Origin of the sequence: Companilactobacillus suantsaicola (genome assembly GCF_004745525.1) — a bacterium.
Classification (GTDB): Bacteria; Bacillota; Bacilli; order Lactobacillales; family Lactobacillaceae; genus Companilactobacillus; species Companilactobacillus suantsaicola.
The window spans coordinates 1-57,671 of sequence record NZ_RKLY01000013.1 but is presented as its reverse complement, the minus strand read 5'-3'; the positions used below and the strand labels follow the sequence as shown (position 1 = coordinate 57,671).

Here is a 57,671-nt window from a genome sequence, read left to right as displayed (position 1 = left end):
TCCACCTTTAGCTTCTCCGCGCATCTTTCCACGGAATTCACGACGGTGTTTTACACGTTTTGGTACTAGCATAGATTATTCTCCTTTCCCTTCAGATTGTTGATCGTTATGTTGTGGTTTAGCAGGTAAGATTTCACCACGGTAGATCCAAGTTTTAACACCCAAATTACCATAAGTTGTCTTAGCTTCAACCCAAGCATAATCGATATCTGCACGCAATGTGTGCAAAGGAACTGTTCCTTCTGTATGCCATTCACGACGAGCCATATCGGCACCGTTTAAACGACCAGAAATTTGTACCTTGATACCTTTAGCACCGGCACGTCTTGAACGTTGAACTGCTTGACGTTGTGCACGTCTGAAAGCAATACGAGCTTCAAGTTGACGAGCAATGCTTTCACCAACCAATTTTGCATCTAAATCAGGTTTCTTGATTTCGATGATGTTGATGTGAATGTTTCTGTTAGTTAAATTATTTAGTTCATTACGTAATTTTTCAACTTCAGAACCACCTTTACCGATAACCATACCTGGTTTAGCGGTATGAATTGAAACTGTAACGTTCTTTGCAGTACGTTCAATTTCGATTCTTGATACGGAAGCATTTGAAAGTTTGTCTTCAATGTACTTACGAATTCTAAGGTCTTCATGTAAAAATGTTGAAAAGTCTTTATTGTTTGCATACCATTTGGCATCCCAGTCACGGATAACACCGACACGGAATCCGACTGGATTAATCTTTTGACCCACTCAAGTTACCTCCAATACTATTCTTTTTCACTTACTACAACTGTAATGTGACTTGTTCTCTTGTTAATTGGTGATGCTGAACCCTTAGCTCTAGGACGGAAACGTTTTAGAGTTGGTCCTTCGTCGACGAATGCTTCGCTAACGAATAGGTTTTGTGCATCTAAATCAAAGTTATGTTCTGCGTTTGCAATTGCTGACTTAAGAGCTTTAGCAATAATTGGAGAGCCTGCTCTTGGTGTGAATTGCAAAATTGCAAGTGCCTCAGCAGCATTCTTGCCTCTGATTAGATCAATAACAAGGCGAGCCTTACGAGGAGCAATACGCACGTTAGTAACTCTAGCTGTTGCAGATGTAATTTCTTGTTCTGCCATCATTTAAGTCTCCCTTCTTATTTCTTAACTGTCTTCTTGTCATCAGTAGCATGACCGTGGAATGTACGTGTTGGAACGAATTCGCCCAACTTGTGGCCAACCATATCTTCTTGGATATAAACTGGAACGTGCTTACGACCATCATGAACTGCGATTGTGTATCCTACGAAACTAGGAAAAATTGTTGAACGTCTTGACCATGTTTTGATAACTGACTTCTTATCAGAATCTGCTTGAGCATCGATCTTCTTTAGAAGGTGTGCATCAGCGAATGGTCCTTTTTTTAAACTACGACTCATCTTATGTCCTCCTTATATTATTCTAATGAATAGTTTACTTACCTTTTCTATGACGAATGATAAGTCTTTCAGATTTGGCATGTGATGAACGAGTTTTCTTACCCAAGGTCTTCTTACCCCATGGTGACATTGGTGATGGATGACCGATAGGAGCTTTACCTTCACCACCACCGTGTGGGTGATCGTTAGGGTTCATAACTGAACCACGAACTGTAGGTCTCATACCTAACCAACGCTTACGTCCAGCTTTACCAATCTTAATAAGTTCATGTTGTTCATTACCAATTGAACCAACAGTAGCACGGCAAGTTGAAAGAATCATACGAACTTCACCAGAAGGTAAACGTAATAGTGAGTATTTACCATCTCTACCTAATAATTGAACAGATGTACCAGCAGAACGGCCTAGTTGACCACCCTTACCAGGTTTCAATTCAACGTTGTGTAGAACTGTACCAACAGGGATATCTGCAAGTGCAAGTGCGTTACCAGGTTTGATATCTGCATCCTTACCAGATTCAACGATTTGCCCTACTTCAAGGCCCTTAGGAGCTAAGATATATGACTTAACACCGTCAGAATAGTGAAGCAATGCAATATTTGCTGTACGATTTGGATCATATTCAATAGATTTTACTGTAGCTTTAACACCGTCTTTGATACGTTTGAAATCAATAACACGGTATTTTTGTTTGTGTCCACCACCACGGTGACGAACTGTAATATGACCGTATGAGTTACGACCAGCTGTATGGCTTTGTGATTCTAAAAGTGTCTTTTCAGGAGTTGTCTTAGTAATTTCTGAAAAGTCAGAACCTGTCATATTACGACGACCGTTTGTGGTTGGTTTATACTTGATAATCGCCATTATTTGACCTCCTTATTTATTTCTCGTCTTCGAAAATCTTAATTTCATCTGAATCTGCTGTAAGAGTAACGATAGCCTTACGACGTTTTGCTGTAAAACCAACATAACGACCTTGGCGCTTCTTCTTACCAGAAACATTCATGATGTTTACTTGTTTAACTTTTACACCGAAAACTTCTTCAACAGCTTGTCTAACAAGAACTTTGTTAGCATCTAAAGCAACGTCGAAAGTATATTTCTTATCGCTCATAGCATCCATTGAGCTTTCAGTGATTACGGGGCGAATAATTACGTCTCTTGCGTTCATTATCCAAGCACCTCCTCAATTTTAGAAAGTGCTGCTTGTGTAACAACTAACTTGTTTGCGTTAATAATGTCAAGCACGTTAACACCTTCTGGAGCAACAACCTTAACTTTATCAATGTTTCTTGCTGATAAAGCAACGTTGTCGTTACCATCTTCAACAACTACAAGAGCTTTGTTGTCAACACCTACTTTGTTTAGTAATTGTGCGAAAGCTTTTGTACTTGGTTTGTCGTATGAAATTGAGTCAATAACGATTAGGTTACTGTCAGCAGCCTTTTGTGAAAGAACAGACTTCAATGCCAAGCGGCTAACCTTCTTTGGAAGGTGATATGAATAAGATCTTGGTGTTGGGCCGAATACGACACCACCACCTACCCATTGAGGTGATCTGATTGAACCTTGACGAGCACGACCAGTACCTTTTTGGCGCCATGGCTTTCTTCCACCACCACGGACTTCGGAACGGTTCTTAACATCATGAGTACCTTGTCTCATTGATGCACGTTGCATAATAACTGCATCTGTAACAACACTGTCGTTTGGTTCAACACCAAAAACTTCGTCTTTTACATCTACAGCACCGTTTTCAGCACCGTTATCTTTGTAAGCTGTGATTTTTGTCATAACTCATTTCCTCCTTCCTATTTTTGATTAGCTTTAACAGCTGTTTGGATTTTAACTAATGATTTGTTTGCTCCGGGTACATTACCCTTGATCATAATTGCATTATGTTCAGCATCAACTTTAACGATTTCTAGGTTTTGTGTAGTAACACGGTTGTTACCCATACGACCTGGAAGCATCTTACCTTTGAATACTCGGTTAATGATAGCACCCATTGAACCAGCAACACGGTGATATCTAGAACCGTGAGTTTCAGGTCCTCTAGCTTGACCGAATCTCTTGATGTTACCTTGCATTCCGTGTCCCTTAGTTGTTCCTGTAACGTCGACAACATCACCAGAATTAAATGTATCTACTGTAACTTCAGCACCTAATTCGTAGTCTCCCATTTCAACATCGCGGAATTCGCGAATGTAACGTTTAGGAGTTGTATTTGCCTTTTGTGCATGACCCTTGGCAGGTTTGTTTGACAATACTTCACGTAAGTCATCCAAACCTAGTTGTACGGCTTCATAACCATCATTTTCAACTGTTTTAAGTTGCATAACAACATTTGGTGTTGCTTCAACAACTGTAACGGGAACTAATTCACCATTGTCAGTAAAAATTTGAGTCATTCCGACTTTTTTACCAAGAATTCCTTTTTTGGCCATGTTTGCACCTCCAATAATTTATTTGTAATAATTATAATTTAATTTCAATGTCAACACCTGATGGTAGATCCAACTTCATAAGTGAATCAACCGTCTTCTTTGTTGGGTTAACAACGTCGATAAGTCTTTTATGTGTACGCATTTCGAATTGTTCTCTAGAATCCTTATGCTTGTGTGGTGAAGCTAACACTGTATATAGTGAACGCTCTGTTGGCAAAGGAATTGGTCCTGAAATTGTAGCACCAGTTCTTTTTGCAGTTTCCACAATCTTGTCAGCTGATTGATCTAGAATACGATGTTCATAAGCCTTTAAACGAATGCGAATTTTTTGACTTGCCATGGGGTTACCTCCTTTTTGTCTCTTTCAAGATGACCGGCTCCGTGAAAATATCCGCCAGCCCTGCCGTGGCAAAGCGGCCGGGTGTGTCGCAACCTCTCACTTCTAAGCCGTCGATATATTTAAATATCTATTTAAGTACATACTTCTCCAAGAAATAAGCACTCTTATAATACTACACGATGACCTCCGGATTTTCAAGCCAAATCGAGTATTTTTCAAAATAAAAGTTACTTTCTAAAATAGAGATTTTAAACTATACTCTAATAAAAGTGGAGGTGGATTTTTGAACGATTACGGATTTAGTTATAATAACAGGTTTTCACCAAATAATAAAGATAAAATGTATCTTTATATTTTCAGAGGGCAAGTGGTTTTAAATGCCCTGATTATTTTCACCTTCAGTGCTATGACTAAGAATCTTTACTTATTCATTCCGATTTTTTTAAATCTTTTAGCGTTGAAGGTCAAAAGTAGACCACAAAAGATTTCTGAGCGACTTAATTTTGTCTTTCAGCTATTTTTACAAGTATTTATCATTGCAGAATCATACTTCTACTTAATAACTTTTAGTACCAGATACTACGACTGGAATTTACCTAGCTCATTAATATTATTTTTGATTTCAATTTTGGTCATGTATATCCCCTATGCTGTGGTTTTCCTCACGCCATTTGAAAATAAATTCGTGCAATTACTACTAAGCATTTTCTCTTTTGAATTTATCGCCATGGGATCGTTAAGTATCGTTACCTACAGTACCATTCTTGATTTCAATCCACTGATAGCAAAATTGAGTGACACTAGATTCATGGGAGCACTTGTCTTCTTGATCATAGCTTTAGTGCTGATGAGAAAATGGGGTTACGCTTACCCTCACATGGTCCCATCACGTCACATCAATTATATAATTTTACTTTTTCTACTATTATTATGTTTTTGGTTTACGATGTGGAATGCCTTCAGTGGCGGGAAAGATTTCTTGAGTTCACTTTATACTTTTGATTTCTCCCATGCTAAATTTCGAATTGAGTATTTATTGAGTGGTTTAGAAGCCGGAATTGCTGAAGAAACTTTATTTAGATACATGTTTCTAACAATCCTATTAGCTGCTTTTAAAAACTTTCGTTGGAAAATTTTCTTTGCTAGTTTTATTAGTAGTTTGTGTTTCGGATTATTACATTTAAGTAATTTGTCTGCTGGACAAGATCTTCCTAATACAATCAACCAAGTAATCTTTGCCACTGGAATGGGATTACTGATGTGTGGCCTTTATTTGTACACTGACACGTTTTTTATCCCTGTGATTTTTCATACTCTACTCGATACCTTAGCCTTTACGACTTCGGGTGAGGTCATGACTGGTAAGGTAACTAACTTACAAAACATTTTTACCGTCGTTGAAACTTTAATTTTCATCGTAATTGCACTAGGACTATTGATTGCTGTTTATCGACGCAAGTATTCCAATTCGAATTATTTTACAATTTAGAACACAAAAAAACCGTAACAGATTTAACTGTTACGGTTTTATTTTTGTTATTAACTAAGCTTCTGGGTTGCCACCATTTTTCTTAATGATGTCAGCTTGAATTGACTTAGGAACCTTTTCGTAGTGATCCATTGTCATTGTAAATGTACCACGACCTTGTGTTGCTGAACGAAGTGTTGTAGCGTAACCAAACATTTCTGCAAGTGGAACGAAAGCATTGATAAGTTGTGCATTACCACGTGCTTCCATACCTTCAACACGTCCACGACGAGCAGTAACTTGTCCCATAACGTCACCTAAGTAATCTTCTGGTGTAACAATTTCAACCTTCATAATAGGTTCAAGAATTACAGCACCAGCTGATTTAGCAGCATTACGTAGAGCCAATGAAGCAGCAATCTTGAAGGCAGCTTCAGATGAATCGACTTCGTGGTATGAACCATCATACAACTTAGCCTTAACATCAATCAATGGGTATCCAGCAAGAACACCGTTTTCCATTGATTCTTTCAATCCTTGTTCTACTGAAGGGATGTATTCACGAGGAACAACACCACCGACGATAGCATCTTCGAATTCAAAGCCTTTACCTTCTTCGTTAGGTGTAAATTCAACCCAAACGTCACCATATTGACCTTTACCACCAGATTGACGAACGAACTTACCTTGAGCACTTGTTTGTTGTGTAAATGTTTCACGGTAAGCAACTTGAGGTTCACCAACCTTACATGCAACGTTAAATTCACGTTTCATACGGTCAACCATGATATCCAAGTGCAATTCACCCATTCCGGCGATCAATGTTTCACCAGTTTCAGGATTTGTTTCAGCTTGGAAAGTAGGATCTTCTTCTGAAAGTTTTTGGATAGCAACATCCATCTTATCTCTATCTTCCTTTGAGTTAGGTTCGATAGATACTTGGATAACTGGATCTGGAATATCCAATGATTCAAGAATTAATGGATGATCTGGATCTGTTAGAGAATCACCTGTTGTAGTGTTCTTCAAACCGATAACAGCAGCGATATCACCAGAGAATACTTCAGGGATTTCCTTACGGTGGTTAGAATGCATTTGTAGCAAACGACCAACACGTTCACGCTTGTCTTTAGTTGAGTTCAAGACATAAGAACCTGATTCTAGTGAACCTCTATATACACGAATGTATGTTAGACGTCCAACGAATGGGTCAGTAGCAATCTTAAATGCAAGACCAGCAAATGGTTTGCTGTCATCAGCCATAAGTTCAACTTCTGATTCATCCTTAGGATCTGTAGCCTTATAAGGACGTACGTCAAGTGGTGATGGTAAGTAGTCAACAACGGCATCCATCAACATTTGAACACCCTTATTCTTGAAAGCAGAACCTGCAAGAACTGGGAAGAACTTCAAGTTGATTGTAGCTTTACGAATAGCAGCACGGATTTCATCGTTGCTGATTTCTTCACCTTCAAGGTACTTGTCCATGATATCATCATCAACATCAGCAACTGATTCGATCAATTCTGCACGTTTCTTTTCAGCTTCAGCACGATATTCTTCAGGAACATCGACAGTATCCCATTTTGTACCTAATTCGTCTTCGTCGTATAGATCGGCTTTCATTTCAATCAAGTCGATAACACCTTCGAATTGGTCTTCGGCACCAATAGGCATTTGGATAGCATGTGCGTTAGCATCTAGTCTTTCATGCAATGTTTCTACAGAGTAGTCAAAGTTAGCACCGATTTTATCCATCTTGTTAACAAAGACGATTCTTGGAACACCGTATGTTGAGGCTTGACGCCAAACATTTTCAGTTTGTGGTTCAACACCTGATTGAGCATCAAGAACTGTAATAGCACCATCTAGAACACGGAGTGAACGTTCAACTTCGATTGTGAAGTCAACGTGTCCTGGAGTATCAATGATATTGATACGGTTGTTCTTCCATTCAGCAGTTGTAGCAGCTGATGTGATAGTAATACCACGTTCTTGTTCTTGAGCCATCCAGTCCATTTGTGAAGCACCATCATGTGTTTCACCAATTTTGTGGATTTTACCAGTATAGTACAAGATACGTTCTGTAGTTGTAGTTTTACCGGCATCGATGTGGGCCATGATACCAATATTACGGGTATCTTCTAGTGGAAATTCACGTTTATTAGCCATGAAAAATTGTTTCTCCTCTCAAATTAACTAGTTTTAAAACTAGATCCTACCAGCGATAGTGAGCGAATGCACGGTTAGCATCGGCCATCTTATGTGTATCTTCACGTTTCTTAACAGCAGCACCAGTATTGTTAGCTGCATCCATGATTTCGTTAGCTAGACGTTCGTCCATAGTATGTTCACCACGTAGACGAGCATAACTTGTGATCCAACGAAGTCCTAGAGTTGTACGACGATCTGGACGAACTTCGATAGGAATTTGATAGTTAGAACCACCGATACGGCGAGCCTTAACTTCAAGTACAGGCATAACATTGTTCATTGCTTCTTCAAACACGTCCAATGGTTCGTTACCTGTCTTGTCCTTAATAATATCGAAAGCACGATATAAAATTGTTGAAGCAGTACCTCTTTTACCATCATACATCAAGTGGTTAATCAAACGAGTTACTAGCTTTGAGTTGTACATTGGATCTGGCAAAACATCACGTTTTGGAGCTCTACCTTTACGCATAAAAAATTCCTCCGTTATTACATTATTTCATTAAATAAGAATGATTATTTATTGTTATTTCTTAGGCTTCTTAGCACCATATTTTGAACGACTTTGCATACGTCCATCAACACCGGCTGTATCTAAGGCACCACGAACAACGTGATAACGAACACCAGGTAGATCCTTTACACGTCCACCACGGACAAGAACAACACTATGCTCTTGCAAGTTGTGGCCAATTCCTGGGATATATGCTGTTACTTCAATAAGGTTTGATAATCTAACACGGGCATACTTACGTAGGGCTGAGTTAGGCTTCTTAGGTGTCATTGTTCCGACACGAGTTGCAACACCACGTTTTTGTGGAGCTGGGTTCTTTGTAGCAACCTTCTTCATACTATTGTAGCCGTAGTTCAATGCAGGTGCATCGGACTTTGAAGTTTGTGACTTACGGCCTTTGCGAACTAATTGGTTAATTGTTGGCATTCAAAGTTCCTCCTAATAATTTAAGTACACACATCCAGGTGGTTCATAATTTTGTAAAATAATAAACCACGTTAGTGGCGTACGTTATGAGCTTATATTTAAATAAACAAACTAATATTGCTGCCAATAAAAGCACGTCTATTAGAATACCATCTATAAAAAGCCATGTCAACGTGACATTGCTAAAAAGTTAACCCAAAATACTTCGTAATTTAAAACGAGGTGAAAATAATGGAATATCTTTTACAACTACTAATCTTCATTTTCGGAGCTTGCATTATCTCCTTTCTAAAGGTTTTCGCACAAGATTACCCACAAATCAACACCAGGCGTTCTCAGTGCGATTACTGTCACAGGATCTTAAGATGGTATGAAATCATCCCAATACTGGGTTATTTCATAGATAATGGTAAATGCTCAACTTGCAAAAATCAAATTAATTTTTTAAATCCCCTTCAAGAATTTTGTGGTGGACTGTTGATTCTTTCCAGTTATTATTTCAACAATTTATCCTATTTACCTTTGATTTTGACGTTAATTCTTTTAGGCTTTTGTGACGCTTTTTATGGTTATGTCTATCCGATTTTTTATTTGGGCTTTTTGCCAACAATCATATGGCACTTCTCTGGTCAACATTTATTGATCAGCCTTTTAGTATACCTGTCACTCTTGTTATTAAGCCGGAACCACCTAATTGGTTTGGGTGATGTGGAGATAATCTCAATCCTGGCTTTAGTTTTTAACTTAGAGCTTTTTCTATTAATAATGATCTTAGCGTGTCTGCTTTGTATTGGCAATTTTGCGGTAAACAAAAAGAGATCATTTCGATTCATCCCTTATTTATGTATCGCTACAGGATTCGTCTTCGTGATCTCTTCATTTCTTATTAAATTTCAGGTAGGATTCTTTGAAGCTTTAGCCAGTTAACTGCTAATTCCCACCACTTATAATCGTAAATATTGTAATCTCCACCATTGGGATGCTTTGTGACATAAGTTGAAAGTGACAAACCGTGGCCGCCCGAACCAAAGAGGTGCATTTCGTATGGAATCTTCAAGTCATTCAACTTTTGTGCATAAACGATTGAATTCATGACCGGTACGGTGTCATCAGTAACTGTTTGCCAAATGAATGTTGGTTTAGCATGCTCAGTTAAATGAGCTTGAGCTTGCCAATATGATTCATCAGGAGCTACTTGTTTAGACCATGATTCTTCTTTAGGCCAACCTAGAGTCATATCGATTACTGAATAACCGAGGATATTTGCAGCTGGTTCAACTTCCAATTTGTCAGCAAAGATATTCTTTCTTTGTTCTGGATCTAACATGATGGAATTAAAGTCAGCAACGACGTGTCCACCGGCAGAGAAACCAATTAAAACTACTTTACTCAAATCAATATTGTGAGTTTCTTGTTGACTCTTCAACCAATTCAAAGTTGTTGCCATTTCTTGTAAGGCTATAGGATAAACATTTTTGCCATTTTCAGCTAATTGGTAATGCAAAACTAAAGCATGCATTCCTTCTGAGTTAAATTTCATGGCAATCGGTTGTGCTTCACGATCAGAATGAAACTTAAAAGCACCTCCAGGACAAATAATTGCTAGCGGATGCTCAACTGGTTCATCAAAATCAGAAATTGGATCTAACCAGTAAGTATCTAAAGTAAATTTGGTATCTTGATAAGCTAATTCTTGCTTTTGCAAAATTCTAACCTCCAAATTAATCTCGATACTTCTATTATACAAAAAAAAGACGACCATAAATGGTCGTCTTTCTAACAAATATTAATTATTTTTCACTCTTAGCTTCTTCAGCCTTCATTTGGGCCTCTATATCAGAAATTGTATAGGCACCATTTAACGAATTGTCTGCCATTGGGCCGACTTTCTTAGGTTCCATATGGTTGTACTTAGCCATACCAGTACCGGCAGGGATAAGTTTACCAATAATAACATTTTCCTTAAGTCCAAGAAGTGGATCATTCTTACCACGAATTGAAGCGTCAGTAAGAACTCTAGTTGTTTCCTGGAAGGAAGCAGCTGACAAGAAACTGTTAGTTTCAAGTGAGGCTTTTGTGATACCAAGTAGAACTGGACGTCCAGTGGCAGGAATTCCACCATTGAACAATGTCTCACGGTTATGGTCAGTAAATTGAGAAATATCCATCAATTGACCAGGTAAGACATCTGTATCACCAGGATCAAGGATACGGATCTTTCTGAGCATTTGTCTGATCATAACCTCGAAATGCTTATCAGAAATATCAACACCTTGCATACGGTAAACTTTTTGAACTTCAGCAAGCAAGTAGTTTTCTGTATGTAGGACGTTTGTAACTTTGATCAATTCCTTAGGATCGATTGAACCTTGTGTCAACTTACCACCACGTTTTACATGGTCACCTTCGGCAACTGCAACACTTGATGTGTAAGGAACACTATAACTTCTAGAGTCAATGTCACCCTCAACAGTGATTTCCTTAGTATGTTCTGCTGGATTCTCATCGATTGATGTAACTGTACCATCAACTTCAGAAATGACAGCAAGACCTTTAGGATTTCTAGCTTCAACAATTTCTTGAACACGAGGAAGTCCTTGAGTAATATCATCGCCACCAGCAACACCACCAGTATGGAAGTTTCTCATAGTCAATTGTGTACCTGGTTCACCGATTGATTGAGCAGCAACAGTACCAACTGCTTCACCAATTTCAACTTCTTCACCAGTAGCAAGGTTTCTACCGTAACACTTCTTACATACACCATGTTTTGTATCACATGTGAATGCAGAACGAATTGTTACGTGTGTGACACCTGCGTCAACAACCTTTTGAGCCAAAGCTTCATCCATCATGACACCACGAGGTACGATAACTTCGCCTGTCTTAGGATCTTTAACTGTCTTTTGAGTATAACGACCAACAAGTCGATCATACAATGGTTCGATTAAATCTGTACCTTCCATAATGGCACTTACAACAAGACCACGGTCAGTACCACAATCTTCTTCACGAACGATAACATCTTGAGCAACATCAACCAAACGACGTGTCAAGTAACCAGAGTTAGCAGTCTTCAAGGCTGTATCGGTCATACCTTTACGAGCACCGTGGGTTGACATGAACATTTCCATGACAGATAGTCCTTCACGGAAGTTAGAAATAACAGGGATTTCCATCATACCACCGTTAGGGGCAGCCATAAGTCCACGCATACCAGCTAGCTGAGTAAAGTTTGAAATGTTACCACGGGCACCGGAATCGGACATCATTGAGATAGGGTTTGTAGGATCAAATGAGTCGATCAACAATTGTTGAATTTCGTCCTTTGTATCGTTCCAAACACTGATAACACGATCATGTCGTTCATCATCGGTGATAAGTCCACGACGGAATTGCTTAGAAATAGAAGCGACTTGTTTGTGGGCTTTGTCAATAATTTCAGGTTTTTGAGTTAAGTTAGGAACATCAGTAACACCAACTGTCAAACCAGATAGTGTACAGATTGTGTAACCTAATTCCTTCATATCATCAAGAAGTGATGAAGTTCTTTGAACACGGTAGATCTTGAAGATTTGAGCGATGATATCTGATAGGTAACCACTCTTAAGTGGGTCTACTAGATCCATTTCGTCCAAACGTTGATGAATATCTTCACCTTTACCCAAGAAGTACTTGTCAGGAACACCATTCTTCAAATTGTCATCTGAAGGTTCATTTAAGTATGGGAAGTCAGCAGGAAGAATTTCGTTAAAGATCACTTTACCAACACTGGTAATCATAACCTTATCTCTTTGTTCATCCTTGAATGGCTTGTTAGGCATTGAAGAAACAGCTAAACCAATTCTTGTATGGTAATGAACATCACCATTTAGAAGAGCTGTTTGAACTTCATTAGCATCCATGAAGATCTTACCTTCGCCAGTCATATGTCTTGTTTCAATTGTTAGATAGTAGTTACCTAAAACAACATCCTGTGAAGGAGTAACGATAGGCTTACCATCTTTAGGAGCAAGAATATGGTGAGCAGCAAGCATCAACATACGAGCTTCAGCTTGAGCTTCGTCTGATAGTGGCACGTGGATAGCCATTTGGTCACCATCAAAATCGGCATTGTAAGCTTCACAAGCAAGTGGGTGCAAACGGATTGATTTACCATCAACCAAAACAGGTTCAAAGGCTTGGATACCAAGTCTATGAAGTGTAGGGGCACGGTTAAGTAGTACTGGACGTTCTTTGATAACGTCTTCTAGTACATCCCAGATATCATCATCTTGGCGATCGATCTTTCTTCTAGCATTCTTGACGTTAGAAGCGATTTCTCTCTTAACTAGTTCGTGCATTACGAATGGTTTGAACAATTCCAATGCCATTTCACGTGGAAGACCACATTGGTAAAACTTAAGTGTTGGTCCAACATCGATAACAGAACGACCTGAGTAGTCAACACGTTTACCAAGTAAGTTTTGACGGAAACGACCTTGCTTACCTTTAAGCATGTGTGAAAGTGACTTCAATGGACGGTTACCAGGTCCTGTAACAGGACGGCCACGACGACCATTATCGATCAAGGCATCAACAGCTTCTTGGAGCATTCTCTTTTCGTTTTGAACGATGATATTAGGAGCATGTAGATCCAACAATCTCTTCAAACGGTTATTTCTGTTAATAACACGACGGTACAAATCGTTCAAGTCAGAAGTAGCGAAACGGCCACCTTCTAGTTGAACCATTGGACGAAGATCAGGTGGGATTACGGGAATTGCTTCCATTACCATCCATTCAGGTTTGTTACCAGACTTTTGGAAAGCACTAAGGATATCCAAACGTCTAATAGCACGTGTACGTTTTTGTCCTTGAGCGGACTTCAATGTCTCACGTAATTCTTTAACTTCAGAATCCATATCAACTTGTCTTAGAAGATCACGGATACCTTCGGCACCCATTTCAGCAACGAACTTGTTACCAAATTCTTCACGTTTCTTACGGTATTCTGTTTCTGTTAATAATTGTTTCTTTTCTAGATCAGTATCACCTGGGTCGATAACTACATATGATGCAAAGTAGATTACTTCTTCCAAGTTTCTTGGACTCATATCCAAGACAAGTCCCATACGTGATGGGATTCCTTTAAAGTACCAGATGTGTGATACAGGAGCTGCTAGTTCGATATGAGCCATACGTTCACGGCGAACTTTTGAACGAGTAACTTCAACACCACAGCGGTCACAAACAATACCCTTATAACGGATACGTTTGTACTTACCACAGGCACATTCCCAGTCTTTAGTTGGTCCAAAGATTCTTTCATCGAATAGACCATCTTTTTCTGGTTTTAAAGTACGGTAGTTAATAGTTTCTGGTTTCTTAACTTCCCCATAAGACCAACTACGAATCTTATCAGGAGAAGCTAAACCAATTTGCATACTATCGAATTTATTAACGTCTATCAAAAGGTAACCTCCCTAAAGTTTTAACTAGTTTTCTGATTTCGTACTAGTTTCAGTTGAATCCTTTGATGCTTCCAGCTTCTTAGCTTCTTCTTCAGCACGTTTTTGTTCTTGTTGTTTAGCGAATTTAGATAGAGCGTCAACACTAACTGTGTCTTCGTCGTCATCCATATCTCTAAGTTCGATTTCTTTCTTATGTGCATCTAGAACTTTCATGTCCAATCCAAGAGCTTGTAGTTCTTTGACCAGAACACGGAATGATTCAGGAACACCAGGTTTAGGAATACTTTCACCCTTAACAATAGCTTCATAAGTCTTAACACGTCCAACAATATCATCAGACTTGTATGTCAAGATTTCTTGCAATGTATAAGCGGCACCATAAGCTTCAAGGGCCCAAACTTCCATTTCACCAAATCTCTGACCACCAAATTGTGCTTTACCACCAAGTGGTTGTTGAGTAACTAGTGAGTATGGTCCAATTGAACGAGCATGAAGTTTATCATCAACCATGTGAGCTAGTTTCAAGTAGTACATGACACCAACAGCAACACGGTTCTTGAATGGTTCACCAGTACGTCCATCGTAAAGGATTGACTTACCATCTGAATCCATATCAGCTTCACGGACAATGTCCCAAAGTTCATCATTACTTACACCGTCGAAAACAGGTGTTGTAACGTGGATGCCAAGTTTTCTGGCAGCCATACCTAAGTGAAGATCAAGAACTTGTCCAATATTCATACGTGATGGAACACCCATTGGGTTCAATAGAATATCTACTGGAGTACCATCTGGCATATATGGCATATCTTCTTCAGGTACAACGATTGAAACAGTACCCTTGTTACCGTGACGACCAGACATCTTGTCACCAACTTGAATCTTACGCTTTTGAGCGATGTAAACACGAACTAGCATGTTAACACCAGGATCAAGTTCGTCACCGGCTTCACGAGTGAAGACCTTAACGTCTTGGATAATACCGCCACCACCATGAGGTACACGAAGTGATGTATCACGAACTTCACGAGCTTTTTCACCAAAGATAGCGTGCAATAGTCGTTCTTCGGCTGATAATTCTGTAACACCCTTAGGTGTAACTTTACCAACTAAGATGTCGCCATCACGAACTTCTGCACCAACACGGATGATTCCGAATTCGTCAAGATCCTTCAATGAATCTTCACCAACGTTAGGAATTTCACGTGTGATTTCTTCAGGTCCAAGTTTAGTATCACGTGCTTCTGATTCATATTCCTCAATATGAATTGAAGTATAAGCATCTTCACGAACTAATTTTTCTGAAAGAACAATCGCATCTTCATAGTTATACATGTTCCATGTCATAAAGGCGATAAGTGGGTTTTGACCAAGAGCTAATTCACCATTTTCCATTGCTGGACCATCGGCGATAATGTCACCCTTCTTAACCTCTTCACCCTTGCGGACGATAGGTCTTTGGTTATAACTCTTACCATTATTTGAACGACGGAACTTAGTTACCTTGTAATCATCTGTTGTGCCATCTTCGTCACGTTTGATAGTAACTTTCTTAGCATCAACATATTCAACGACACCACTGTGATCGGCCAACAAAGCAGCACCGGAATCATGAGCAGCGATGTATTCCATACCAGTACCAACAAGTGGAGCATGTGGATTGATCAATGGAACAGCTTGACGTTGCATGTTAGCACCCATTAGGGCACGGTTTGAATCATCATTTTCCAAGAAAGGAATACATGCAGTAGCTACAGAAACTACTTGCTTAGGAGAAACGTCCATGTAGTCGACTTTTTCTGGAGTTGTTTCAATATTATCATCTTTACGACGAGCCAAGATTGTGTTGTCAGCAAATGAACCATCATCGTTCAATGGTGTATTGGCTTGGGCAACAACATAGTTATCTTCTTCGTCAGCAGTTAAGTAATCGATCTTATCAGTTACTTTGTGAGTATCCCATGAAACACGACGATATGGTGTTTCGATGAAACCATATTTATTAATAATAGCGTATGAAGCCAAGTTATTAATAAGTCCGATATTAGGACCTTCAGGAGTTTCAATAGGACACATACGACCATAGTGGGTATAGTGAACGTCACGAACTTCATATCCGGCACGATCACGAGTCAAACCACCAGGTCCAAGGGCTGATAGACGACGCTTGTGTTCTAGTTCTCCAAGTGGATTAGTTTGATCCATGAATTGTGACAATTGTGATGAACCAAAGAATTCCTTAATTGAAGCAACAACTGGTCTAATATTGATCAATTGTTGAGGTGTAACAGTAGCTGAATCTTGAATTGACATTCTTTCACGTACAACACGTTCCATACGTGACAAACCAATACGGAATTGGTTTTGTAGCAATTCACCGACTGAACGAATACGACGGTTACCTAAGTGATCAATATCATCTGTAGTACCGATGTTTTCCTTCAAGTTCAAGAAGTAGTTAATACCTGCCAAAATATCAGCTGGTGTAATAGTACGGTTTTCTTCTGGAATATGACCGTTACCAATGATATTAACAACCTTTTCGTTGTCAGCTTCTGAATAGATCTTAATAATTTGAACAGTAATTGGGTCAGTCAAGACACCTTCTTCTGAAGGATTCAAAGTAACAGTCTTGAAGTCATCTCTTTCAAGATAAGGAGCCAACTTGTTCATAGCATCGCGATCAATTAATGTATCCTTAGCTAAAACAACTTCACCTGTATCAGGGTCAGCAAGTGTTTCAGCCAAAGTCTTGTTCAAAAGTCTAGTCTTGAGATTTAACTTCTTATTGATCTTGTAACGACCAACTGGTGCTAAGTCATATCTACGTGGGTCAAAGAATCTAGCATATAGCAATGAACGAGAACTATCTGCTGTCTTTGGTTCACCAGGACGGAGTCTTTCATAAATATCTTTCAAAGCTTCTTCGACACGTGAATCATTAGTATCTTTATGAACATCTTTTTCAAGAGTTAAGTTCAAAGTATCGTTTTCACCAAAGATATCTAGAATTTCAGAGTCACTACCAAAACCTAAAGCACGAACTAATTCAGAAATAGGTAGCTTTCTAGTTCTATCAATTCTTACATAGCCTAGACCCTTAGCATCTGTTTCAAATTCCAACCAGGCACCACGGTTAGGAATAACTGTTGTACCGTAATTTTCACGACCGTTTTTATCTGTATCTTGATTGTAATAAATACCAGGTGAACGTACTAATTGAGAAACAATAACACGTTCGGCACCGTTGATGATGAAAGTTCCTTCATCTGTCATGATTGGGAAATCACCAAAGAAAACATCTTGTGTCTTGATTTCGCCAGTTTCATGATTAGTCAATTTCAATGTAACATGCAATGGTGCTGAGAAGTTAGCGTCATGTTGTCTTGCTTCTTCAACAGTATATTTTGGTTCTAGTAACTTGTAGCCGACGTATTCCAAAGAAAGGTTACCAGCAAAATCATCGATTGGCATAATGTCGTCAAACATATCCTTAAGTCCTTCATCTAAGAACCACTTATAAGAATTTGTTTGGATGTCAATCAAATTTGGCAGTGGAAGTACTTCCTTGATCTTTGCATAACTACGACGAACACGGTGTGCACCATAATTAACGTTATGATAAGTCAAATTTTTCACCTCAACATATATTTTGTCCAAGTCCAAATTCAAATCAGAAATATTACAATTTGATTACAATTTGCATGAAAACGGTTCAAAAACCCATTTTTAGGCAAAAAAAAACCAAAAATAGAAACTAAAATCTATTTTTGTTTTTTTATTTACGCATAATCACGGACAATAGATCGCAATTTGCAATTTGAACTATGAATCTCAAAAGAAATAATACACTTATGCACTATTCATGTCAATAGTCAAGCCTATTATTTTTGATGAGTTAAAGTATCTTTTTTATCAGGATTGTCAACTGTCACAGTTAACTTCCCTTTTTTAGAACCAACTTTGATCGAATCACCAGCTTTAACATTACCCATTAGTAATTGCTCACTGACTGGATCTTCAATCTCACGTTGGATGGTTCTTCTCATTGGACGAGCACCATATTCAGGATTATAACCATCTTTAACTAGATCATTATAAGCTGTTGGCGTGATGACCAATTTAATTTCACGCTCAGCAAGGCGTTTTCTCAAATTGTTACTCATGATCTTAGCAATTTCTTTGAGTTGTTCTTTGTTGAGTGACTTGAAGACAATAGTTTCATCGACACGGTTCAAGAATTCAGGACGGAAGAAGCGTTTCAATTCAGTATTGATACGTTCTTGCATTTCCTTGAAATCGTCATGAACGTCTTTAGCTCCAAAGCCGACTGACTTGTCTTCTTCAAGTGATCTTGCACCAAGATTAGAAGTCATAATGATGATCGTATTTCTAAAATCAACTTTACGACCCTTAGCATCCGTCAAAATACCATCGTCTAATACTTGAAGTAAGATATTGAAAACATCTGGATGAGCTTTTTCAACTTCATCTAGCAAGACAACTGAATAAGGCTCATTTCTAACCTTTTCGGTCAATTGACCGCCATCGTCAAAACCAACATAACCAGGTGCTGAACCAATCAATTTAGAAGTACTGTATTGTTCCATATATTCTGACATGTCGACACGAATCAAATTATCTTCAGAACCAAACATAACTTCCGCAATTGATTTAGCTAACTCAGTCTTACCTACACCAGTAGGTCCTAAGAACATAAATGAACCAATTGGACGGTTAGGATCTTTCATACCACTTCTAGCTCGACGAATAGCACGAGAAACAGCATTGATAGCATTATCTTGGCCAATAACACGCTTGTGAAGTTCTTTTTCAAGGTTAAGTAACTTCTCACTTTCCTTACGTGTGATTTGTTTAACAGGTACTCCTGTCCATTCCGCAATGATTTCAGCAATATCATTAGCAGAAACGACAGCTTTCTTTTGATTTGTCTGCTTATCCTTTAACTTAGCAATTTGAGCTTGAAGTGTTTGTTCTTCTTCACGGATCTTAGCAGCCTTTTCAAAATCTTGATCCAAGATGGCATTGTTCTTGTCATCCATCAACTTCATAGACTTGTTAGTCAATTCTTCTAACTTATTATTCTTTGAAACATTGTGGATTCGAACTTTAGCTGAAGCTTCATCCATTAGATCAATAGCCTTATCTGGCAAGAAACGGTTCGTCAAGTAACGTGTTGACAAACGTACAGCTGCTTCAACGGCCTCATCAGAAATTTTTAAGCCGTGATGTTGTTCATATCTAGGTCTCAAGCCCATCAAAATTTTAACTGAATCTTCAGCACTTGGTTCTTCAACATAAACTTTAGCAAAACGACGTTCCAAAGCAGTATCTTTTTCAATATACTTTTGGTATTCATTCGATGTAGTTGCACCGATCAATTGCAACTCACCACGAGCTAATGCGGGTTTCAATATATTGGAAGCATCAATAGCACCCTCAGCACCACCGGCTCCAATTAAAGTATGTAACTCATCAATGAAGAGAATCACATGCTTATCTTCATAAATTTCTTTAATAACTTTCTTCAAACGGTCTTCAAATTCACCACGATACTTAGTACCAGCCACAAGTGAGCCCATATCAAGCATCATGATCCGTTTATTTTGCATATCAAGTGGAACTTCTTTTTTAACAATAGCAATTGCTAAACCTTCAGCAATAGCAGTTTTACCTACACCTGGTTCACCAACTAAAACTGGATTGTTCTTTGTTCGACGGCTCAAAATTTGAATCGTTCTTTCAACTTCTTTTTGACGACCAATAACTGGGTCAATTTGGTTAGCCGCAGCAAGTTTAGTCAAGTCACGGGACAATGAATCCAAAGTTGGTGTTCCTTGTGTTTGTTGTTGACTCTTTTGCTTACTCAAATTATTAGCAAAGCCACGACGGGCAGCCTTGTTTGACATTCCCATTTTACTTAAAAGAAGTGATTTAGTTTTAGACAAACTCAAGCCTAAATTGACCAAAATTCGATTAGCCAAATTGTCAGCATCGTCTAAAATCGCTAATAAAATATGTTCTGTTCCGATACGATTGGACTTATAAAGATTTGAGTTTTCCTGGGCATTGCTCAAAATCATCTGTCCTTTAGGAGAATAAGGCAAATAGATTCCCTTAGCAGTATTAGATGAGACATCCCCATAACCTGTCAGATGTTCAATTTCTTCCTCAACATCTCGATCACTTACAGCTAGATCCCTCAAAGTAATACCGGCAATACCATCATTTTCCATTACTAGTCCAAGTAGAATGTGTTCTGTACCAACAGCATTGTGATGAAATGCCTTGGCTTGTTCTTGTGCTAAAACTAGTGCATTTTTGGCGCTTTCGGTAAATACTTTGTCCATTATGTTACCTCTACTTTTCAAGTGTCTGTTTAGAAAGTATAAATGTGTTTTAAAAAAAAGCAATTAATTCATCTTATTAAAAGAGAATTAACCTAGATTATTAACTACTTCAATTAGAATCCTAACACATTCAACTCCTTTATATACTCATATTAGTTTATCGTCCAAATATTTTTAGAGAAACGAAAAAAGGCAATCAATCCATTAAGAATTAATTACCCTTTTATACTTAGTCTCGATATCGGGAAAACAAGATTCGAACTTGCGGCCTTCACGTCCCGAACGTGACGCTCTACCAAGCTGAGCTATTTCCCGAAACCATTTTCTCTAAGCGGAAGACGGGATTCGAACCCGCGACCCCCACCATGGCAAGGTGATGTTCTACCACTGAACTACTTCCGCATTATGACTATGCCGACTAGAGGATTCGAACCTCCGACCCCCTGTTTACAAGACAGATGCTCTGCCAACTGAGCTAAGTCGGCATTATGCCAAACGACATTTAACATAATACACATAAATCAATCTTTTTGCAAGACCAATTTAATACGGGTGAAAGGACTTGAACCTTCATGTCCACTGGACACTAGAACCTAAATCTAGCGCGTCTGCCAATTCCGCCACACCCGCAAAAAACTAAAAACCATTAAGCGATAATGCTTAATGGAGGATACAGGGATCGAACCTGTGACCTCCTGCTTGTAAGGCAGATGCTCTCCCAGCTGAGCTAATCCTCCAAAATGTTTCTTGCTTGAAACAACTATATTATTATACCTATTGATTACAAAAACTGTCAACAAAAATTTTCGAATAGTTTAATTCTTTTCTTGAGGGGGTGGTGAAGTATGCCGTCCTCCGCAACAAACTCGATTTTGGGCTGGAACGTGGTGGGCACAACTTGAAACTACCGCAAAGTGCGCGGCATTTCCAAGCTTGGCCTTTCACTAAACGCTAAAGCGTTAAGTGAAATTTCACCACTGAGCCCAAATCGGGTTTGTTGCTCCGGACTGAATAACGGATCTATTGGTTATTTAGTTTCCATTTATTTAGGAATAGTAGTTCTATTCAAGAACCCTTTATAAGCTTCAAAGGCAAAAATAAAAGCACCTATTTCTTAAATATTTGGCTGACCTTCAATATGCCTTACATATATTTAAAATAGATGCTTCTAATCCAAAACAAATCACTTAAAACTATACACTTTGTTAAACATATTTCTTTCTTCATCGCTAAGATGATGAGCTACTTCAATTACTGTGCCTGAATAATCTTTTAGTAAAGTATCATGGATTTTCTTAGAGAGATCCGGGTCTAATGAAGCTGTGGCTTCATCAGCTAGTAAAAATGGTCGCTTGAAATATAATGCCCTAGCAATTTCAATTCTCTGTTTTTGCCCACCAGATAAATTTTCACCAGATTTTCCAACTTTAAAATCTAATCCTTTATTCTTGACTAGATCAGATAAACCTGACTTTTTTATAACATCATTAAGTTGATTATCTGAAACTGGATTACCTAAAGTGATGTTATAAAGCACTGTATCATCCAGCAGTCTAGGTTCTTGATTAATATAACTAAAGTAATTATGAACATTCTCGACATTTCGGGTTACGCTTTGATTGTTTATCAAGTATTCTCCATTTTTTATAGCTACATTTCCTAATAACGTATTCAGAAGGGTTGATTTTCCCCATCCTGATGGAGCAACTATTAAAACTTTATCTCCTTTTTCTACATTAAAGGAGACATTTTCAAATATATCGTTACCGTCAAGTGCAACCGTTACATCTTTTAGAGTGAGGCTTCTTGGGTCATTAATGGTAGTTGTTCTAGACTCTAAGTGATCAGTATTCTTAGTCAAAATTAAGAATTTATTCCACATAGGCTTAGCTGCTCTTAGATTATTAACATATGCAGAAATGGTAATAACGGGATTTACAAAGTTATTAGACAACTGACTAATCATAATTAATGTACCAAGTGTGATATTTCTAATGCTTACAAGATAAACTCCAAGTGCAATTGGAGCAATAGTAATCGCCGCATAAGCTATCACACTAATTGTCTCATTTGTAAAACCTTCCCAAAAATTCAAACGCATCAAAGAGTTTTCCATCAGGCTAGCAGCGCTCTTAAATCTCCTCCACAAACCAGCTTCAGAATTATACAATCTAGCTGATTTAGAGAACATCTCTGTTTCTTTAACGGTTTCGGTGTATTTACTGTTGTCCTTATCCCATATTTGTGATTTTGCTTCAATATTTTTTCCCAACAGTCGCTGTAAAATCCCCGGTAAAAATGATGCTAACATAAATATTATCGTCAACGGAATAGACGCTACCGAAGCCGAAACCACGGCCGTTATGAATTGAATTACATTTGTGACTATTTGTAATTCTGCCTCTACCTTATTCGCTTCAAGTGCTTTTAAATCATTAGTGAAGAAAGATGTATCCACGTTTACAGTTGGGTGATTATTAAAAATAAGATAATTACTGGCAATAGCTTTTATACGATAATTTGCTGTTTTTACAACAATGAAATACATTTTTTGATACAAAATTCCTATTACCCAAAATAAAATTAAACCTGCAAATGCTATTACAACCAACATTAACAAATAATCAAGCTTAGGGTCAGTGATCCAATTGATCATTTGTTGACTAATCAGTGCAATGAATACCACCTGCAATGATTTTAGAAAAGAAAGAATTAAAAAATTAACTATATAACGGGTCTTTATATACTTTAATATCATTAGAACCCTCCTAATTGGATTAAATATAGTTTAACTTTAATCTTTTTTCAAGAGACATTTCTTAACTAATTCATCACAGGAACATGCGAACGATGGTAATTTGTAAAATAAAAAAACAGTGCCGAAATCTTTTTCAGATTTACTACACTGTTTTTTTATTATTCTTCGTTTTCTGAATTATCTTCTGGTCTCATAGTTGGGAACAAGATGACATCACGAATTGATGGTGCATCTGTTAGTAACATTACCAATCTATCGATACCAATTCCTAGTCCACCTGTTGGTGGCATACCATATTCCATGGCTTCAACGAAGTCGTTATCAATATGTTCGGCTTCATCATTACCCTTTTCACGTTCGGCAGCTTGTGCTTCAAAACGTTGTTTTTGATCAATTGGATCATTTAGTTCAGTAAAGGCATTACCGAATTCATGACCTAAGATGTAAACTTCGAAACGATCTGTGAAGTTAGGATTTTCTTTATTCTTTTTAGCGAGTGGTGAAACTTCCAAAGGATATTCGTAAACGAATGTAGGTTCCTTTAGAGTGTCTTCAACAAATTCTTCAAAGAATTCAGCGATGATATGACCAACACCCCAGAAATCTTCATACTTAACACCTTTTTCATCGGCTAATTTACGAGCTTGTTCAAGATCCATATCTTGGCTGAAATCAATTCCTGTTTGTTCCTTGATTGCGTCAACCATCTTAATACGCTTGAACGGCTTACTCAAATCAATTTCTTCACCTTGATAAGTAACTTTTTGTGTACCATTGGCTTTTTGAGCAGCATGTCTGAAGAGTCCTTCGACTTCTTTCATAACATCTGTCATATCCCAATATGCGGCATATGTTTCTAGTGAAGTATATTCAGGGTTGTGTTGTGTATCCAATCCTTCATTACGGAAAGCTCTACCAATTTCATAAACACGTTCAAAACCACCAACGATCAATCTCTTCAATGGTAATTCCAAAGCGATACGGAGATACATTTCCATGTCCAAAGCATTGTGATGAGTGATAAATGGACGGGCACTAGCACCACCAGCTTGAGTATTCAAAACAGGGGTTTCAACTGATAAGAAGCCTTCCCCATCCAAATATTCACGAACGGCTGAAATAATCTTTGTACGCTTCTTGAAACGTTCAAAGCTGTCTTGATTAGCAATTAAGTCCAAATATCTTTGACGATAAATTTGTTCAACATTAGTTAAACCGTGGAATTTATCTGGAAGTGGACGCAATGACTTAGAAAGCATCGTTACGTGATTTGCTTTAACAGTTAATTCACCCATGTCAGTTTTCATGATTTCACCATGAATTCCTAGATGATCACCAATATCAGCACGTTTGAAGATGTGATAGTTTTCTTCACCAACTTCATCTTTACGTACGTAAATTTGAATTCTGCCGCTTCTATCGCGAAGGTCAGCAAAACCAACTTTACCCTTACCACGTTTTGACATCATTCGACCAGCAATAACGACTGGTAATTCTTGTTCTTCAAGGACTTCCTTACTTTCGTCACCATACTTTTCGTGGATATCTTGAGCGAGGGCTGTTCTTTCAAAGCGTGAACCAAATGGATCAACGCCTTCATCATACAATTCTTGTAATTTTTCACGTCTGACCCGCAATTGGTCATTCATGACTCTCTTTTTCTTGATTTCTTCTTTGGTTGGTTGCTTTTTCTTATTTTCGTTACTCAAAATTTTTCCCCCTGTCTACGAAATTTTTGAAGATCTCGCTTCTCTTTTTTCGTAACTTTCAACAAATTGATCTAATGCATCAAACACACCTTGCATTGAATCTTCATTCACTACTCTAGCACGTGTTCTAACTGCATGGGGAATCCCCTTTAGATAATATGCTGCCTGTTGACGAAATTCTGGAACACCAACATGCTCACCTTTTAAGTCTACCAGACGTTGCAACTGAAGTTTAGCTATATTAATTTTTTCTGCAACACTAGGTTCAGGGAGTAGTTCTCCAGTTTCTAAATAATGGTTCATAGCATTCAAACGCCATAAGTTACCTAACACTGCCCGACCGACCATTGCAGCAGTTGCTCCCACGTCTTCAATCATCGTTTTAGCATCTTGTGGAGTCTTGATATCGCCGTTTCCCATCAAAGGAATCGACAAACTATCAGCGACGGTGTGTAAAATATCCCAATCAGCGTGTCCTTCATACATCTGAGCCTTGGTTCGGCCATGCATCGCAATCGCACTAGCGCCACCTTCTTGAGCAGCTAAGGCATTCTCAACTGCTAGTATGTGATCACTATCCCAACCAGTTCTCATTTTGACAGTTAACGGTTTTTCGATACTCGAACTGACCGCTTTGACCATCTTGTAGAGCTTATCCGGATCTCTCAACCAACATGAACCAGCACCAGTTTTAGTAACCTTCTTAACCGGACAGCCCATATTGATATCAACGATATCTGCTCCTGTATGTTGGTCAACGTATTGAGCAGCCTGGATCAGCGACTCAGTACTACCACCAAAAATTTGAATACTGACTGGATGCTCATTTGGGTCGACAAAAGTCATACCCAGGGTTTTCTCATTGTGATACTTGATACCTTGAGCACTGACCATTTCACAAACAACCAAACCAGCACCAAATTCTCTGGCTGTGACTCGAAAAGCTGAATTAGTAATTCCCGCCATCGGTGCCACCACGACTTGTTTGGGAATCACAACATCGCCAATTTTCCACTCCATACTTTATACCTCTGATTTTATAACTACAACTTGAAATAATAACAAAAAATCTATTCACATGGCAAATATTGATTATTCTTTTTCAGCAATAATTTCTTTCAAGTCATCTTCAGTAAACTTGTATTTGTTGTTGCAGAACTTGCAGACAGCTTCAGCGCCGTGATCTTCATCAATCATCTTTTGCAAATTATCTTTAGATAAAGTCGTCAATGACTTAGCAAATTTATCTTTTGAACAATCACATTTAAATTGAATTGGCATCTCATCTAGAACCTTCATCTCAACGCCATTCATGATCTTCTTTAATAAGTCATCGTTACTCAAGCCTTCATTAAGCAGTGTTGATAAATTAGGAATAACTTTCAAATTAGCTTCAATTTGATCAATATCCTTATCAGTAGCACCAGGCAAAGTTTGAACTAAGAAGCCTCCTGCAGCGCCGACTTTTTCATTTGGTTCAACAAAAACTGAGACTCCAATAGCTGAAGGAATTTGTTCAGATTTAGCCATATAGTAAGCAAAGTCCATCCCAATTTCACCAGATACTAAAGGAACTTCACCAGTAAAAGGTTCCTTCAAATGTAAGTCTTTAGTGATACTTAAAGTACCATTCGTACCAACGGCCGCTTTAACATCAATATGTCCATCTTCACGAGCCTTCAATGCCACATGCGGATTAGTGATATAGCCTTTTGTATTACCTTTAGCGTCAGCATCAACTACAATAGCTCCAACTGGTCCATCACCTTGAACTCTAGTAGTTAAAATCTCATCTTCTTTTAAGGTCGAAGTTGCTACCAAGATTGAGCCAATCATTGTTCTGCCTAAAGCCGCACTAGAATTTCTCCAAGTGTCATGTCTTTGCTGAGCTTCTTGAACGGTTTGAGTTGCATTGATAATGTAAACTCTAAATTTACCATCCTTTGAAACTGATTTTGTTAAAGTATCAGTCATAATTTCCTCCGTTCAAAAAAGCGACTCAAACGAGTCGCTCTTTTTTATTACTTATCATTATTATTTGTATCATTATCGTTTGAATCATCACTGTTACTTGAGTCTTCAGGATTATCAGAGGACTTAGTTTCATCAGTTGATTCTGGAGTTGACTTTTCGTCACTTGTATCATCGTCTGACTTAACTTCACTCTTTTCAGAAGGATAAGTAGTCTCGTCAATTGTTTCATTTGACTTGTCCTCATCCTTGTTTGCTCCCTCAGTCTTTTGTTTAGCAGCATCTTTAGCTTCAACGGCCTTCTTAGCTTCTTCAAAAGTAGCAGCACTTTCACTTGGGAATTCTTGATTCTTATCATTAGCAGGCATCTTACCTGTATTAAACAAGCTCAAGATTTCCTTTTCATCAAGTGTTTCATACTTCAACAAGGCTTCAGCAATAATCTTGTGTTGTTCCTTGTGTGTTTGAAGAATCTCACGAGCGCGTTCGTGGTCTTCGTCAATAATACGTTTAACTTCTTCATCAATATCTTTAGCAGTCGCTTCAGAATATGAAGGTAATTGACGATAGTTACCACCACTAAATGGTTGACCATTCTTTTCAAGTTGAACTGTACCAAGTTTATCTGTCATACCGTATTCAGTAACCATTGTACGAGCAATTTGTGTTGCTTGTTCAAAGTCATTTGAAGCTCCGGATGATGGTTGGCCAACGATCAACTCTTCAGCTGTACGTCCACCAAGTAAACCAGTAATTTGTTCATTCAATTCTTTCTTAGTTGCAAGGTTTTGATCGTCCTTAGGAAGCATGATAGCGTAACCGCCGGCACGTCCACGAGGCACGATAGTAACTTTTCTAACTACTCGAGAATCACTCAAGACCAAACCAATCAAAGCATGTCCAGCTTCGTGGTAAGCAACCGTATGACGTTCCTGTTCAGGAATGACACGGTTCTTCTTAGCAGGACCAGCAATAACACGGTCTTCGGCTTCATCCAAATCAGTTGAGTCAATCTTTTGCTTACCACGACGGGCGGCAACTAAAGCAGCTTCGTTTAGCAAGTTTTCTAGATCGGCACCAGCAAATCCTGGAGTTTGTTGAGCAATAGCGTGTAAATCAACATCATCAGTAAATGGTTTGTTACGAGCGTGAACCTTCAAGATAGCTTCACGGCCCTTAACATCAGGTCTACCAACCAAAATCTTACGGTCAAAACGACCTGGACGTAGTAACGCTGGATCAAGGACATCGGAACGGTTAGTAGCAGCCATAACGATAACACCTTCGTTACCAGTAAATCCATCCATTTCAATCAATAATTGGTTAAGTGTTTGTTCACGTTCATCATTACCACCACCGGTACCGGAACCACGTTGACGACCGACGGCATCAATTTCATCAATAAAGATGATTGATGGAGCATCTTTTTTTGCGTTTTCGAACAAATCACGCACACGAGATGCACCGACACCGACGAACATTTCAACGAAGTCAGAACCAGAAATTGAATAGAACGGAACTTTAGCTTCACCAGCAACAGCCTTAGCTAGTAAAGTTTTACCAGTCCCGGGAGGACCCTCAAGCAATACACCAGCTGGGATTCTGGCACCCAAGGAAACGAATTTTCTTGGATCTTTTAGGAATTCAACAACTTCAACAAGTTCTTGTTTTTCCTCTTCAGCACCAGCAACATCAGAAAATCTAACTTTGTTTTTCTTGGGATCTTCTGGTTTAACCTTAGATTTGCCAAAGTTCATGACACGGTTGGCGCCACCACCTTGACCTCCACGGCCCATCATTGCAAAGATGATAAAGAAGAACAATGCGAATGGAACAATAACCGTTAAGATCAATGAGATCCATTGACCTGATTGTGACTTAGGAGCTGCAGTTGTCTTAACTCCTTTGGCAGTCGCTGCGTTATTAATTCTCTTTAACGTATCGTTATTAGGCAAAACAGTTGAACTAAATGAAGTTACCTCACTAGAACCAGTACTTTGGCCACGGCTAAAGAGTGATACGGAACGAGTTGTATCAGCTTTTTGAGCTTTTTTGTACTCACCAGTAACTTGGTAAGCGCCACCAATTGGCTCTAGTTTGAAACTCTTCACTTTGCCTTGCTTCAATTGTGAGATGAATTGGTCTTGACTTAACGTCTTAGATTGGTCTGAGGATTGACCACCAGCAAACCAACTTGCTGCAAGAACCAAAACAACAAAGAGCAAGATGTAAAACAGGCTATTATTAATTAACCTATTTCGATTATTTTTCATACATTTCCTCCTAAATTACTTAGACGTTACATATTGTAACATTGGTGAACAGTAACACAATAATAATTGTAACTCTATCTTAATTATTTTGTAGTATATACCTCTGGTTTTAAAACACCTACATAAGGTAAATTACGATAATGTTCATCATAATCCATCCCATAACCGACCACAAATTCATCAGGAATTTTTACACCAATGTAATCAACATCAACGTGCTTAACTCTTCGTGCTGGTTTATCTAAGAAAGATACCATTTTAATTGACTTAGCATGTCTTGATTCAAAAAGCTCAACTAAACGATCAAGCGTATAGCCAGTGTCAATAATATCCTCGACGATTACAACATCACGATCACGGACCGGCGTATCCAAATCCTTAATGATGCGAACGTCCCCAGTTGTAATGGTATTTTCCCCACCATAACTAGAAACATCCATAAAGTCATATTCCATCTTAAAATCTAAACTCTTAACTAGATCCATCATAAACATAGCCGCACCACGTAAAACACATACGAACAATGGATTCTTATCGCGATATTCTTGCGTTAGTTCTTTTCCTAAACGTTGAATAGTTTCGTCAATTTCCTTTTCGGAAACTAAAACCTTTTCAATATCTGAATTCATTCTTTTACCTCAATCAAGTTTTATTTTGTAATGCTTACTACCTTTTTTTAAATAATCACTCATATTATAAATTTTTTCAACCCAAACTATCCGATTATCAAATAATAAAACTAAATAATCATCACGTTTATATTCGGGTATTTTTTCATTAATAAATCGCTTGCTCAACTTCTGGTGAAACCCATTGGATAATAACAACTTATCACCAGTTCGTCTGGTTCTCAACGTTATTGTCTTAGGAATAAAGTCCGTCGTTAAGTTGAAATCAGATTCACTAGTACTTAAATTGAAATCACGCTTCAAAAATTTCACTGATTGACCAAGCGTGATGGCTAACTCAGTAGTTTTTTGCGGCTTAATTTGCCTTATCACAAAATTATCATAGCTCTTAATAAATTGCCAAGAATCCGCTAAATTGATTGAAGCATTAGCATCATTATTGGTGACCACTTCGATGATCGAATCGATCTGACGATTGCTGATGCTGATCCCTAGTTGCAACTTCGTAAAAAAATTACCCCAAAATAACGTCTGCTGTTGGCGATCCAATTGCAACACGGGATTCAATAAACCACTGATGGGTTTTTCCTGCAGCTGCATTTGTGACTCGATTTCAGTAAATTTCTCCTGAGCTAGTTTTAACAAAGCTAGAATTTGTTGTTCAAAGAAACCAAAGTGGTGCAACAATTGTCCATTTTCCTTTTGCAATTCGGGGAAAATATTGTTTCTCAAACGATTGCGCATCGTTATATTATCAAAATTTGTTTGATCCTGAACATGATTTATATCATGGATATCCGCTAAAACTGTGATATCAGCCTTGGCAAAATTTAACAGTGGTCGCACGATTTGACCATTAGCAAATGGACGCTGTTCTTTTAAACTGACGACTTCATAGGCATTACCAGAGCGAATCATCTTCATCAACATGTTCTCAGCCAAATCGTTAGCGTGGTGAGCAGTTACTAAAGTATCGAAATCATTTTCCTGCATGATCTGCTTGAAAAAACCATAGCGAAACTTTCTAGCTGCTGCTTCCATACCAATATCATCTTTTGGTTGATTCATCCATTTGGTAGTAAAGAATTGAAAATCATTCTGAACACAAAAATCTTGAACAAAAGCTACTTCACTAGCACTTTCTGGACGTAAATCGTGATCGACATTGACTACTCCAAACGAATCTTTGGGTAATAGTTGACTTAAAACGTGCAACAAGACCATTGAATCAACTCCACCTGAAACCGCCACGAGAACTCGTTTAGCGTGATACTTTTTTAAAACTTTTTTAACGGTATCAATAACTTTTTGATCTAATTCCATTTATCCTCCCGCTTTAACGTCAAAACCCGACCAATCTTTATTTTTAAATTGGTCGGGATCTGCAAAAATTAAATTTTAAAACTGAAATTAACCACGACGACCGCCACGGCCACCACGTTTTCCTTCAGTATTCTTTTTAATAGTACTTAAACGTTCTTCGCTTTCCTTCATAAAACCAGCCATCATATCATCAAAGCTTTCTGTCTTATGAGGTTTCTTAAAGTCACGGTGTTCGTGACGTTGGTATTTTGGCTTAGGCTTAGCGATAGCCTGTTTGATTGAAAGTGCAATCTTATGATTCTTTTCATTAAGAACTAAAACTTTTACGGTATCTCCGACACTGAGCACATCGTGAATATCCTTGACGTATCCATCAGCAACTTCACTGATATGTACCATTCCGCTTTGTCCTTCTCCTAGGTCAACGAATGCCCCAAAGTTTGTAATTCCAGTAACCTTACCTTCTGTTTTAGCTCCTACTTCGACTGTCATCTATATTAAAAAAATATTCCTTTCCCTATTTTTGAATCGTAGTGGTCTTAACGTCGCTAGGTAAATTATAAATTTGTTCGCCTGGCTTACTATACATATACTTTTCGCGAATATATTTTTCAATATAGTTCGTATCATGAAGTTGATTTACCTCAAGCTTTAAATCACTTTGGATCTCTTTTTGTGAGCTCAACTTCTTCTTACTAATTTCAATTTGTTCTACAGTGTTCGCATAAGTTTGATGAGCACTAAAAATTTGAACACCAAATACAATCACAATAACCGCAAAAATTATTCCGATCACTGCCATCCGCCGACGATGAACCTTCTTAACATAGTTATTGGGGCTCTTAGGCGGCTGTGTTTGCTTTGGTTGTAGAACTGAAACATTGGAATTAAGTTTATGTACTTCCATACCACTACTCCCCTAGAAATGATTACTTTGAGTATAACAAGTTTAAGCAATTATTTGAATAATAAACTTGGCAATTTTAATCTTATTCTAATAAATTTACCTAAACTTCTTCGTACATATCCATAGAATCATTCTTCTTTGTTGTCTCCTTGATATTGAGAACCTTGACCTTCATTGTTCTCTCACCAAAATGCAACTCGATCACATCCCCAATCGAAACATCAGTAGACGATTTAGCAACATGACCATTGATAGTTGCGCGACCATTGTCAGCGAATTCTTTGGCAACAGTTCTTCTCTTAATAATTCTAGAAACTTTTAAATATTTATCTAATCTCATTTTTTCTCCTCTATCTTCATAAACTTAATTAAGTACTTACCCAGCGGCAAAATTTCCCACTCAGCAGTTGTTAACATTTGCCATTTCTTAGTTAAACGTAAATAAATCAAAGCACCGACAGGAATTGCGACCACATTCAAGAAAATACTGTATGAACGAGTCAGGTCATTTCCAATCGATAACAAGCTGACTAGTATTTTGACGACAATCGCCATCACGAACCCAGCCTTGACTAAATTGCCGATAAACGCTTTATCTAATGACAAGAAATCTCGATTAAAATCATAAATGATCAAGATTCCAAATAAAATTACGCACTCACTCAAAATCGTCGCTAAGGCTGCTCCGGCAATTCCAAAACTTGGAACCAGAATCACATTCAGCGCTACTTTTGCTATGAGTGACATAATAAATAAAATTAATTTGTGTAAATTTTTCTCATCATCACCACTAGTAATAGCAATCAATAAATTAATAAACGACACGATCACGACTGATAACATGTAAATACTTAACGTGGATGAACCGCTAGTATTAGTAAACAGCATCGTGTTGATTTGTGGCATCAAGGCAATCAGACCAGCTGACTCTGCCACTGACAGCCACAAACAAACTCGCACCATTTTGGCAATCGTTGCTTGATTTTTCAGACGATTAGTCTCTTTGAGTTGCGGCATGATGGTTGAAACAAAGGACAGAGAAATTACAATCCCTAGTTGCAACAACGGTTGGCCCCGATCAAAGACACCTTTAGAAATCTCAGCTTGATGCAGCGGTACTCCTGAATGCATCAACAAACGTAAAACTGAGAATGAATCGATGAATTGGTAAAAAATCGTAATTCCGGTGAAAATAACGATCAAGACTATTTCTAAGGCTAAACCATGCTCCAATTCAAACTTTTCATCTGTTTTGGCATCGGGATTATTTTTTAGGAAAGTTCTAATTAAGATAAAAACTGCCAATAATCCACCGATAAAGGCACCTAAATTAGCTAACGTTCCCATCTTATAAACGTCGATCACACCATGTCCGAATAACAACGCACTGATGATAATAATGACGATTCTTAAAAATTGTTCCGAAACTTGCGAAATCGCACTCGGCGTCATCAAGAGGTCACTTTGAAAATAACCTCGTAAACTAGCTTCAAACGGTACTAACAAAAAGGTCAAGGCTACTGCCCGGACTTCTAAGTAAAGTGCTGGATCTCCCATCAGAAATGCTAAGTATCTTGAAGACATCCAAAGTAGTGCCGTGACTACCAAACAAGCAATCATCAACAGCCAAAAGGTTTTCTTCAAAAGATTACTTTTAGCTCCTGCACTTCTTTGCTGGGCGATTGTTTTAGAAATAACCACCGGTAGTCCCGACAATGCCAATACGGAAAAAATACCATAGATTGGGTAAACCTGTTGATAGATGAAATATCCCCGATCACCTACAATATTTTGCAACGGAATTCGATAGACCGCACTCAACACTTCTGAAAACAATGAGGCTACCGTCAAAATCCATGTCCCCTTAATCGCTCTTGACACTTCTTTTTGCATATTAGTTTTTAATTTTTTCTTTCTTTAATTTGTCAAAACCTTCGGCCATCTTTTCTGCAAAGACTTTCAATTGTTCAAACCAGTCTTTACCGACACTGTCAGCATCTAAAGTCATCATGAATTCACCATTGCGGTCGTTGACTTTTGCTTTCATGGTCGTATTACCTAAGAACTTAAAGACTAAATCACCAGTCAAATAATCATTGGCTTTTTTGGAGAACTTGATGACAATCTTCTTATTGCGCATCACGACACTGTTGACCAGTGATTCATCAAATGAATTCTTCAATAAACTGATGTCTAACAAGTTAGCAACTTCTTGTGGATACTCACCAAAACGATCCAATAATTCTGAACGAACTTCTTGATAGTTTTCCAGTGAATCAATCTGACGAATTCGTTTGTACAATTCAACCTTTTGTCGTTGATCACTAATGTAATCCTCTGGCAAATAAGCCTCAAGTGCCAAATTGACTTCAGCATTAGTCTTTTCAGCTTTAGTATGACCACGTTTTTTAGCCACAGCATCATTTAACATCTGTGTGTACAAGTCGAATCCGACTGAATCAATAAAGCCGTGCTGTTGTTTACCAAGTAAATTCCCGGCACCACGAATCGAGAGATCACGCATCGCAATCTTGAAGCCGGAACCTAATTCCGTAAAGTTCTTAATAGCTTCCAGACGTTGCTCTCCTACTTCAGTCAAAACCTTATTTGGACGATACATCAAGTAAGCATAAGCAACACGATTAGATCTACCGACCCGACCTCTGATTTGGTAAAGCTGTGACAAGCCATACTTATCAGCATTTTCAACTATCAGAGTATTGGTATTTGGCATATCAACGCCGGTTTCAATAATTGTCGTCGTAACTAAGACGTCATACTCACCATTTAAGTAGTCAGAAATGACCCCTTCCATTTGCGTTTCGTTCATTCGACCATGAGCAGTCGCAATCCTAGCATCCGGTACCATTGCCTGGAGCTGACTAGCGACTTGGTCCATATCATCAACTCGATTGTGAAGATAAAAGACTTGGCCGCCTCGAGCCATCTCTCGTTTGATTGCGCCGGCAATGACTTGATAGTTTTGTTCCATTACATAGGTTTGAACTGGATAACGATTACTTGGAGCAGTTTCGATCAAAGACAAATCACGCACACCTAGCATTGACATATTCAAAGTCCTGGGAATTGGTGTCGCAGTCAACGTCAAAACATCAACGTTATTTTTCAACTGCTTAATTTTTTCCTTGTGCTTAACACCAAAACGCTGTTCCTCATCAATGATCAACAATCCGATGTCATGAAATTTCACATCTTTAGACAACAGACGATGCGTTCCAACAACTATATCGAGTGAACCATCTTCCAATTGTTCAATAATTTCTTTACTCTGTTTTCGTGTCTGGAAACGAGACAGCATCCCGATTTCAACCGGAAAACCTTCAAACCGTTCCTTCATTGTTTCATAGTGCTGTTGAGCCAAAAGCGTCGTCGGAACTAAGAAGACCACTTGTTTTCCAGCTTCAACCGCTTTAAAAGCCGCTCTCAACGCCACTTCGGTTTTACCAAAACCAACATCACCAACTAAAAGTCGATCCATTGGATGAGGTTTTTCCATATCACGCTTGATTTCTTGGACTGACCTTAATTGATCCGGTGTCTCTGGATACGGAAAGGCATTATCAAAGTCGGTTTGCATCGAGTCATCCTTTGGAAAAGCAAAACCTTTCTCAGCTTCACGTTTAGCGTACAGATCAATCAAATCATCAGCGATATCTTCAATATTTGATTGGACTTTTCGCTTAGTCTTTTGCCACTCGTTACCACCAAGCTTGTTGATCCGTGGTGACTTACCTTCAGCAGAGACGTATTTTTGAACCATATCCAATTGCGTAACTGGAATAAAGAGTCTGCCGTCATCACGATATTCGATCGTAATATAATCTTGATGCTTACCGTCGACTTCCATCGTCTGCATCCCGATGAATTTACCGATACCATGATTGACATGAACTACATAATCGCCTGGCTTTAATTCGTTATAACTCTTGAGTCGTTCCGCATTAGCCAATGTTTGATGACGACGCTTCTTGGGCTGTTTATTAAAGAGTTCTTTTTCAGTAATTACCGCCAATTTTTCTTCTGGCATTTCAAAACCAGAACTCAGCGTTGCATTCATAATCTGTGTTTGATTTTCAATGACATTATCTTTAACTAATGTTGCTTTAATTCCAAAATCGGTCAACGTATTATTGATAGCATTGATCCGCTTTTCATTACTGATAGCCAACAAAACGGTATAATTTTGTTTTTGCCAACGTTCGACTTCTGACTTTAGTAGTGGCATTTGACTGAAAAATTGTTGCATCGTTCGAACTGGTACATTTTGTAATTGATTGAGACGAATATGTCCCATTCCTTGTTGAAAGGCCGACAAATAAATCTCAGCTAATTTACGATTCTTGACCACATCAACAAAACTTTGACGAATCTTTTGTTCTGGTAAAGCTTTGCCAAACTCTAATTGACTGGCTAACCAAGACTGGTTCTCAGCCTGACTGTCATTTGACTGTTCAACTAAACGATTGTATTCGTCAAAAATCAAAATATCATCATTGCCTAAGTAATCGACTAAACTACTAGGGTTCTTAAACAAATAATCAGCAATACGCCCAATATTGTCAGGACGCATCCCTTCAGTCAATTCAGCAATTGTTTGTCCAAAAGCAATTTCTAAATTATCTTTTGTTTCTTTATCAGCTGCTTCTAATTGACGTTGATAACTATCTTGCAACTTCTTCAAACCGACGTGGACTTGTTCATCTGTGACTACTCGATCACTAGCTGGCAAAACTTCGATTTCTTTTAATTCACTGATACTTCGTTGGGTTTCTGTATCAAAGAATTTAATTTTTTCAACTTGATTACCAAAGAAATCAATCCGAACTGGATCATCAACTGTTAAAGGATAAATATCGACAATATCCCCACGGATAGCGAAATCCCCGGGTTTAGCGACTAATTTTTCTTTACTGTATCCCATTTGCACGAATTGTTGATTCAAATCCTCAAGGTCATACTCTTCATTAACGACAATTTTTAATTGTGCGGCTTGAAATAATTCTTGACTTGAAAGTTCATATTCTAATCCTGCCACTGATGTGACAACGATTCCTGCTTGATCACTACACAAAAAGCTCAATGTATCTAAGCGCTGGGCCAATTCATCGGGTGAACTAGTTGCCAACTCAGTCGAAATTGATTCTTCGACGGGAAAAATATGGACGGAATCACTTTTCAATAAATTTAAATCATCATAAAGTTTGTTAGCGTGAAAATTAGTATTCTCAACGATTAAAACTTTTTTCTTAGTGGTGGTTAAGGTTTCCAATGCAAAAAGGGAAATCGTTGATCCCGTTAGGCCGGTCAACAAATTCTTTGTTTCTGGCTTAACTTGATTAATAAATTCCCCTAAGTTCAATTTGCTATTGATGAAATTTATTAGATTCAATTTTTGCCCCCTTTAAATTTAATTATACTTATTCATTAATTGATCGATAGAACTGCCTTTGACCCAATCTTTGACCATGTCAGTGGCCTGATCGATTCCACTTAAAGCGAGTGGTTCTTGATCTTTATTGAATGGTGTCAAAACCCAATTAACGACAGTTTGTCTATCAGGATGTTGTATACCAATCTTAATTCGATTGAAGTCTTTAGTGCCTATAGAAGAGATTATACTCTTAATACCATTGTGACCACCAGCTGAACCCTTAGTTCTCAATCTAACTTTACCGATTGCCATGTCTAAGTCGTCTTGAATGACCATCAATTCATCATTTCTGATTTGGTAATAACCCATCAAGAATTTTACAGCTCGTCCAGATTCATTCATAAAAGTGAGAGGTTTAACTAAGAAAACTGTTTCGCCATCAACTTTAAATTTACAGTATTCTGCTTCAAAATCCTTTTTCATTTGTGTTTGGCCATACTCGTCCATCAATCGATCGATAGTCATAAAGCCCATGTTATGCTTGGTACGATCGTATTTCTTTCCTGGATTTCCTAAGCCGACAATTAGTTTCATATCTTATATACCTCATTTCGAACTTACATTATATCATGATAAAAATACTAAATTTTCACTTTTTTCACAACAAGCTTGTTTATTTACCTTAATTATTTGTATAATGGGTCAGGAACATATTATTTTCGAAGGGATGATATTTTATAATGACAACTCCAACAAACGAAAAGAACCATCAAAAAGTACTTCTAGTTGGTGACGGTGCCGTAGGTTCAACTTTTGCTTACGCAATGACACTACAAGGTATTGCTCAAGAACTAGTTATCTGCGATATCGCTAAAGACAAGATTAAGGGTGACGCAATGGACCTTGCTGATGCAATTCCATTCTCATATCCTAAGAACATTCACGCTGGTGAATATTCAGATGCTAAGGATGCTGATATCGTTGTTATCACAGCCGGCGCTCCACAAAAACCAGGTGAAACAAGACTTGACCTTGTTAACAAGAACTTGAACATCTTGAAGACAATCGTTGATCCTATCGTTGAATCAGGATTCAATGGTATCTTCGTAGTTGCTGCTAACCCAGTTGATATCTTGACATACGCTACTTGGAAACTTTCAGGCTTCCCTAAGGAACGTGTAATTGGTTCAGGTACATCACTAGATACTGCTAGACTACAAAAATTCGTTGGTGAAGAATTAGAAGTTGACCCTCGCTCAGTTCATGGTTACATCATGGGTGAACACGGCGATTCAGAATTCGCTGCTTGGTCACACTTAACTGTTGGTGGCGTTACAATGGCAGAATGGATGGAAAACCACCCAGAAGTTACAAAAGACACACTAGACAAGATCTACAAGAAGACTGTTAACGCAGCTTACGACATTATCAATACTAAGGGTGCTACATTCTACGGTATCGGTACTGCTCTTGCAAGAATCTGCAAGGCTTTGCTTGCTGACGAAAACACAGTTCTTCCATTATCAAACATGATGACTGGTCAATATGGCGTTTCAGACATTTACATCGGTTCACCTGCAATCGTTAACCGTAAAGGTCTAAAACAAATCATCGAAGTTCCATTGAACGATGAAGAATCAGCACAAATGAAGAAATCAGCTGCAGAACTTGAAAAAATTCTTAAAGATGGTTTCGAAGCTACAGGTATCGAAGGTCGTCAATAATCTTCAAACTTGTTAGTAAAAAAGGACTGAGGCGCTTGCCTCAGCCTTTTTTTTTATGCCGTTTTACTGTATTATTAATTCAACTAGAGATAGATTGGATGTGTTTATATGTTAGTTAAATCACTTGTGTTAAAAAAAGAGAAACTCACAACTGTTAAAGAAACTGTCACGCTTGAGGAAGCCCTAAAGGTCCTAGAAGACTCAGGTTTTCGTTGTGTGCCAATTTTAGATGAGAGTGGACAAATCTTCAGGGGTAACATTTACAAGATGCACATCTATCGTCATAAGTCACGTGGTGGCGATATGAACTTACCAGTAACTACTTTGATGAAGAACGCAACTAAGACTATCAGCGTTGATTCACCATTCTTCAAAGTCTTCTTCAACATCAAAGACTTGCCTTACATCGCTGTTCTTGATGAAAACAATTTATTCTACGGAATTTTAACTCACTCAAGACTTTTGAGCATGTTGTCCGACGCTTGGAACCTCGACATCAGTAGCTACGTTCTAACTGTCAGTTCTTCAGGCGATCGTGGGGATTTGGAAAAGATGTCAAAGATTTTTGCTAAATACGTTTCCGTGGCTGCTTGTATGACTTTGGATGCCAAATCAAATGAAGTGGTGCGCCGAACTCTATTCACGCTCCCTTCAGGTACTAGCATCGATACTTTAAAAGAAATCATCAAACGTCTAGAAAAGAAGAACTTCGTTGTTTCAGAAATCGATGACTTGAAATCAGGTAAGATTTTAGATAAAAGTACATTGTAATTTACCCAAACAAAAAGCCGACCATTAGGTCGACTTTTTTTATTTTACAAGGCGTTTGATAACTGAGTATATTCCATCCCCAAACTGTCAGCAACAGCTTGTTCAGTCAATTTACCTTGATAAGTATTTACACCAGTTCTGATTGTTTTATTGATTGACGCATTGACAATACCTTTATCAGCAATTTCTACTGCATAAGGAATCGTTTGACTTGAGAGCGCTTGTGTACCAGTCTTAGGAACTGCACCCGGAATATTAGCAACGGTATAATGAACTACTCCATGACTGACGTATACAGGATCTTCATGGGTCGTCGCATGAGTTGAAGTTTCAAACAAGCCACCTTGGTCAATTGGAATATCTACTACGACTGACCCAGGTTCCATTGAAGCAATCATTTCTTCAGTAACTAATTTCGGCGTTGATGCCCCCGGAATCAATACGGCTCCAACTACTAAATCAGATTCTTTAACACAATTTGCAATGTTTTGTTCATTAGACATTTCTGTTTTGATCTTACCATCGAAGATGTTCTCAATTTCGACTAGTTTGTCCACATTAATATCTAGAAGTGTGACGTCAGCACCCATACCAATGGCAATCTTAGCAGCATTGACACCAACTGTACCACCACCAATAATGGTTACTTTACCCTTTCTAGTACCCGGAACACCACTTAGAAGTAATCCTTTACCACCATGTGGTTCTTCCAAGAAGTGCGCACCGACTTGAACAGCCATGCGACCAGCAATTTCACTCATTGGGAAGAGCAATGGCAAACCGCCATTTTCACCAACCATCGTCTCATAAGCGACTCCAGTTGTTTTACTCTTCAATAGTGCTTCTGTCAGTGGCTTATTAGCGGCCAAATGTAGATAAGTATAAATTATTTGATCCTCTCTGAAGTATTTATACTCTGAAGCAATCGGTTCCTTGACCTTAATGATCATTTCCGATTTCCAAACATCCTCAACACTTTCAATACTTGCTCCAGCATCAATATATTGTTGGTTAGTATAACCTGAACCAATTCCCGCACCATCTTCAACTAAGACTTTATTGCCGGAATTAACCAGACTAGCAACTCCATCAGGGGTTGCACCCACTCTTTCTTCTTGGTTCTTTAGTTCTTTTGGTATACCAACTTGCATAAAAAACAGTCCTCCCTTGATTTGTGATTTTTTTATCAATATAATATATCATATCATGTATAAAAAATAATCTCAAGCCAGCAAAAAAAGCCCGTCTCTAAACGTGACGGACTTTTTGAATCATTTTCTATATTGTGATTTTTTAGTATTTGTAAACTCTTGGTAATCTTTCACTCAAGCAGCAAAGAATTTCATAGCTAATTGTATCAGCATATTTAGCTGCATCAGTTGCGGTGATTTCTTCATCGCCATCTTTACCGATCAAAGTTACTTTGGTGCCAACTGGTAATTCTTTTGGCAAACGAACCATGAATTGATCCATGCAAACTCGACCGACACTTTGGCAACGAACACCATTGATCAAGACATCGCAGCCTTGCATTCTTCTTAACCAACCATCTTCATAGCCGATTGGAATCGTACCGATCCATTCATCCTCTTTAGCAGTATAAGTTGCCCCATAGCCAACACTTTGACCAGCTTTGATTTTTTTCACAAAAACTAATTCTGAATAAAGACTCAATGCTGGTTCCAACTCAAATGGCAACTTAGTAATGTCGGTTCCTGAAGGATTCAAACCGTATAAAGCCAAGCCATATCTAACCATATTAACGGCTAAATCTTGATGCCAAAGGGCTGTAGCTGAATTTGCACAGTGAACATAAGTAAATTTAGTAGGCAAATCGCTGGTCATTTCTTTGAAATCTTGGACTTGTTTTTCAAAGTATTTTTCATCAGGACTATCTGCTGTAGCAAAGTGAGTGAACAAACCTTCAGGAATAAAGGCATCCTGATGGTCATTCAAAAAGTTGCAAGCTTCAATCAAATCAGCTTTTTCTTGAAAACCAATTCGACCCATTCCGCTGTCAATTCCTAAATGAACTTTCAAATTAGTTACATGCAACTTCACAGCAACCTCTAGCCAATCTAAATTACCCACAGTTAGCGAAATATCAGCCCGTGCGGCTACTTTAGCATATTCGACGGGAACTATACCCAAAACTAGAATTGGAGCACTAACGCCACTATTTCGAATCTCTAGGCCTTCATCTAAAGTTGCAACACAAAGTCCAGCAGCTCCAAACTCAATTTCTGACTTAGCTACTTTGACTAATCCGTGACCGTAGGCATTAGCCTTCACCACCGCAAAGACTTTAGTCCCCTTTGGTACGGCGTTTAATTCATTTTGCAAATTTTGTTTTAAGTTAGTTAGATTTACTTCCACATATGCTGGACGATGGATTGATGGTAACATGTTTAATTTTCCTCCTCTAGAATAACTTCAGTTATTACTAGTTCATCTGTATCAGAAATTGATACGTGAATATTACCTTTAAAGAGTTCCGTTTTAATATACGGTTGACCGGATTCATGATTCAAAACGCTCAAGTCATGAAAACCGATTCCAACCAAGCCGGTACCCATAGCCTTAGTAAAAGCCTCTTTTACAGAAAATCGACCGGTCAAATAAGTCATTTTAGCCTTAGGAGTTCGAAGATTATTGAAAACTTCAATTTCATCTTCATTAAGAATTTTCTCCAAAAAGCGCGGATGACGACCGTAAATTTGTTCTACTCTACTGATTTCAGCAATATCAATACCTATTCCTTTAATCATATCTACCTCTCAGAATAATTTTTTCAAAAACATTAAATTGAAAAGACTACAACTGAAGTAAAGCACAGTTTTCAATTTTTTGCAGTCTGATTTATAAAAAATATAGAATTTGGTGGTTTTTGGTAATTTTTGTTGGTTGGAGAAGTATGCCGTCCTCCATAGCAAAGCCGATTTTGGCTGGAACGTGGTGGGCACGACTTGAAACTACCGCAAAGTGCGCGGCATTTCCAAGCTCGGCCTTTCACTAAATGCTAAAGCATTAAGTGAAATTTCACCACTGAGCCAAATCGGCTTTGCTATTCCGGGCTGAATAACGGATCTATGGTTTATTCACTTTCCATTCTTTTAAAAATGGTGTTCTCTATTTCGATTGGCGAATGTTTCTTTGGCTTTTATGGCTTTCCTTTTCCATAATAATCAACAATCAGTCAAAATAAGGAAACACCATCCCACCATTCAAATTTTGAATTTATTGCAATATAACAAAAGAATTGTTATTCCAGCTGACTCCATTTTTTAGTACCTCGTAACCACACAAGTAAAAGAACGAACCCTAGAACAAAAAATAGAGGATAACCCCACTATCCAATTTTAGAATTTACTGAGATACAGCAAAAATGACGTTATCCAGTCTGGAGCAACAGTCCTGGGAAATGCTCAGCCGTGAAATTCTACTTAGCGCTTTAGCGCTTACGTAGAAGGCCAATCTTGGAGACAATTCCCGGTCCTGGAATTGGCTTCAAGTTGTGCCCACAGCGTTCCAGCGTTTCCCAGGACTGTTGCGGAAGACGGCACCCAACCACTACCCAAACAAAAAGCCTATCTCTAGTTATTTTACTGTAACAAAAAAGGCAAAGTAAACTGATTTACCTTGCCTCGATAATAATTATTATATTTTCAATAATTATTGTTTATATTATAGATTTGTTCTGATCTTGAATGACTTCTTGCTGCGACCATTACGTTTGTTGTCATGTTCGCGCTTCTTGCCATCTCGTTTTTCACCATGATCACGACGATCATTTCTTCTACGACGATGGTTGTTGTCGCCACCACGGTGGTTATTATACTTACCGCGACGACCATGACCAGATCTTGAATGACTAACTTTACGTGATGGAAGTGGTCTTTCAGGAGCAATCTTAACTGGAACAGTTTGAGCATCCTTAATTGATTCACTTAGGAAAATACGAGCGATATCTTCTGGTGAGTACTCTGCCAACAATTCTTGAACAGCTGAATCGAAACGATCCAAGTGTTTGTCATGTTCCAAAGTATCTTTGATATCTTGTTTAACTGATTCTAATTGTCCTTTAAGAACTTCTTTATCAGTTGGTGGAGCAAGTGGTTCCATACGTTTCTTCGTTAAGTTTTCGATTGTACGTAGGTAACCCATTTCGTTTGGTGTAACGAAAGTTACTGACACACCAGAGTGTCCGGCACGTCCTGTACGTCCAATACGGTGAACATACGAATCAGGATCTTGAGGAATATCATAGTTATAAACGTGTGATACACCTGAAATATCCAATCCACGGGCAGCCACGTCAGTAGCAACTAGAAAATCAAGTTTACCAGCTTTGAATTTACGCAATACGCTAGTACGCTTGTCTTGAGATAAGTCACCGTGGATACCTTCAGCGTTGTAACCACGAGCCTTTAAACCACGTGTCAATTCATCAACACGACGCTTTGTTCTACCAAAAATCAAAGCAAGTTCTGGTGCTTGAACGTCGAAGAGTTTTGTCATTAAGTCAAACTTTTCAAAGTCTTTTGCTTTAACAAAGTATTGTTCGATCTTGTCAGCAGTCAATTCTTTTGACTTGATCTTAACAACCTTAGGATCTGTCATGAACTTGTCAGCAATCTTCATGATTGGCTTTGGCATTGTAGCAGAGAAGAGCAATGTTTGATGTTCATTCGGTACGTTAGAAAGGATACTTTCAATATCTTCAACGAATCCCATATCTAACATTTCATCAGCTTCGTCAAGTACAACTGTCTTAACGTTGCCAAGTTTTAAGGTGTGACGGTTGATGTGGTCAAGCATTCTTCCGGGAGTACCAACCACGATCTGAGGGTGATTCTTCAAGGCACGGATCTGTCTTCTAATATCTGATCCACCATAAACACTTTGAACCTTAACCTTCTTTTCACTACCTAAGCGATAAAGTTCTTCTTGTGTTTGAATAGCTAATTCTCTAGTTGGTGAGATAATCAATACTTGAATGTTGCTTGATTGAGTATCAACGGCATTTAAAATTGGTAAACCAAAGGCTGCCGTCTTTCCTGTACCAGTTTGAGCTTGACCAATTACGTCGGCTCCAGTCATAACTAGCGGAATAGTTTGAGCTTGGATGGGTGTTGTTTCTTCGAAACCGGCTTCATTGATAGCGCTCAGTAATCTGGGATCTAAATCTAATTCTTTAAATTTCACAAATGTCCTCCATTTTTTAAAACACGATAAAATAACAATCTACCTACTCTACCATGTTTCATGAACAATCTCAATTGACACGACTAAATTAGTTCATGTAAAACGTTTTCTAAGTGAATTCCATGACTTGCTTTTAATAAAATGGTGTCATTTGGTTGTAATTCTGTCTTTAAATCTGCTGTTAATTCACTGAGTTGGTCTTTTTTGTACCAAAACAAATTGGTTGAATCATACTTGTCACTCAACTTGGCTTGCAAAAACTTCATATAGTCACCAATCAAATAGACTTTACTGAAGTTTTCTGGGTCAATTGAGTCGGCTAATGATTCGTGGAGTTTTCTAGAAGCATCGCCTAATTCCAACATATCACCTAAGACAATCAGTTTGCGACCAGTCTTGATATCTTTCAAGCTGTTCAAAACTTCGATTGCGGCAGTGGGATTGGAATTGTAAACGTCGCTTAAAATATCAGCTCCATTTTTAGCTTTGAGCCATTCAGTCCGATTGGCAGTCACAAAGAGTTCACTTAAAGCTTGTTGCATTGCAGCAGGCTTAATGTGTGAAAGTCGACCAACTTCCATGGCAGCTAGAGCGTTACTAACGTTGTATTCACCCATCATTGGGATCTCAAAATCAAGTTCAGGCCAGAGATTGACTCTGAAATGAGTTGTCGTCTTACCTGGAGTGATTTCAGTTGCATACAGGTCATTAGTTGCGTGATTGCCAAATGTCATTTGACGTTGATTTACTTTTTTCGCACGCTCTAACAACAATGGTTCATCACCGTTATAGACGAAAGCTCCGTCTTCATTCAAGTGATTGGTGATTTCCATTTTGGCATCGGCAATTTTGTCTCTAGTACCAAAGAATTCGATGTGCGCTTCGCCAATCATGGTAATGACGGAAATATCGGGATGAGCGATGTCACTTAGATGGTCGATTTGGCCAAAACGGTCCATTCCCATTTCAACAACTAGTACCTCAGTATTAGTTGGCATATTCAAAATTGTGTATGGCACACCGATTTCATTATTAAAGTTTTGTGGCGTTTTGGCAACATTATTGCTTGTACTCAAAATCTTTGCAATCATATCTTTAGTAGTTGTTTTACCGTTACTCCCTGTCACAGCAACAACTTTGGGATTGACTTTTTGCAAATAATATTTAGCTAAATTTTCAAAAGCCTCTGAAACATTTTCTACTACTACATAAGGTATTTTGTCGTTAGGAATTTCGTGATCACTTTGCCAGATAGTTGCACTGACTCCATTTTCAATCGCACTATTAATAAATTCATGTCCGTCACGTTCACCTTTTAGCGGAAAAAATAAATCGCCACTTTTGGCTTTACGACTGTCGAAACAAACCCCTGTGATCTCAACGTCAGCCACGTTTTCGTTTTGAATTTTTAATGCGGAATAAACTTCCCTTAACTTCATCTTCATAAATAAACTTCCTTAATTTTGAAAAATTATTTTTTAAAAGTACATCTAAGAAAGAGTATACTTAAATACTTAGAAAGGATTTGATGTATATGACATCTAGTACAAGTGATACTCCCGAACCGAATAATTATTGGAGAAAAAATCTGATAGTTCTTTGGTTTAGTACCTTCGTATCAGGTATTGGCTTTAGTATGATAACACCTTTTATGCCATTATACATTAACCAGTTAGGTAATTTCACAAAAAGTCAACTGGTGATCTGGAACGGGATTGCTTTTTCATCGACCTTCTTAGTCATGGCAATTATCTCGCCAATTTGGGGGAAAATTGCTGATCGAAAAGGTCGGAAGTTAATGCTGATTCGAGCTTCACTAGGTATGGCGATTGTTATTTTCCTACAGGCCTTCGTAACTGCTCCTTGGCAATTAGTTGTCTTACGACTCCTGCAAGGTGTTTTCTCAGGATTCGTTAGTAATGCCAACACTTTAATTGCCTCAACAGCTCCCAGATCTGAAAGTGGAAAAGCCTTGGGTACCTTGAATACCGGCGTAATTTCCGGAACTTTATTAGGACCACTGGTCGGCGGGGTTATCGCACAATATTTTGGTTATCGAATTCCATTCATGATAACCGGTTCACTACTTTTCACTGCTTTTATTTTGGTAACAATTTTCATTAAAGAAGATTTCAAACCTATTCCTAAGGGGCAAGAAGAATCAACTAAAGAAATTTTCCACAACTTGAAAAATCCCAATCTAATTTTAGCAATGTTTGTTACAACTATGATTATTCAAACTTCTAATAATTCAATCAACCCGATCATCAGTTTGTACGTCAAACAGCTGATGCACAATTCAAGTCAAGTCACTTTAGTGGCCGGAGTGATTGCTGCGATGCCTGGTATCGCAAATATTATTGCCGCTCCAAGGCTTGGGGCTTTGGGTGATAAAATTGGTACGGGAAAGATTTTAGTCGGCGGATTAATTTTTGCCATTTTGGTTTATATTCCCCAGGCGTTTGTTACTAACGTTTGGCAGCTAGCTATCTTGCGTTTCTTAGTCGGTATTTCTGATGCCTGTCTAGTTCCGCAAGTGCAAACTATTTTAGCGAAGTACACTGATTCTAAGTATACTGGTCGAATTTTTGGTTACAACCAGTCCTTCCAATCAGTCGGTAACGTCTGCGGGCCACTGCTTGGTTCGTACATTACCAGTGCGTTGAGTTATTCAGCTGTTTTCATCAGTACAAGTGGATTGGCATTGATCAATTTCATTTGGGTATTCACGCATTTACATTCACGAAAGAAAAAGTTATAAGATATGATGGTTAGTGATTAGATGCCGTCTTCCACAACAGCTCTGGGAAACGCTGGAACGCGGTGGACGCAACTTGAAGCCAATTCCAAAAGCGGGAATTGTCTCCAAGATTGGTCTTTTGGTAAGTGCTAAAGCACTAACCAAAATTTCACGGCTGAGCATTTCCCAGAGCTGTTGCTCCAGACTAGATCCGATTCTTTGCAATATTTCTGTAAATTCTGAAATGAATATAAATTCTATTTAGGATAAATGGAGAACTGGTTTATAGTCTGGATATATTATTGCATTTCAATAGTTCAATTGAATTAATTTAATAGAAAATGATTGAGGATCTTACTAAAACCGCAGTAACTACTGCAATAAGTAAGATCCTCTTTTTTGCTTTTATTATCTCAATTTTAAATAAGGAGGTACAATTCCACCTATTAAAATACCAAAACTTTAATTTGAATAGAATTACTATTTCTAAATGAATGGAAAGCAAATAAAAAAATGTGGAATTTAGTCCAGGATAACAAAGCCGACTTGATCCATCCGCCATATTATTCTTAACAATTTATCCGTTCTTATTTTATTTTAGTTAGTGAATCAATGAAAATTACCGTCCTCCAAAAAATGTTTTCAAACATAGCGTGACACCAACTAAAAATCCAGTTCCATAAAACTAAGAACATAGGTTAATCTCAATAGAAAATCAATTTCTAAAAAAGTGGAAAACAAACAAAACATAGATCCGTTAACCAGCACCGGAGCAACAAAGCTGATGGGCTCAGATGTGAAATTATTCTTAGCAATTTATTGCTTAGAATAAGGTCGAGCTTTGAGATTTTTCCGGGCTTGAAAAAGCTCAAAGTCGGCCCACATCGTTCCAGCCCAATCAGCTTTGTTGCGGAGGAGCGGCATACTTCACCAAAAAATAAAGCAAAAAAAAGAGCCATCCAATGGATGACTGAATTTTTTACTTGTTTTGCAAACCATATTTTTTGTTGAAACGATCGATACGTCCATCTGCTTGAGCAAACTTTTGTTTACCAGTGTAGAAAGGATGTGAGTCTGATGAAATTTCAACACGAATCAATGGGTATTCTTTACCTTCAAATTCTGTTGTTTCTTTTGATTGAACTGTTGAACCAGCTAAGAACTTCTTACCTGTTGATGAGTCCATAAAAACAACTTCATGGTATTCTGGGTGAATTCCTTGTTTCATTCTATGTCGCTCCTTTGCCATAAGTCCATTACGGAAATATAGATTAAATTACTAACAGTGTTTAATAATATCATGAGTTTGTTAATTATTCAATACCATTTCTAATAATGCAAGTTGACTTTCAGGCTAGAAACTGAATCAATCAAGTCCTGATCATGGTCGATCAACAACATCGTTGGATGTTGTTCTTTTATTGCCTCAATAATCTGTTGACGAGTGATGACGTCTAAATAATTCAACGGTTCATCCCAGAAATAGAGATTGGCTTCTTCTGAAAGGCTGACTGCTAAGGCGACTTTACGTCTTTGTCCTTGACTCATCTGTTCAATTGGTTGTTCGAAGAGATAGCGTTCGAAGCCTAATTTTCGCAGATTCGAAAAAACTAATTCAGCTTCAATTTGTTTTTGTTCCGCCAACTGACGGATTGTACCTTTTAATTCGTTGTCTTGTCGCAAATAAGAAATTTTTAAATTATTTGCCACGTTAATACTGCCTGTTTGTGTAAAAGGTTGTGATAAACCGAGAATTTGTCTAAAAATGGTCGTCTTCCCGATTCCGTTTGGCCCAGTCAGTGCAACCACTTGATTTCGTTTAACTTTAAAGCTTACTTCAGGAGTTTTTATTTCATCATGTTTTAAAGTTAAATTTTCCACTTGAACAAACACGTCAGGATGATTTCTTTTCTCGTAATTTAATTCTAGTGGTGCTTCAATTTCAATATTTTTTAACAGTGCCTTTTTTTCGTCGATTGCAGAATTAACTCGATTCTCAGCCGTCTTAGCTTTTTTCATCATCTTGGCCGCTTTGGTTCCGATAAAACCTTTATCGAGATGGACTTTTTCATGATACTGTTTACGATTCTTATGAGCTTCAGTTTGACGTGACCAGTTCTCACGTTTAACTGCTGTTTCGTGCAGGCGATTGATGTCTTTTTGTAATTGCTCTTTTTCATCCGCTTCATGTTGATTTTGTCGTTCCCACTGAGTTTGCCAAGTATCAAAGTTCCCTTTGTAAACTGAAACGTCATTACGATCAATGGAAATAACGTGGTCGATGACTGGATTCAAGAAACTCTTGTCATGGGAAATGACAATGAAGCCTTTTTTACTCTTTAAATAATCGGCGACAATTTGACGTCCCTCAATGTCTAAGTGATTAGTTGGTTCGTCGATCAGTTGAAAGCCTGATTCATCAATAAAGAGAATCGCCAATAAGACTTTGGTCCGTTCCCCAGGACTGAGGGTTGAAAACTGCTGTTTTAGAACGCTTTGGTCGACTTTTAACTTGTCTAATTCGACTTCTATTCTCCAAAGTTCATAGTCTTCTAATTGCGTGATTTCTTTTACCACATCGACGGTCAATAAATCTTTGTTCACAACCGTCTGTGGATAATAATAAAAGTTCAAGTTGGAAATTATTTGTCCACTGTATTTCAACTGGCCTAATAACATTTTCAACAAGGTAGTCTTGCCACGGCCATTTCGACCAATCAAGCCGAGTTTCCAACTCTCGTCGATTTTCAAATTCAGGGAATTGAAGAGATTGTCCATCATTTGATCATATTTAAAACTTACATTTTCTATTTGAATTGTTCCCATAAAACAACACCTCACAAGGTGTCAGTTAGTCGACTTAGGCGCACAAAAAAAAGAACGCTAAACAGCGTCCTCCCTTTTACAGGAAGCACTGTTGAGAATTTAAGCCGAGCTAAACTACACACCATATATTTCTATATTTGTATAATTTAAAACTCTAACTTAATTTCTCAACGGCGCACTTCCTCTCGTATTAAACTATTTATAAATTACCAACTTAGATTCAGAAAGTCAAGACTAAACTAAATCATCTTTGCCAATTAATTTAACATCAGCGTTTAAACAGTGCAATTTCCAAACTACTTGATCATAGCCACGCAAGATATTTTCAGCATGATCGATAACTGTTTGTCCATCAGCTAAAAGTCCTGCAATCATCAAACAAGCACCAGCTCTGATTTCTTCAGCTGAAACATTGGCACCTTTTAAGTGTGTTCCACCGTGTACAAAAATCAGGTCGTTTTCACTAGTAATATTGGCACCCATCTTAGTTAATTGGGCAATATGTTTTACCCGTTTAGGATAAATCGTATCGATAATCATTGCTTCACCACTAGCTTTCATCAACAGTGGCGTGATTGGTTGTTGCAAATCAGTTGCAAAACCTGGATATGGCATCGTTTTGATGTTAACTGCTTTCAAATGTGGTGATGGTTTAACGTAAATACTATCTTCGCCAACTTCTAGATTAACGCCCATCTCATCTAATTTAGCTAAGAAGGCATCTAGATGTTCACTAATAATATTTTTAACTAAAATATCTCCACCATTAGCAGCAGCCAAACTTAAATACGTTCCTGCTTCAATACGATCAGGAATAATTGTATGAGCATTATTGGAACGAAGCGTATCAACACCTTCAATACGGATGGTTTCCGTTCCGACACCACGGATAACGGCCCCCATATTGTTCAAGAATGTTGCTAAATCAATAATTTCTGGTTCCTTAGCAGCATTTTCAATGATCGTTGTTCCCTTAGCCTTTACAGCGGCCAGAATAACATTGATCGTTGCTCCAACTGAAACCATATCTAAGAAAATCTTGGCTCCTTTAAGTCCTTCTTCAGGAGTTGTGATAATGATTTGCCCGTGTCTGTTCTCAACGTGTGCACCAAGTGCTTCAAATCCTTTAATGTGTTGATCGATTGGACGTGGACCAATATCGTCCCCACCCGGAAAACCAACGACTGCCTTACCAAAACGACCTAGCATTGCTCCCATGAAGTAATAAGAAGCTCTTAAACTACTAACTTTTCCACTAGGTAATTCAGCAAATTGGATTTTTGTTGGATCAATTTTTAATACATCATTATTCATTTCAGAAGTAACGTTCATATCTTTTAAAATTGAACGCAAATTTTTTACATCTCTAATTTGTGGTACCGAATCTAACACTACTGGTGTTTCAGACAAAATAGCAGCTGGAATCAAGGCTACTGTACTATTCTTAGCCCCGCCAATTGTTACTTCACCTGATAATTTCTTTCCACCGTTGATTACAAGTTTTTGCATAAGCTTTTTCCTAACTATATTTAACTAAAAAAGACTACATGTCATCTTCGTCAAGGCCTGAAGCTGCACCGATGAAGCCTTTGAATAGGCCTTCTGGCTTAGTTGGTCTTGATAAGAATTCTGGATGGTATTGAGCAGCAATGAAGAACTTGTTTTCAGGGATCTCGATAACTTCAACCAAGTGGTTATCTGGTGAAACACCTGAGAATACTAAGCCAAGATCTTCAAATTGTTTACGGTATTCGTTGTTAAATTCATATCTGTGACGATGTCTTTCTTGAATAACTGATTGATTATCGTAAGCAGCAGCTGTTTTTGTACCTGGTTTTAGTTTACATGGATATGCACCCAAACGTAAAGTACCTCCACGATCTTCGATATCCTTTTTGTCTGCCATGATATCAATGATCTTGTGTGGAGCATCTTCATCAATTTCACCAGTAGTTGCATCTTTGATACCAGCAACGTCTCTAGCAAATTCGATACTTGCCATTTGCATACCTAAACATAGTCCAAGATATGGAACGTCATTTTCACGAGCATACTTGATAGCAGCAATCATCCCTTCAAGTCCACGGCTACCAAAGCCACCAGGAACAAGGATTCCGTCTGAATCTTTCAAGTAATCAGCTACGTTGTCATCATTGATCAAGTCAGCTGAGATTTTTTCAATTTCAATTTCAGTATTGTATGCATAACCTGCAGAACGAAGAGCTTCAGTAACAGAAATATAAGCATCTTGTAATTTAGTATACTTACCAACTAAAGTAATCTTTGTCTTATGTTGTAAGTTATTTACACGATCAACCAACTTATGCCAATCTGACATGTCAGCTTCAGGTGTATTTAGATGCAAGTAACGACAAACGATGTCATCGAAGTGTTGTGCTTGAAGGTTCAAAGGCACATCATACAATGACTTAGCATCACGTGATTCGATAACTGCTTCAGAATCAACATCACAGAATGATGCAATCTTGTCTTTCATGCTTTGTGGCATTGGCATTTCAGTTCTAACTACTAAGATGTTAGGTTGGATACCAATTCCACGTAATTCTTTAACACTGTGTTGTGTAGGTTTAGTCTTCATCTCACCAGCTGCCTTCAAGTAAGGAACTAATGAAGTGTGAATGTAAACTACGTTTTCAGAACCAACTTCTGCTTTCATTTGACGTAATGCTTCTAAGAATGGTTGTGATTCGATATCACCAACAGTACCACCAACTTCAGTAATGATAACGTCTGAATCAGTTGTTGTAGCGGCACGCATGATCTTTTGTTTGATCATATCTGTAATATGTGGAATTACTTGCACAGTTGCACCGTTGTAATCACCACGACGTTCGCGACGGATTACTTCGGAATAAATCTTACCTGTTGTAACGTTTGAATACTTGTTCAAATCATTATCGATGAATCTTTCATAATGTCCAAGGTCAAGGTCAGTTTCTGTACCATCGTTAGTAACAAAAACCTCACCGTGTTGATATGGACTCATTGTTCCGGGATCCACGTTGATGTATGGATCAAACTTTTGCATTGTTACTTTAAGACCGCGATTCTTTAATAATCTACCAAGGGATGCGGCAACGATTCCCTTACCTAATGATGAAACTACTCCACCTGTAATAAAAATGTATTTAGTCATAACTTCCTCCACATATTAATTCTAGGGATTTCTTACTCACAAAAATAAAAAAGTCCCCTATTCAGCATGAACAGGGAACTTAAAGTTGTCTATCTAATAGAGCCCGAACTATATAATACCGTGATATGTTCGAGTCGTCAAACTTTTAATTCAATTTTTTAATTAATTTTCGTCATCGTCGTCTTCATCATCTTCGTCATCGTCTTCACCGAGATCGATATCTTCATCGTCATCATCGGCGTCAAATTCAGATAATTGACCTTCGATACCATCATCCAAACCTTCATCATGGGCATCATCGTCATCATCATCAACAGATGTCAAATCAGAATTAGTGAATTTAGACAAGTCAGGACCACTCTCTGAGCCATCACTTTCATCGTCATCGTCCATATCAGAAACATTTAGATCACCGTCGTCATCGTAATCAACAACGTCGTCATCTTCATCGTCATCACTCAAGAAGGCATTAACCTTTTGAGCTGCTTTATGAGTATTTTCTGTTCCGTTATCTTCAGGGTGGTTTACTTCTTCGTCAACAGAATCGTATGGATACCATTTACGAAGTCCCCAAACATTTTCACCCAATGAAAGGAAACTACCATCATTATTCAAATCAGTATAGAATTGTGGAAGTGCTTCCTTGATCTCTCCATCTGACTTGCCTAAGTAGTCTTGCATTTCATTAACGATATCAGAAAAGTTCATAACTTCCTTCTTGTTTTCGTTAAGAATTTCGTATGCTACCTCAATCAATGAGAGTTCGTCTTTATTTTGATCCTTGAATTTATCAAACTTCAAACGTGTACACGTCCTTTCGCAGCGTCTTACTTATAATCATATCTACCTATACGCCAAAAATCAATCTAAACTTATAATTACCTATTACATTATTATCGTAAACCAAGTCATAATCAATGTTTATTTTACCAGAAAGTGGTTTACTAACAATTTCAACTTTAGAATCTTTGGTAAAAGTATCTAATGGCAAGACGCCATATTCAGTTTCTAATTGACCAGTGTTGTGCTTTTGATGCGTGAAATACAGAAGTGAAGCCAAATTAGTATCTTTAGCAACACGTTTAACATGAATTTCCCCATCGCCGGCAACTTTAACTAAAATTGATGCCGTGGCATTATTTTCTAAACTTTCGTTAAAACGTAAATAAATCGAATTACCAATTTGCGTAAACTTTCCCGGTTCGGCAATTTTTGTATGTGTTAAATTACCCTCTTGAAAAGTCTCGATACTCAAATTTACATTTATATCAATACTATTATTTTCCAATCCTTGCCGCCTCTACATGATAAAATTATATTAATTAATTAAAAGAAGTGATTAAGTGAACAATACTATTATATTATACGACCAAACAATTAGCTCAAATAAAGATATGCTTGTGCCATTTTCCGACACTGGAGCCATTTTAAAATTTGTCTCCGAAAGTAATCAACCGGTGATTCATTTCTGGGTCACACCACCAACAGTCATTTTAGGGATGCAAGACAATCGTCTCAAGAACCTTCAAGCTGGTTTAAAATTGTTTGACGACCTAGACTATGCTTATTATCTTCGAAACTCTGGAGGATTAGGTGTAGTGACTGACAGTGGCATTTTAAACTTTACCATTTTTTTACCAGATAAAGATAATCTCCTAATCGATGATGCTTATGAGAAAATGTTTACCGTTATAAAAAAAGCCTTTTCTCCTCAAGTCAAAACGGGTGAGATTTCTACTTCGTATTGTCCAGGAACCTATGATCTTAGTATCAATGGTCAAAAGTTTGCCGGTATCTCCCAACGTCGTGCTGGAAATGGAGTAGCTATCATGGCCTATATTAGCATCAATGGTGATCAAAGAAAACGTAGTCAGTTGATGAAAGATTTCTATGAAGTCAGCAACTTTCCTAAAGCAACCAATTTCGATTATCCAGAGATCGACGTTCACACGATGGAAAATTTAGATAATCTGCTCAAGCAAAATTTATCGATTGACCAAGCTAAAAAACAAATTTTAGACGTAATTTCTCAACAATACGAAGTCGACAAAAAGACTTTCTTTATTATTCAAAAATCCCAACCTTATCAAGATGCTTTTAATCATACACTAAAAGATTTACTGAAACGAAACCAAAAATTGGAGGAAAAATCATGACTTACAATATTGAAATGCTACCACGCGAAAAAGTTTTTCGTGATCCCATCCACAATTACATTCACGTTCAACACAAAGTGATCCTCGATTTGATCAACACTAAAGAATTCCAGCGTTTGCGTCGGGTCAAGCAATTAGGGACTTCATCTTTTACTTTCCACGGAGCCGAACATTCTCGTTTCGGTCATTGTATCGGAGTCTATGAGATCACACGTCAAATCTGCGACAACTTCCAAAGAAATTATTCTACTAAAAAACCCGGTGATGGACTTTGGGATGACAACGAAAGAATCGTCGCTTTATGTGCTGCTCTATTGCATGATGTCGGTCACGGTCCTTATTCCCATACTTTTGAACACATCTTCAATACTGATCATGAGATGTGGACTCGAAAAATCATCACTTCACCAGAAACTGAAATCAATCAAGTTTTGCGCCAAGTTTCGGATGATTTTCCTGAGAAGGTCGCTAGTGTTATTTCTCACACTTATCCTAATCCTCAAGTCGTACAAATGATTTCTAGCCAAATTGATGCTGACCGAATGGATTACTTGTTGCGTGACGCTTATTTCACAGGTACCAAGTATGGCATGTTTGACCTAACCAGAATTTTACGGGTTATGCGTCCTTATAAAGGTGGCATTGCCTTTGATTATGACGGAATGCATGCGGTTGAAGACTACGTTTTGAGTCGTTTTCAAATGTATCAACAAGTTTATTTCCATCCGGTTTCTCGTGGTATGGAAGTTGTTCTGACCAAACTTTTGCAACGCGCCAAGGATTTGTACGAGCACAACCATATGAATGGTTTTGAAATGCCTAGTTTGTTGATTCCTTTCTTTGAAGAAAAGGTCATCATCGATGATTATTTGTTATTAGACGATGGCATCCTCAACACTTACTTCACTCTTTGGCAAAGTTATCCTGATGAAATTTTAAAAGACTTAGCTTACCGTTTCCTATCGAGAAAGCCTTTCAAATCAGCCAAATACGACCACAAAACCAAGCACCTGCTGCCAGAAATTGCTGATATTGTCGAAAGTGTTGGTTTCCAAAAACGTTATTACACTGACACTAATACTAGTTATGATTTGCCTTATGACGTTTACAACCCTAATTCTAGCAAGAGCAAGACTCAAATTGAAATCATGCAAGCTGATGGTTCTTTGATCGAATTATCAACTATTAGTCGTTTGGTGAATGCTTTGACTGGAAAAATTTCTGGGGATGAACGTTTCTACTTCCCTAAATCTATGTTGATCAAGCACGCCGACGATATTTTCAGCGACGAATACGACAAATTTCAACAGCATATTCACAACGATAAAATAATTTAGAGGATTGTGGTTCACTACCGTCTTCCGCACAAGTCCTGTGATTGGCTGGAATGCACTCGTCCTTGTCAAGTTGACATTTTCTTGGCTCAAATAATATAACTTTTTAAGCGACCTCACCCCAAAATTCTTCGTTGGT

Annotated in this window: 47 protein-coding genes and 5 tRNA genes (1 of these 52 running past the window's edge); 7 read left to right on the top strand and 45 right to left on the bottom strand. The window is 38.1% G+C overall.

All coding sequences use genetic code 11. The features are described 5' to 3' along the window. The 9 genes in view from rplP to rpsJ are tightly spaced (at most 34 nt apart) and all read right to left on the bottom strand, a layout consistent with a single transcriptional unit that may run on beyond the window. Positions 1-72, bottom strand: partial view of a 50S ribosomal protein L16 gene (rplP, locus tag EGT49_RS06405; protein ID WP_135372650.1) — the beginning only. The gene continues 360 nt to the left of window position 1, outside the view; the window shows 72 of its 432 coding nt (coding positions 1-72); its start codon is at positions 70-72; its stop codon lies beyond the left edge, outside the window. A gap of 3 nt (positions 73-75) precedes the next feature. Beyond that, complete coding sequence (rpsC, locus tag EGT49_RS06400) at positions 76-750, bottom strand: 30S ribosomal protein S3 (protein ID WP_135372648.1); 675 nt, start codon at positions 748-750, stop codon at positions 76-78. Positions 751-767: 17 nt separating this feature from the next. Further along, entirely contained in the window at positions 768-1,121 is a 354-nt protein-coding gene (rplV, locus tag EGT49_RS06395; RefSeq protein ID WP_010018520.1) for a 50S ribosomal protein L22, read from the bottom strand. A 17-nt stretch (positions 1,122-1,138) separates the two neighbouring features. Then, positions 1,139-1,420 carry a 30S ribosomal protein S19 gene (rpsS, locus tag EGT49_RS06390; RefSeq protein ID WP_041501334.1) on the bottom strand — a complete coding sequence of 94 codons (282 nt, stop codon included), beginning with the start codon at positions 1,418-1,420 and terminating at the stop codon, positions 1,139-1,141. Positions 1,421-1,454: 34 nt separating this feature from the next. Next, positions 1,455-2,288 (bottom strand): 50S ribosomal protein L2, encoded by an 834-nt coding sequence (rplB, locus tag EGT49_RS06385; RefSeq protein WP_135372646.1) that lies wholly within the window; start codon positions 2,286-2,288, stop codon positions 1,455-1,457. Between the two features lie 16 nt (positions 2,289-2,304). After that, positions 2,305-2,595 carry a 50S ribosomal protein L23 gene (rplW, locus tag EGT49_RS06380; RefSeq protein WP_135372644.1) on the bottom strand — a complete coding sequence of 97 codons (291 nt, stop codon included), beginning with the start codon at positions 2,593-2,595 and terminating at the stop codon, positions 2,305-2,307. Further along, a complete protein-coding gene (gene rplD / locus EGT49_RS06375) occupies positions 2,595-3,218 on the bottom strand; it encodes a 50S ribosomal protein L4 (protein ID WP_135372642.1) in 624 nt (207 codons plus the stop codon). Before rplD ends, rplW begins: the two co-directional genes overlap by 1 nt. A gap of 17 nt (positions 3,219-3,235) precedes the next feature. Continuing rightward, positions 3,236-3,871 (bottom strand): 50S ribosomal protein L3, encoded by a 636-nt coding sequence (gene rplC / locus EGT49_RS06370; RefSeq protein WP_135372640.1) that lies wholly within the window; start codon positions 3,869-3,871, stop codon positions 3,236-3,238. 31 nt (positions 3,872-3,902) lie between these two features. Next, the gene (gene rpsJ / locus EGT49_RS06365) at positions 3,903-4,211 is read right to left on the bottom strand and encodes a 30S ribosomal protein S10 (protein WP_025084408.1); all 309 of its coding nucleotides are present in this window, start codon (positions 4,209-4,211) and stop codon (positions 3,903-3,905) included. 283 nt (positions 4,212-4,494) lie between these two features. On the opposite strand from rpsJ, the gene EGT49_RS06360 reads away from it, so the two are divergent. After that, a complete protein-coding gene (locus tag EGT49_RS06360) occupies positions 4,495-5,700 on the top strand; it encodes a CPBP family intramembrane glutamic endopeptidase (protein ID WP_135372638.1) in 1,206 nt (401 codons plus the stop codon). A gap of 54 nt (positions 5,701-5,754) precedes the next feature. On the opposite strand, the gene fusA is transcribed toward EGT49_RS06360, so the two are convergent. The 3 genes from fusA to rpsL are packed head-to-tail and all read right to left on the bottom strand — an operon-like array spanning position 5,755 to position 8,833. Further along, a complete protein-coding gene (gene fusA, locus EGT49_RS06355; protein WP_135372636.1) occupies positions 5,755-7,851 on the bottom strand; it encodes an elongation factor G in 2,097 nt (698 codons plus the stop codon). A gap of 46 nt (positions 7,852-7,897) precedes the next feature. Then, on the bottom strand, positions 7,898-8,365 hold the full coding sequence (gene rpsG, locus EGT49_RS06350) for a 30S ribosomal protein S7 (RefSeq protein WP_010018510.1): 468 nt from the start codon (positions 8,363-8,365) through the stop codon (positions 7,898-7,900). Positions 8,366-8,419: 54 nt separating this feature from the next. Beyond that, positions 8,420-8,833, bottom strand: coding sequence for a 30S ribosomal protein S12 (gene rpsL / locus EGT49_RS06345; RefSeq protein ID WP_010018509.1), 414 nt, complete (start codon positions 8,831-8,833; stop codon positions 8,420-8,422). A gap of 231 nt (positions 8,834-9,064) precedes the next feature. Here rpsL and EGT49_RS12810 point away from each other — a divergent pair, with 231 nt between their 5' ends. Then, a complete protein-coding gene (locus tag EGT49_RS12810; RefSeq protein ID WP_135372634.1) occupies positions 9,065-9,760 on the top strand; it encodes a prepilin peptidase in 696 nt (231 codons plus the stop codon). Here EGT49_RS12810 and EGT49_RS06335 read toward each other — a convergent pair. The 22 genes from EGT49_RS06335 to pth all read right to left on the bottom strand — a co-directional run bounded on the left by EGT49_RS06335 (position 9,720) and on the right by pth (position 38,213). Then, the gene (locus tag EGT49_RS06335; RefSeq protein WP_135372632.1) at positions 9,720-10,538 is read right to left on the bottom strand and encodes an alpha/beta hydrolase; all 819 of its coding nucleotides are present in this window, start codon (positions 10,536-10,538) and stop codon (positions 9,720-9,722) included. The genes EGT49_RS12810 and EGT49_RS06335 overlap by 41 nt on opposite strands. Before the next feature lie 85 nt (positions 10,539-10,623). Further along, on the bottom strand, positions 10,624-14,286 hold the full coding sequence (rpoC, locus tag EGT49_RS06330) for a DNA-directed RNA polymerase subunit beta' (protein ID WP_135372630.1): 3,663 nt from the start codon (positions 14,284-14,286) through the stop codon (positions 10,624-10,626). Between the two features lie 24 nt (positions 14,287-14,310). Further along, positions 14,311-17,916 carry a DNA-directed RNA polymerase subunit beta gene (gene rpoB / locus EGT49_RS06325; RefSeq protein ID WP_135372628.1) on the bottom strand — a complete coding sequence of 1,202 codons (3,606 nt, stop codon included), beginning with the start codon at positions 17,914-17,916 and terminating at the stop codon, positions 14,311-14,313. Positions 17,917-18,170: 254 nt separating this feature from the next. Next, positions 18,171-20,657 (bottom strand): ATP-dependent Clp protease ATP-binding subunit, encoded by a 2,487-nt coding sequence (locus EGT49_RS06320; RefSeq protein ID WP_135372626.1) that lies wholly within the window; start codon positions 20,655-20,657, stop codon positions 18,171-18,173. Positions 20,658-20,898: 241 nt separating this feature from the next. Beyond that, positions 20,899-20,972 (bottom strand) — tRNA-Pro (locus tag EGT49_RS06315). 15 nt (positions 20,973-20,987) lie between these two features. Continuing rightward, a tRNA-Gly gene (locus EGT49_RS06310) sits at positions 20,988-21,059 on the bottom strand. Positions 21,060-21,069: 10 nt separating this feature from the next. Beyond that, positions 21,070-21,142 (bottom strand) — tRNA-Thr (locus EGT49_RS06305). 62 nt (positions 21,143-21,204) lie between these two features. After that, positions 21,205-21,287: transfer RNA gene (locus EGT49_RS06300), tRNA-Leu, on the bottom strand. 34 nt (positions 21,288-21,321) lie between these two features. After that, positions 21,322-21,394, bottom strand: a tRNA-Val gene (locus EGT49_RS06295). A 446-nt stretch (positions 21,395-21,840) separates the two neighbouring features. Beyond that, on the bottom strand, positions 21,841-23,415 hold the full coding sequence (locus EGT49_RS06290; protein ID WP_135372624.1) for an ATP-binding cassette domain-containing protein: 1,575 nt from the start codon (positions 23,413-23,415) through the stop codon (positions 21,841-21,843). A 158-nt stretch (positions 23,416-23,573) separates the two neighbouring features. Then, positions 23,574-25,064 carry a lysine--tRNA ligase gene (lysS, locus tag EGT49_RS06285; protein ID WP_135372686.1) on the bottom strand — a complete coding sequence of 497 codons (1,491 nt, stop codon included), beginning with the start codon at positions 25,062-25,064 and terminating at the stop codon, positions 23,574-23,576. A gap of 75 nt (positions 25,065-25,139) precedes the next feature. Continuing rightward, complete coding sequence (gene dusB, locus EGT49_RS06280; protein ID WP_135372622.1) at positions 25,140-26,144, bottom strand: tRNA dihydrouridine synthase DusB; 1,005 nt, start codon at positions 26,142-26,144, stop codon at positions 25,140-25,142. A gap of 72 nt (positions 26,145-26,216) precedes the next feature. Continuing rightward, positions 26,217-27,098, bottom strand: coding sequence for an Hsp33 family molecular chaperone HslO (gene hslO / locus EGT49_RS06275; RefSeq protein WP_135372620.1), 882 nt, complete (start codon positions 27,096-27,098; stop codon positions 26,217-26,219). A gap of 47 nt (positions 27,099-27,145) precedes the next feature. Then, a complete protein-coding gene (gene ftsH, locus EGT49_RS06270; protein ID WP_135372618.1) occupies positions 27,146-29,368 on the bottom strand; it encodes an ATP-dependent zinc metalloprotease FtsH in 2,223 nt (740 codons plus the stop codon). A gap of 83 nt (positions 29,369-29,451) precedes the next feature. Continuing rightward, positions 29,452-29,997, bottom strand: coding sequence for a hypoxanthine phosphoribosyltransferase (gene hpt / locus EGT49_RS06265; protein ID WP_135372616.1), 546 nt, complete (start codon positions 29,995-29,997; stop codon positions 29,452-29,454). A 9-nt stretch (positions 29,998-30,006) separates the two neighbouring features. Next, the gene (gene tilS, locus EGT49_RS06260) at positions 30,007-31,320 is read right to left on the bottom strand and encodes a tRNA lysidine(34) synthetase TilS (RefSeq protein ID WP_135372614.1); all 1,314 of its coding nucleotides are present in this window, start codon (positions 31,318-31,320) and stop codon (positions 30,007-30,009) included. An 87-nt stretch (positions 31,321-31,407) separates the two neighbouring features. After that, the gene (locus tag EGT49_RS06255; protein ID WP_135372613.1) at positions 31,408-31,812 is read right to left on the bottom strand and encodes a S1 domain-containing RNA-binding protein; all 405 of its coding nucleotides are present in this window, start codon (positions 31,810-31,812) and stop codon (positions 31,408-31,410) included. A 25-nt stretch (positions 31,813-31,837) separates the two neighbouring features. Beyond that, the gene (locus EGT49_RS06250; protein ID WP_135372612.1) at positions 31,838-32,227 is read right to left on the bottom strand and encodes an FtsB family cell division protein; all 390 of its coding nucleotides are present in this window, start codon (positions 32,225-32,227) and stop codon (positions 31,838-31,840) included. 100 nt (positions 32,228-32,327) lie between these two features. Next, entirely contained in the window at positions 32,328-32,567 is a 240-nt protein-coding gene (locus tag EGT49_RS06245) for an RNA-binding S4 domain-containing protein (RefSeq protein WP_135372611.1), read from the bottom strand. Then, positions 32,564-34,120, bottom strand: a complete 1,557-nt coding sequence (locus EGT49_RS06240) for a putative polysaccharide biosynthesis protein (RefSeq protein WP_135372610.1) — start codon at positions 34,118-34,120, stop codon at positions 32,564-32,566. Before EGT49_RS06240 ends, EGT49_RS06245 begins: the two co-directional genes overlap by 4 nt. 1 nt (position 34,121) lies before the next feature. Further along, a complete protein-coding gene (gene mfd / locus EGT49_RS06235) occupies positions 34,122-37,637 on the bottom strand; it encodes a transcription-repair coupling factor (RefSeq protein WP_135372609.1) in 3,516 nt (1,171 codons plus the stop codon). Between the two features lie 18 nt (positions 37,638-37,655). Then, the gene (gene pth, locus EGT49_RS06230) at positions 37,656-38,213 is read right to left on the bottom strand and encodes an aminoacyl-tRNA hydrolase (RefSeq protein ID WP_135372607.1); all 558 of its coding nucleotides are present in this window, start codon (positions 38,211-38,213) and stop codon (positions 37,656-37,658) included. Positions 38,214-38,359: 146 nt separating this feature from the next. On the opposite strand from pth, the gene EGT49_RS06225 reads away from it, so the two are divergent. Beyond that, the gene (locus EGT49_RS06225; RefSeq protein ID WP_135372606.1) at positions 38,360-39,343 is read left to right on the top strand and encodes an L-lactate dehydrogenase; all 984 of its coding nucleotides are present in this window, start codon (positions 38,360-38,362) and stop codon (positions 39,341-39,343) included. Positions 39,344-39,451: 108 nt separating this feature from the next. Further along, positions 39,452-40,114 carry a cyclic di-AMP binding protein CbpA gene (gene cbpA / locus EGT49_RS06220; protein ID WP_135372605.1) on the top strand — a complete coding sequence of 221 codons (663 nt, stop codon included), beginning with the start codon at positions 39,452-39,454 and terminating at the stop codon, positions 40,112-40,114. A gap of 44 nt (positions 40,115-40,158) precedes the next feature. On the opposite strand, the gene ald is transcribed toward cbpA, so the two are convergent. The 5 genes from ald to EGT49_RS06195 form a co-directional block, all read right to left on the bottom strand. Further along, entirely contained in the window at positions 40,159-41,265 is a 1,107-nt protein-coding gene (gene ald, locus EGT49_RS06215) for an alanine dehydrogenase (protein ID WP_135372604.1), read from the bottom strand. 142 nt (positions 41,266-41,407) lie between these two features. Continuing rightward, a complete protein-coding gene (alr, locus tag EGT49_RS06210) occupies positions 41,408-42,520 on the bottom strand; it encodes an alanine racemase (protein WP_135372603.1) in 1,113 nt (370 codons plus the stop codon). A gap of 2 nt (positions 42,521-42,522) precedes the next feature. Next, entirely contained in the window at positions 42,523-42,882 is a 360-nt protein-coding gene (acpS, locus tag EGT49_RS06205) for a holo-ACP synthase (protein WP_135372602.1), read from the bottom strand. A gap of 916 nt (positions 42,883-43,798) precedes the next feature. Beyond that, positions 43,799-45,319 (bottom strand): degradosome RNA helicase CshA, encoded by a 1,521-nt coding sequence (cshA, locus tag EGT49_RS06200; protein ID WP_135372601.1) that lies wholly within the window; start codon positions 45,317-45,319, stop codon positions 43,799-43,801. 83 nt (positions 45,320-45,402) lie between these two features. Then, positions 45,403-46,764, bottom strand: coding sequence for a UDP-N-acetylmuramoyl-tripeptide--D-alanyl-D-alanine ligase (locus EGT49_RS06195; protein ID WP_135372600.1), 1,362 nt, complete (start codon positions 46,762-46,764; stop codon positions 45,403-45,405). An 89-nt stretch (positions 46,765-46,853) separates the two neighbouring features. Between EGT49_RS06195 and EGT49_RS06190 the strand changes: the two genes are divergently transcribed. After that, positions 46,854-48,080, top strand: coding sequence for a multidrug efflux MFS transporter (locus EGT49_RS06190; protein ID WP_135372599.1), 1,227 nt, complete (start codon positions 46,854-46,856; stop codon positions 48,078-48,080). A gap of 958 nt (positions 48,081-49,038) precedes the next feature. Here EGT49_RS06190 and EGT49_RS06180 read toward each other — a convergent pair. The 6 genes from EGT49_RS06180 to EGT49_RS06155 all read right to left on the bottom strand — a co-directional run bounded on the left by EGT49_RS06180 (position 49,039) and on the right by EGT49_RS06155 (position 55,330). Then, positions 49,039-49,287, bottom strand: coding sequence for a type B 50S ribosomal protein L31 (locus EGT49_RS06180; protein WP_135372596.1), 249 nt, complete (start codon positions 49,285-49,287; stop codon positions 49,039-49,041). Positions 49,288-49,388: 101 nt separating this feature from the next. Continuing rightward, positions 49,389-50,885: a ribosomal protection-like ABC-F family protein gene (gene abc-f, locus EGT49_RS06175; protein WP_135372594.1), complete on the bottom strand. Its 1,497-nt coding sequence runs from the start codon at positions 50,883-50,885 to the stop codon at positions 49,389-49,391. Positions 50,886-51,119: 234 nt separating this feature from the next. Beyond that, positions 51,120-52,394 (bottom strand): UDP-N-acetylglucosamine 1-carboxyvinyltransferase, encoded by a 1,275-nt coding sequence (locus EGT49_RS06170; RefSeq protein WP_135372586.1) that lies wholly within the window; start codon positions 52,392-52,394, stop codon positions 51,120-51,122. Positions 52,395-52,428: 34 nt separating this feature from the next. Next, positions 52,429-54,042 (bottom strand): CTP synthase, encoded by a 1,614-nt coding sequence (locus EGT49_RS06165; protein ID WP_135372584.1) that lies wholly within the window; start codon positions 54,040-54,042, stop codon positions 52,429-52,431. A gap of 162 nt (positions 54,043-54,204) precedes the next feature. Continuing rightward, complete coding sequence (rpoE, locus tag EGT49_RS06160; protein ID WP_135372582.1) at positions 54,205-54,843, bottom strand: DNA-directed RNA polymerase subunit delta; 639 nt, start codon at positions 54,841-54,843, stop codon at positions 54,205-54,207. Positions 54,844-54,889: 46 nt separating this feature from the next. Continuing rightward, positions 54,890-55,330: a YwiB family protein gene (locus EGT49_RS06155; protein WP_135372580.1), complete on the bottom strand. Its 441-nt coding sequence runs from the start codon at positions 55,328-55,330 to the stop codon at positions 54,890-54,892. 55 nt (positions 55,331-55,385) lie between these two features. On the opposite strand from EGT49_RS06155, the gene EGT49_RS06150 reads away from it, so the two are divergent. Together EGT49_RS06150 and EGT49_RS06145 are read left to right on the top strand one after the other, a co-directional pair. After that, entirely contained in the window at positions 55,386-56,198 is an 813-nt protein-coding gene (locus EGT49_RS06150) for a lipoate--protein ligase family protein (RefSeq protein WP_135372578.1), read from the top strand. Then, complete coding sequence (locus tag EGT49_RS06145) at positions 56,195-57,535, top strand: HD domain-containing protein (RefSeq protein ID WP_135372576.1); 1,341 nt, start codon at positions 56,195-56,197, stop codon at positions 57,533-57,535. Before EGT49_RS06150 ends, EGT49_RS06145 begins: the two co-directional genes overlap by 4 nt. Positions 57,536-57,671: the final 136 nt, after the last annotated feature.

Bases quoted from the DNA above. Each gene is read 5' to 3' on its own strand.
- alr (WP_135372603.1), bottom strand. From the start codon at position 42,520: ATGTTACCATCAATCCATCGTCCAGCATATGTGGAAGTAAATCTAACT.
- hslO (WP_135372620.1), bottom strand. From the start codon at position 27,098: ATGACTGATACTTTAACAAAATCAGTTTCAAAGGATGGTAAATTTAGA.
- rpsS (WP_041501334.1), bottom strand. From the start codon at position 1,420: ATGAGTCGTAGTTTAAAAAAAGGACCATTCGCTGATGCACACCTTCTA.
- rpsJ (WP_025084408.1), bottom strand. From the start codon at position 4,211: ATGGCAAGTCAAAAAATTCGCATTCGTTTAAAGGCTTATGAACATCGT.
- hpt (WP_135372616.1), bottom strand. From the start codon at position 29,997: ATGAATTCAGATATTGAAAAGGTTTTAGTTTCCGAAAAGGAAATTGAC.
- rpsG (WP_010018510.1), bottom strand. From the start codon at position 8,365: ATGCGTAAAGGTAGAGCTCCAAAACGTGATGTTTTGCCAGATCCAATG.
- rplV (WP_010018520.1), bottom strand. From the start codon at position 1,121: ATGGCAGAACAAGAAATTACATCTGCAACAGCTAGAGTTACTAACGTG.
- cbpA (WP_135372605.1), top strand. From the start codon at position 39,452: ATGTTAGTTAAATCACTTGTGTTAAAAAAAGAGAAACTCACAACTGTT.
- EGT49_RS06250 (WP_135372612.1), bottom strand. From the start codon at position 32,227: ATGGAAGTACATAAACTTAATTCCAATGTTTCAGTTCTACAACCAAAG.
- EGT49_RS06290 (WP_135372624.1), bottom strand. From the start codon at position 23,415: ATGATATTAAAGTATATAAAGACCCGTTATATAGTTAATTTTTTAATT.
- EGT49_RS06165 (WP_135372584.1), bottom strand. From the start codon at position 54,042: ATGACTAAATACATTTTTATTACAGGTGGAGTAGTTTCATCATTAGGT.
- rpsL (WP_010018509.1), bottom strand. From the start codon at position 8,833: ATGCCAACAATTAACCAATTAGTTCGCAAAGGCCGTAAGTCACAAACT.
- dusB (WP_135372622.1), bottom strand. From the start codon at position 26,144: ATGGAGTGGAAAATTGGCGATGTTGTGATTCCCAAACAAGTCGTGGTG.
- EGT49_RS06245 (WP_135372611.1), bottom strand. From the start codon at position 32,567: ATGAGATTAGATAAATATTTAAAAGTTTCTAGAATTATTAAGAGAAGA.
- EGT49_RS06190 (WP_135372599.1), top strand. From the start codon at position 46,854: ATGACATCTAGTACAAGTGATACTCCCGAACCGAATAATTATTGGAGA.
- EGT49_RS06225 (WP_135372606.1), top strand. From the start codon at position 38,360: ATGACAACTCCAACAAACGAAAAGAACCATCAAAAAGTACTTCTAGTT.
- acpS (WP_135372602.1), bottom strand. From the start codon at position 42,882: ATGATTAAAGGAATAGGTATTGATATTGCTGAAATCAGTAGAGTAGAA.
- rplD (WP_135372642.1), bottom strand. From the start codon at position 3,218: ATGACAAAAATCACAGCTTACAAAGATAACGGTGCTGAAAACGGTGCT.
- pth (WP_135372607.1), bottom strand. From the start codon at position 38,213: ATGAAACTAATTGTCGGCTTAGGAAATCCAGGAAAGAAATACGATCGT.
- EGT49_RS06320 (WP_135372626.1), bottom strand. From the start codon at position 20,657: ATGGACAAAGTATTTACCGAAAGCGCCAAAAATGCACTAGTTTTAGCA.
- ald (WP_135372604.1), bottom strand. From the start codon at position 41,265: ATGCAAGTTGGTATACCAAAAGAACTAAAGAACCAAGAAGAAAGAGTG.
- ftsH (WP_135372618.1), bottom strand. From the start codon at position 29,368: ATGAAAAATAATCGAAATAGGTTAATTAATAATAGCCTGTTTTACATC.
- EGT49_RS06240 (WP_135372610.1), bottom strand. From the start codon at position 34,120: ATGCAAAAAGAAGTGTCAAGAGCGATTAAGGGGACATGGATTTTGACG.
- EGT49_RS06255 (WP_135372613.1), bottom strand. From the start codon at position 31,812: ATGACAGTCGAAGTAGGAGCTAAAACAGAAGGTAAGGTTACTGGAATT.
- EGT49_RS06145 (WP_135372576.1), top strand. From the start codon at position 56,195: ATGACTTACAATATTGAAATGCTACCACGCGAAAAAGTTTTTCGTGAT.
- EGT49_RS06195 (WP_135372600.1), bottom strand. From the start codon at position 46,764: ATGAAGATGAAGTTAAGGGAAGTTTATTCCGCATTAAAAATTCAAAAC.
- lysS (WP_135372686.1), bottom strand. From the start codon at position 25,064: ATGAATGACCAATTGCGGGTCAGACGTGAAAAATTACAAGAATTGTAT.
- rplC (WP_135372640.1), bottom strand. From the start codon at position 3,871: ATGGCCAAAAAAGGAATTCTTGGTAAAAAAGTCGGAATGACTCAAATT.
- tilS (WP_135372614.1), bottom strand. From the start codon at position 31,320: ATGGAATTAGATCAAAAAGTTATTGATACCGTTAAAAAAGTTTTAAAA.
- fusA (WP_135372636.1), bottom strand. From the start codon at position 7,851: ATGGCTAATAAACGTGAATTTCCACTAGAAGATACCCGTAATATTGGT.
- rplW (WP_135372644.1), bottom strand. From the start codon at position 2,595: ATGAACGCAAGAGACGTAATTATTCGCCCCGTAATCACTGAAAGCTCA.
- EGT49_RS06180 (WP_135372596.1), bottom strand. From the start codon at position 49,287: ATGAAACAAGGAATTCACCCAGAATACCATGAAGTTGTTTTTATGGAC.
- rplB (WP_135372646.1), bottom strand. From the start codon at position 2,288: ATGGCGATTATCAAGTATAAACCAACCACAAACGGTCGTCGTAATATG.
- abc-f (WP_135372594.1), bottom strand. From the start codon at position 50,885: ATGGGAACAATTCAAATAGAAAATGTAAGTTTTAAATATGATCAAATG.
- EGT49_RS12810 (WP_135372634.1), top strand. From the start codon at position 9,065: ATGGAATATCTTTTACAACTACTAATCTTCATTTTCGGAGCTTGCATT.
- EGT49_RS06170 (WP_135372586.1), bottom strand. From the start codon at position 52,394: ATGCAAAAACTTGTAATCAACGGTGGAAAGAAATTATCAGGTGAAGTA.